The sequence below is a fragment of the Mesorhizobium sp. M1365 genome (assembly GCF_040317865.1).
GTDB lineage: Bacteria > Pseudomonadota > Alphaproteobacteria > Rhizobiales > Rhizobiaceae > Mesorhizobium.
In genome coordinates this window covers 1-57,671 of the sequence record NZ_JAMYLG010000011.1, presented here as the reverse complement: position 1 = coordinate 57,671, position 57,671 = coordinate 1, and the positions used below count along the sequence as shown (strand labels likewise).

Here is a 57,671-nt window from a genome sequence, read left to right as displayed (position 1 = left end):
ATCCCGCTGTCCTGCAGTGACGGCGAATCGATCTGCTACGGCGCCTGGGTCGATGGCGACGAGAATACCTATTGGGGCGTCGGCCCCGGCAATACGGAAAAGTGCGACGATTGCTGCTACACCTGCAGTGGCGGCGAGACCGAGGAAATCGATCTGGTGCCGAATTTCAAAGCTGAAACAAAAAACCCGCCTCGGCAGGCGGGTCGTTGGAGCCAATTGGCACCATACGCAAGTTAGTAGCATAGCTGCCGGCACAAAGCAAGAACAAAATGTGGTGCTGCGAGCAAAAAAATGGGAATTCCCTTAGCGCCGCGCCCGAGGTCGGCCCTCACGAGGGGGAGAATGCTGCCTTGACGTCGTCCTGACTGTCGCCATAGCGTAGTCCGACAGGAGACCCACCCATGGCAGTGGTCGAAGGCGAGAAGATCGACATCGGCTTTTCGGGAAAACGTTGCATCCATTCGCGCAACTGCGTGCTTGGCGATCCGCATGTTTTCGTGCCCAACGCGCCCGGCCAGTGGATCCATCCGGATGCGGCCAGCGTCGAGAAGATTGTGGCGCTCGCCGAAGCCTGCCCGTCCGGCGCCATCACCTATGTCCGCAAGGATGGCGGGCCGCAGGAACAGCCGCCGGTGGTCAACATTGTGCGCATAAGGGAAAACGGTCCGCTTGCCGTCCATGCCGAGATCGTGTTGGGCGGCGAAACGTTTTACCGCGCCACGCTGTGCCGCTGCGGCGCCTCGGAAAACAAGCCGTTCTGCGATGGCAGCCACGCCAAGGCTGGCTTCATCGCCACCGGCGAGCCGGCGCTGAAGGACACGCCGGCGCTGGAGGTGCGGAATGGCCCGCTGACCGTCACACCGACGACCAACGGCCCGCTCAAGCTCGAAGGCAATGTCGAAATCGTCACCGGCACCGGCCACACGGTCGACCGCACGCAACGCACCTTCCTCTGCCGCTGCGGCCACTCCGCCAACAAGCCGTTCTGCGATGGCTCGCACAAGCGCGTGGGGTTTGTGGGGTAGGGGCCGCCGCTATCTCCCTCCTTGAGGGGGAGATGTCGCCGAAGGCGACAGAGGGGGTCGGTGCGTCCTGACGCCAACGCCATCGCGGCCAGAGAATGCCGGCGCTCCACGCGAGACGACCCCCTCTGGCCTGCCGGCCATCTCCCCCTCGAGGGGGGAGATTACGCTGCCTTGGCCCAGCGCTCGTGCCTTTATCGGCCCGTTCATATCCGCTAAGGGGCGGAGACGAATTCTCCGGACCCAAATATGACCGCCAAGCCCAAACCCTCACCCCTGTTCCTCGGCATCGACACCGGCGGCACCTATACCGACGCCGTGCTGTGGTCGGAGGCCGGCGGGCCAAGCGGCAAGGTGCTGGCCAAGGCCAAGGCGCTGACCACGCGGCATGATCTGGCGGTCGGCATCTCCGGCGCGGTCGATGCGGTGCTCGAAATGGCCGGCACCGACCCGGCAGCGATCAAACTGGTATCTATGTCGACGACGCTAGCCACCAACGCGCTGGTCGAGGGCCAGGGCGGCCGCGTGGCGCTGGTGATGATCGGCTTTGCCGAGGGCGACCTTGCCCGCGACGGGCTGAAGGCGGCGCTTGGCACCGACCCGGTGGTGTTCTGCCCCGGCGGCCACGATGTCCACGGCAATGCGGCAAAGCTCGATCTGTCCGGGCTGGAGGCAGCTTTGCCGGAACTGGAAAAGTCGGTGTCCGGCTTTGCCGTCTGCGCCTATTTCGCCACCCGCAACCCGGCGCATGAGCTAAGCGCGCGGAACCTGATCCGCGACAGGACCGGCCTGCCGGTCACCGCCAGCCACGAACTGTCGGCCAAGCTCGGCGGCCCGCGCCGGGCGCTGACGACATTGCTCAACGCCAGGCTGATCTCGATGATCGACCGGCTGGTCGCGGCAACGGAAGGCTTTTTGGCCGCGCGCAACATTGCCGCCCCGCTGATGGTGGTGCGCGGCGACGGCGCTCTGGTCTCGGCTGCCTTTGCCCGCCAGCGGCCGATCGAGACCATCCTGTCCGGCCCGGCCGCCAGCCTCGTCGGTGCCCGCCACATGACCGGCCTCGACGATGCCGTGGTCTCCGATATCGGCGGCACCACCACCGATGTCGCCGTGCTCGACAAGGGCCGGCCGCGGCTTGATCCGGAAGGCGCCACCGTCGGCGGTTTCCGCACCATGGTCGAGGCCGTCGCCATGCGCACTTTTGGGCTCGGCGGCGATTCCGAAGTGGCGCTGGAGGACGGCGCGCTCAGCCCGAAGATCCTGCTCGGCCCGCGCCGCCTGGTGCCGCTGGCGCTGGCCGGCTTGATGCATGGCGAGGCCGTCACATCAGAGCTCGAACGCCAGCTGCGCGCGCCCAACCCCGGCCGCATGGATGGTCGGCTGGCGGTGCGCACCGGCGTGCCGGAGCGGCTGGCGGCCGGACTGACCGGTGCCGAAGCCAAGCTTTACGAGCTGATCGGTGCTGTGCCGCAGGCTCTAGACAGATTGCTGACCTCGAACGCCCAGAACGCCACCTTGAACCGGCTGGTGTCGCGCGGGCTGGTGCATGTCGCCGGCTTCACGCCGTCGGATGCGGCGCATGTGCTGGGCAGGCAGGCCAATTGGGATGCGGCCGCGGCGCGTCTGGGTGCCGAGCTGTTCGCGCGCAGGCGCGACGGCCGCGGCCAGTTCATCGCCGCCTCGCCGGAGGCGATCTCGGAACGGGTGCTGACCGCGCTGACCCGCCTGTCGGCCGAAGTCATCCTCGAAACCGCCTTTGCCGAGGACGGGCTGGATGGCGCTGCGACCGTCGCCCATGCCCTGGTCCAGCGCGCCGTCGACGCGCATCCCGGCATCGCCCGCTTGAGCGTCGCGCTCGACCGTCCGGTGATCGGCCTCGGCGCCTCGGCGCCGCTGCATTATGCCGGTCTGGCCGAGCTGGTCGGCAATCGATGCGTGGTGCCGCAGGATACCGATGTCGCCAACGCGCTCGGCGCCGTCGTCGGCCAGGTCCGGGTATCGGCCGAGGCGCGGGTCAGCCAGCCCAAGGAAGGGCTATTCCGCGTCGCCTCAGGCGAAAGCGTGCGCGATTTCAACGACGAGGCGGCGGCAATCGCCGCGGCGGAGAAGGATGTGCGGGCGATTGCCGCCGGGCGGGCGAAGGACGCCGGCACCGACAGCGCCGAGATCGAAATCGCCAGCGAATACCGCGTCTCCACCGTAGAGGGCCAGCGCATGTTCATCGAGGCGCACGTCGTGGCGGTGGCGTCGGGACGGCCAAGGATTGCGGTGTGAGCGCGTAATCGCCCTCCTCAAGGGGGAGATCGGCAGCGAAAACGCCCTACCTTCACCCTGAGCTGAATTGACCCTGCCACCGTGACATGCCAAAGGCCCGGCCTAGCCTTTCGTCTGGAGAAGCCCTGATGACCGATCGCGTCGAGATCGCCGGATTGCGGATTGCCCGCGAGCTTCATGATTTCGTCGTGAACGAGGCGCTGCCGGGCACCGGCATTGAAGCGGAGGCATTCTGGAGCGGTTTTTCGGCGATCGTCCATGATCTCTCGCCAAAAAATCGGGCGCTGCTCGAAAAGCGCGATGCCATGCAGGACAAACTCGACCGCTGGTATCGCGACAATGGCGCGCCCGTCGACATGGAGGCCTACACGAGCTTCCTGCGCGAGATCGGCTATCTCCTGCCCGAGGGGCCGGCGTTCAGCGTGACCACCGAAAATGTCGACCCGGAAATCGCTTTGGTTGCCGGGCCGCAGTTGGTGGTGCCGGTGATGAACGCGCGTTATGCGCTGAATGCTGCCAATGCGCGCTGGGGCTCGCTGTACGATGCGCTCTACGGAACCGACGTCATCCCGGAGACGGACGGCGCCGAGCGAGGCAACAAATTCAATCCGGCGCGCGGCGCCAAGGTCGTCGCCTGGGTGAAAAGCTTCTTCGACGAGGCGGTGCCGCTCACGACAGGCAAATGGGCCGGCGTCAACGGGCTTTCGGTCGCCAACGGCATGTTGCGGCTCGGCGAGGGTGCCGGCGCCACCACGCTTGCCGACCTCAGACAGTTTGCCGGCTATCGCGGCGATGCCGCCGACCCTGAAGCCGTGCTGCTCACCAAGAACGGCCTGCACATCGAAATCGTCATCGACCGCAACAACCAGATCGGCCGCACCGATCCGGCCGGCATTGCCGATGTCGTGCTGGAATCGGCACTGACCACCATCCAGGACTGCGAGGATTCGATCGCCGCAGTGGATGCGCAGGACAAGGTGCTGGTCTACCGCAACTGGCTCGGCCTGATGAAGGGCGACTTGGCGGAGGAGATCACCAAGGCCGGCAAGAGCTTTGTCCGCAGGCTCAACCCCGACCGCACCTATACCGCGCCCGATGGCGGCACGCTGACCTTGCCCGGCCGCTCGCTGATGCTGGTCAGGAATGTCGGCCACCTTATGACCAATCCGGCGATATCGGACCGCGACGGCAACGAGGTGCCGGAAGGCATCATGGATGCGGCGCTGACGGCGCTGATCGCGCTGCATGACATCGGCGTGAACGGGCGCCGCGCCAATTCTCGCGCCGGCTCGATGTACATCGTAAAGCCCAAGATGCACGGGCCCGACGAAGTTGCCTTCGCCGTCGAGATTTTCGACCGCGTCGAGGCGCTGCTCGGCGTGCCCAAAAACACCATCAAGATGGGCATCATGGACGAGGAGCGGCGCACCACCGTCAACCTCAAGGAGGCGATCCGCGCCGCGAAAGAACGCGTCGTCTTCATCAACACCGGCTTCCTCGATCGCACCGGCGACGAGATCCACACCTCGATGGAAGCCGGCCCGATGATCCGTAAGGGCGACATGAAGCAGGCCGCCTGGATCGCCGCCTACGAAGCCTGGAACGTCGACATCGGGCTGGAATGTGGGTTGGCCGGCCACGCCCAGATAGGCAAAGGCATGTGGGCGATGCCCGACCTTATGGCGGCGATGCTGGCCGAGAAAATCGCGCATCCCAAGGCCGGCGCCAACACCGCCTGGGTGCCGTCGCCGACGGCGGCGACGCTGCACGCCACCCATTATCACAAGGTCGACGTCCATGCCGTGCAAGCGGCGCTGAAGAGCCGGCCCAAGGCAAAACTCGACGACATCTTGTCGGTGCCGGTCGCTGTGCGGCCGAACTGGTCGCCAGAAGACATCCAGAAGGAGCTCGACAACAATGCGCAAGGCATTCTGGGCTATGTCATGCGCTGGATCGACCAGGGCGTCGGCTGTTCGAAAGTGCCTGACATAAACGACGTCGGTCTGATGGAGGACCGCGCCACGCTGCGCATCTCCTCGCAGCACATCGCCAACTGGCTGCATCACCGCGTCTGCACGCCCGAGCAGGTCATGGAGACGATGAAACGCATGGCGGCGATCGTCGACCGCCAGAACCAAGGCGATCCGCTCTACCGGCCGATGGCGCCGGATTTCGACAAGTCCATCGCCTTCCTCGCCGCCTGCGACCTGGTCTTCAAAGGCCGCATCCAGCCCAACGGCTACACCGAGCCAGTGCTGCACGCACGGCGGCTGGAGCTGAAGACGCGGGAGCGGGCGGGATAAAACCTATGACAGTCGGGCTATAAGCTGTTGCGGATCGCCAAGCATTAAATGTTTTCACAATTCACTGTAGGGTGGAGGCTTGATTGGCTATTACGATTTGCTCCGCAGATAGCGTGCGAGCGGATTCGCGAGGGGCGAATGAGCAAAAACAAGTCTGAACTAAACGTCAGAAAAGTCTTTGTATCGATATTAGTTATTTGGGGGGCATTGCTACTCGACTCGCTGCCGATCCAAGCTGCAGAAGAGGTGCCGTTAGCTGTGCCTCTGATAAAATTGGAATACCCGGGAAATCCACCCAATATCCGGATGCTGTATGTTAAGGTGCTGTCCCTCGGTAACCGAAAAATAAATCAACCACTCTTATTGGATACCGGATCCAGTGGCATGACGATCGACTGTGCTTCTGTGCTTCCTAAGAAGCTGTGTTCCGTCGAAGGAATAAAAATCACGAAAGATCTGGAACTAGATGGGATAACCGTTACCACCCAAAAAGCCGTCATGAAGTACGGAACCTACGATGAGTACGGAAATGTTGCGTTGGCTCAAGTGACTTTCGGCTCCCGAGGCGCTTCTGTTTCCACCGAGGCATCCATCCCCTTCCTTATTCGATACAAGAAAGTTAGACGCAGCACAGGTGAAATTGTCGGCGGCCGGCTCTGGCCAAAGGGCATTTTTGGCATTTCCCCTATTGGAGGCGGCGGACCAAATCGAATGCTGAAATCCCCAATGGATGCCGTGAGCCCCAAAAGTGGTTTGCGAAAGGGGTATTATCTCTCTTCGATTGGGACCGATTGGAGAGCTTGCACGAACGAGGATGCGAATTGCCCGGTGGTTAAGGCGCTTCACATTGGGATATCGGACAGCGTGAAAAGCGGGTTCAATATGAATAAATGGAAAACCGCCAGCGATCGCTATGACTTCCCAACCATAGGTTCATGTATCTTGTTGAAAGAAAAAACAACTTGCCGGCCAACGCTTTACGACACGGGAAATTCCACAATCGTAATAGCGGACAACCCGCCAAAAGATTCAAGCGGATCCATGGATATCGGTACCAGAGTCGCCGTAAAAATCGCGATGCTGGGGGAGTGGAAATTCGACACATCATACGGATCCGAGTTGGAATTCTCTCCAACGATCGGCCACAACATCATTGGCATACGATATTTTGAAACGAATAGTTTACTTGTTGACCTCGAAGCGAAAGAGATCGGAATCCGCATCGGCAACTGACCGGAGCTCTTCATCCTGTTCGGCCGCAGGACGGCCGCGTCTACGCCGCCTGCGCCATCCGTTCCGAACTCATGCGATAGGAAATCGCTTCGGCCAGATGGATGCGGCCGACCGTCTCGCTGGCCTCGAGATCGGCCAGGGTCCGCGCCACCTTCAAGACGCGGTGATAGGCTCGTGCGGAAAAGCCGAGCTTTTCGCTGGCGTCCCTGAGCAGCGACAGGCCGGCGGCATCGGGCATGGCGATCTCCTCGATGACTGACGGCGAGCAATGGGCGTTGGTGGTGGCGGTCGCGCCGAGCCGCTCGAAGCGCTCGCGCTGGATCGTACGGGCGCGGGCAACACGTAGTGCGACGGCGGCACTTTTCTCGGCCCGGTCCGGCCGGATCAGATCGCTGGCCGAGACCGCCGGCACCTCGATCCTGAGATCGATACGGTCGAGCAGCGGGCCGGAAATGCGCGCCTGGTAGTCGGTGCGGCAGCGATCGCCGCGCAGGCAGCGATAGCCCGGCTCGCCGGCCATGCCGCAACGGCACGGGTTCATCGCCGCGACCAGCTGGATACGCGCCGGATAGGTGACGCGATGATTGGCGCGCGCAATCATGCAGTCGCCGGTCTCGAGCGGCTGGCGCAGTGCATCGAGCGCCTGCGGCGAGAATTCGGGGAACTCGTCGAGGAACAGCACGCCGTGATGGGCAAGCGAGGCCTCGCCCGGCCGCACGCGCAGACCGCCGCCGACCATCGCCGCCATCGAGGCCGAATGATGCGGCGCGCGGAACGGCCGCCGGTCGGTGAGTTTTCCTTCGCCGAGTTCGCCGGCCACCGAGGCGATCATCGAGACTTCGAGCAATTCCTTGGGCGCCAGCGGCGGCAGGATCGACGGCAGCCGCTGCGCCAGCATCGACTTTCCCGACCCCGGCGGTCCGACCATCAAAAGATTGTGGCCGCCGGCGGCCGCCACCTCCAGCGCCCGCTTGGCGGTCTCCTGGCCCTTGATGTCGGCGAGGTCGGGCAGGTCGCGCGCCGCGGCATGGATGCCGGCTTCCGGCCGCGACAGAACCTGCGTGCCGCGAAAATGATTGGCGATGGCGATCAGGCTGCGCGGCGCCAATATGTCGAAATCCTTGCCGGCCCAGGCCGCTTCCGGCCCGCAGGCGAACGGGCAGATCAAGCCCTTGCCTTCGGCGTTGGCACCGATTGCCGCCGGCAGCGCGCCGGCCACCGCGGCAATGGTTCCGTCGAGCGACAATTCGCCAAGCACGACATAGCCGGCCAGCATGTCGCCCGGAATGGCGCCGAGCGCCGCCATCAGCCCGAGCGCGATCGGCAGATCGTAGTGGCTGCCTTCCTTGGGCAGGTCGGCGGGCGCCAGATTGACGGTGACCTTCTTCGACGGCATCGACAGGCCGGATGCATGCAGCGCTGCCTGCACCCGCTCGCGGCTTTCGGCGACAGCCTTGTCGGCCAGCCCGACGATGTGCATGTTGACCTTGCCCGGCGCGATCATCACCTGCACGTCGACCGGCACGGCCTCGATGCCCTGGAAAGCAACCGTGCGAACCCGCGCCACCATGTCTTCACCCCGGATGCAGGCTTTGCCCCAAGCCTTTGCGATCATGCCGCGAACGGCGTCACCGGAGACAACCACAGATTTCCGGCGAAGGCAAGAACATTTGGGGAACAGCTGAGCGCCACGGCTGCAATGGTCCGGAACGCGGCCGCTTCCAGAAGCAATGTACGCTAGTTGCGCTTCTCCTCCACGGCATCCCAGAACAGGCTGGCGATGTCGGCGCCGCCGAAGCGCTGCACTTCGCGTATGCCGGTCGGTGAGGTCACGTTGATCTCGGTCATGTAGTCGCCGATGACGTCGATGCCGACGAGGATGAAGCCGCGCTCCTTCAGCGCGGGGCCGATGCGGGCACAGATCTCGCGTTCGCGTTCCGTCAATTCGGTCTTTTCGGCGCGGCCGCCGACATGCATGTTGGAGCGCGAATCATGCTCGGCCGGCACGCGGTTGATGGCGCCGACAGGCTCGCCGTCAATCAGGATGATGCGCTTGTCGCCACCCCGCACCTCCTTGAGGTAGCGCTGCACGATGTAGGGTTCGCGGAACAACTGGCCGAACATTTCGAGCAGCGAGGCGAGGTTGCGGTCGGCCTCGTGCAGGTGAAAGATGCCGGCGCCGCCATTGCCGTAGAGCGGCTTGACGATGATATCGCCGAACTCCTTGCGAAAGGCGGCGACCTCGAGCGGGTCCTTGGTGATCAGCGTGTCCGGCATCAGGTCGGGAAATTCGGTGACGAAGATCTTTTCCGGGCTGTTGCGCACCCAGGCCGGGTCGTTGACCACCAGCGTCTTCGGATGGATGCGCTCGAGGATATGCGTGGTGGTGATGTAGTTCATGTCGAAGGGCGGATCCTGCCGCAAAAGGATGACGTCCATCTCCGCAAGGTCGGTGCGCACCTTCTCGCCCAGCGAATAATGGTTGCCCTTCTCGTCGCGGACCTGCATCGCCTCGATACGGGCAAACACCTTGCCTTCGCGCAGCGACAGCCGGTCGGGCGTGTAGTGGAACAGCTGGTGCCCGCGCCGCTGCGCTTCCAGCGACAGCGCAAACGACGTGTCGCCGGCAATCGACACGGTAGAGATGTGGTCCATCTGGACGGCGACTTTCAGGGGCATGGGTGCTCTCCGGCGCAGTTGCAACAAACGTGCGTCCACCCGGACGCACATACGCTCCAACACTTTGAATCCATGCATCGTGCTTTCCGAAAATCGTTTCCGATTTTTCGGGCCGATGCATCGACGAGAGCGATATAAGGAAATCGGCGGCCTCTGCCAATCGGCCAAGGTCATGATGAGGCTGCGCTTCTGGCGCAGACCCCAATGCGATGTGCGTTCAGCGGTCGAAGACCAGCTTGGAATAGCCGAGGAAGGACAGCGCCATGGCAACCAGCGAGGCGACCGCAAGGGCGACGAGCGGCGGCACCATCGGCAGCGCGAACAGCATGGCGCAATAGACGAGATAATTGACGAGGCTGGTGGCGATGCCGACGCCGCCATAGCGTGCGCCCTCTTGCGCGACGCCGCGGCTGGAAGGCGAGAAGGTCAGATGGCGATTGATCAGCCAGGTGACGGACAGGGCAAAACCGATCGAGATGATGCGGGCTGCGAAGGGGCCAAGCGGCGTTGTCGCCAGCACCAGCCAAAGCGCCGCCGCGTCGGCGACGAAGCCGATGCCGCCGGCGACCATGAAGCGGGCGAGGCGTCCCATTTAGGGCTCTAAGCCGCCCGTGGGGTCTTGCGCGGTCCGGTCTTCAAAGTCGCGAGCGCACTTGCGCGTTCGCGTTCGACGCGGCCGGAAGGCATCGACAGATAGAAGATGCGCTTCTGCTCGGCCCGGCCGCGCGACACCGAATCGAGGATTACCCCGGTCACCGCCGCCAGCATCGACAGCAGCAGCAGCCCGACCGACAGCACCCACGTCGGCATGCGCGGCACAAGCCCGGTTTCGGCGAACTCGATCAGCACCGGCGCCATCAGAAACAGGCTTGATGCCAGGAAGAACACCGAAAAAGCGCCGAAGAAACGCAGCGGCTGCGTCTCCTTCATCAGCATGGCGAACATCCACAGGATCTTCGCGCCGTCGCGAAAGGTCGACAGCTTCGACGAGGAGCCTTCCGGCCGGCGGCCATAGTCGAGTCCGATCTCGCTGACCGGCAATTTGAGCTGCGAGGCGTGCACCGACATTTCGGTCTCGATCTCGAAACCGCCGGAAACGGCGGGAAAACTCTTGACGAAGCGCCTGGTGAAGGCGCGGTAACCCGAGAAGATATCGGTAAAGTCCGAGCCAAATAAACGTTTGTAGAGGCTGTTGAAGATGCGGTTGCCGAAGGCGTGGCCTGTCCTGCCGGCGTCGTTGGCGACACCGCGCCTGGTGCCCACCACCATGTCGGAGCGCTCGGTCAGCAGCGTGTTGATCAGTTGCGGCGCGTCCTCCGGCGCATAGGTGCCGTCGCCGTCGGCCATCAGGTAGATGTCGGCCTCGATGTCGGCGAACATGCGGCGCACGACATTGCCTTTGCCCTGGCGCGGCTCGCGCACCACGATGGCGCCGGCGGCGCGGGCTCGGAGCGCCGTCAGGTCGCGCGAATTGTTGTCGTAGACATAGATCGCTGCGGCAGGCAGCGTTTCGCGAAAGCGCCGCACCACTTCGCCGATCGTCAGCTCCTCATTGTAGCAAGGCAGGAGCACGGCGATGCTCGGCTCATGGCGCACTTCTTGTGGCATTTTCGTCTCCGGATGCCTTGTGAGGCCCCTGACCGCTCAAACGCCGGCCTCGCTCGGGCGGCTTTACTATTTATTGAAGCTGTTAAGGCTAGGTTTAAACCGCACCGTATTCCTTCCAAAGGTCCCGATATGAGCACAGCCGACGATGGCGCCTCCATTTGGAGGTCCGATATCGCGCTGGCGCTGCTCGCCACGGCGCTGGCGCTTGCCGTCAATGCCTTTGCCGGCTTCCCGGCACTGACCAATGCCGGCGGCGACAACGACAATCTGCTGCGCCTCGTCGAAGTTCGCGACATGCTGGCCGGCCAAAGGTGGTTCGATCTCCACCAGTACAGGATGGGCCTGGAAGGCGGTTTCGTCATGCATTGGTCGCGGCTGGTCGATGCGCCGATCGCCGCCATCATCATCGCCGTATCGGCCCTGACCGGCAGCGCGGCCTTTGCCGAGAATGTTGCGCAAGTGCTGTGGCCGGCGCTGCTCTTCTGCCTGACCGTATTTTTCACGGCTCGCGCCGCGCGCAGCTTTGCCGGTGACAGCGCCGTGCTGCCCGCTGTCGTGATCGGCGCTGCCGCACTGTATTTCCTCGGCATTTTTTCGCCTGGCGCGCTCGATCACCACAATGTCCAGCTGATGCTGAGCATGGCCAGCCTGAGCCTGTTGCTTGAAGCGCCAACGCGCAGGCCGGCGGCATTGCTCTCCGGCCTGTGCACCGGATTGATGCTGGCCGTCGGCATGGAGGTCGCGCCTTATGTGGCCACCATCGGCGCCTCTGTTGCCATGCTGTTCGCCCTCGGCGCCAATGGCGAGAGGCTGATCGCCAGGGATTTCGGCCTCGGCTTTGCCGGCGTCTCCGCTCTCGTCTTTGTCGCCACCATTGCGCCGTCGGCCTGGGGTCAGGCGCAATGCGACGCCTTCTCGACCGTGCAGTTCGTCGTCGGGTCGATTGCCGGAACCGGCCTTGCGGCGATAGCGTCGATCGAGCCGGCCGGCCGCACGCGCCGATGGCGGTTCGCCTCGCTTGGCCTGCTTGCCCTGGTATTGGCCGCTGTCATCGTCTTTTTGTTCCCACAATGCCTGGCAGCGCCCTATGCCAACCTCGATCCGCGCCTCAAGGAGCTATGGCTTGATCACATCGACGAGGCGCAGTCGCTGTTCAAGCTGCTCGCTGAAGATCCGGCCGGGGTGGTGGCGCGCTATGCCACGCCGCTCATCGCGCTCGTGCTGATGGCGCTTCGCCTTGGCCGTGGCGGCTGGCGGCGGCAGGACAGCCTTGTCGGCGCGCTGCTTGCCGTGGCCTTCATCGTCAGTGCCTGGCAGGTGCGCGGTTCGACATTCTCGATCGCCTTCGCTGTCATCCCGCTTGCCGCCTGGATTGCCAAATGGCGTCAACGGGCAGAGGTCAGCCCGTCGCGCGGCGTGGCGCTGCGCATGGCCGCCGTCTGGCTGGTTTCAGTGAATGCCGTCTGGACTGGGGCTGCCGCGGCAACCTCGGTCGCCTTCGAGGACAGCAATACCGCCGCCGATGATGGCGACGGCGCCGATGTCGCTTGCCAGCGCATGGCCTCCTTTGCGGCACTCGGCCGCCTGCCCGGCACCACCGTTCTGGCAATTTCCAATCTCGGATCGCCTATCCTGGCCTATTCCGGACATCGCGTCTTCGCCGGGCCTTATCATCGCAATGTCGCCGGCAACCTGCTGGCGCTCGATGCCTTCCTTGGGTCCGATGCCGATGCCAGGACCATCCTGGCGGATCATCACGTCGGCCTCGTCGCGCTGTGCCCCGGCAGCGCCGAAAGCAAGCTCCTCGCAGCCGAGGCGCCGGCAGGCTTTCTTGCCGGGCTGATGCGCGGCAGCGTGCCGGAATGGCTTGAGCCGGTTGCCGGGACCAGCGGAGCCGCCGTCGAATTGTACCGCGTCCGGCTGGGCAGCTGATCGATCGGCGGCCCGTGCGGCCTTTTGTCGGACATAAGTCCTGATAATCCACTCTTTCGCCCTTGCCCGCCCGACATGGCTGGATAGGATGCGCGCCGGCCGACCGAGATCATTGGACCGGGAGAGAATTTCATGATGCCATCGGCACGCTTTGCCGACCTCGAAGGCGCTTCGGTGCTGATCACCGGCGGCGGCTCCGGCATTGGTGCTGCCTTGACAGAAGGCTTTGTCCGCCAGGGGGCAAACGTCGCCTTCATCGATATTGCCGACCGTGCGAGCCTGGCGCTGGCCGATCGGTTAGAGAAGGAGCTGGGTCGGCGGCCGCTTTATCTCAAGACCGACATACGCGACATCGAGGCGTTGCGGCTATCGGCGGCTAAAGCCGCCAAGGCGCATGGCGACGTGACCGTGCTGATCAACAATGCCGCGCAGGATGACCGCCATGCCGTCGAAGACGTCACGGTGGAGTTCTGGGACAACAACCATGCCATCAACCTGCGCCCGCATTTCTTCAGCGCACAGGCGGTGGCGCCGGGCATGAAGCGGGCCGGCGGCGGCTCGATCATCAACTTCACCTCGACGTCGTTTCTCATCAACCATCCCGATATGCCGGCCTACACCGCCGCCAAGGCCGGCATCGTCGGTCTCACCAAGGGTCTTGCCGGCAAGCTCGGCGTCGACGGCATCCGTGTCAACGCGATCGCGCCCGGCTGGGTGATCACCGAGCGGCAGAGAAAGCTCTGGGTCACCGAAGAAGCGCTCGCCGCTCATGTCGCCAAACAGTGCATCAAAGAGGTGATGCAGCCGGAAGACATTGTCGGCACCGTGCTGTTCCTGGCGTCGGATGCCTCACGCATGCTGACCGCGCAGATGCTGATCGTCGATGGGGGGTTCCTGTGATCTCATCGAGCAAGGCAGCTTCCGTCGCGGCCGTCGACTGGGGCACCACCCGCATGAGGGTCTGGCTGCTCGACGGCGCCGGCAAGGTTCTCGCCGAGCGGCGCGGCGATGACGGGCTGATCACCGCCCAGGCTAAAGGATTTTCGTCCATTCTCGAAGGGCATCTGGCTGCCCTGGGTGCTCCCGAGGCGCTGCCGGTCATCATTTGCGGCATGGCCGGTTCGCGCCAGGGCTGGCTGGAGGCACCCTATGTCAGCGTGCCGGCGCCGATCGGCGCTATTCTCGCCGGCGCTGCCCGCATTCCCGGCCAGCGCCGCGACATCCGCATCGTGCCCGGCCTTGCCCAGCGTCTGGCCGACGCCCCGGATGTCATGCGCGGCGAGGAGACGCAGCTTGCCGGCGCCGGTTTGCCGGCAAAGGGACGCCATCTCGTCTGCATGCCTGGCACCCATTCGAAATGGGTGCTGGTCGAGGACGGCTCTGTTGCCGGTTTCGGCACCTGGCCGACCGGCGAGCTGTTTTCGGTGCTGGCCGCGCACTCGATCCTGCGCCATTCGCTGGGCGAGCCGCCGAAGCCGGTTGCCGCCGAAAATCCATTTTTCCGGGAGTGGTGCCTGAAGGCGTTGGCCGAAGGCGGTGACATCGGTTCAAGACTGTTCTCGATCCGCGCCGCCAGCCTGCTGCAGGATCTGAAGCCCGAGCATGCCGCCGCCTGCCTGTCCGGCCTGCTGATCGGCGGCGAGATCGCTTCGGCAAGTCGCCGTTATGGGGCGAGTGCCGTGCCCGTCGTGCTGATCGCGTCGGGCGCACTCGGCAAGCTCTATGCCGACGCCCTCGGCCTTGCCGGGCTCGCGGTCAGGGTGGTCGACGCCGACGAGGCGGTGCGTGCCGGTCTTGCTGAAGCCGCGCGCGAAAATGGCATGATCGCTGGAAATGGAGTTGCCGCATGACCGAAACCGCACCTTTTCCAAAGCTCGAGCGGGGTCTGGTCGCCATCCTGCGTGGCCTCAAGCCAAGCGAGGCGGTGGCGATCGGCCAGGCGATCTTCGGCGCCGGTATCGAAGCGATCGAGGTGCCGCTCAACTCGCCCGATCCTTACGCCTCCATCGCCAGCATTGTCGGAGCGCTTCCTCCAACAGCCTTGGTCGGTGCCGGCACGGTGCTCAGCGCCGCCGATGTCGACGGCCTGCACAAGGCCGGCGGGCGGCTGCTGGTCAGCCCCAATATCGATGCCGAGGTCATGGGCCGGGCCATGCACTACGGCATGGTGACGATGCCCGGCGTGTTCACGCCGACCGAGGCATTTCAAGCAATCCGGCTCGGTGCCTCGGCATTGAAATTCTTCCCGGCGAGCGTGCTTGGCGCGGCAGGCATTTCGGCGATGCGCGCGGTGCTGCCGGCCAGTGTGCTGGTCGGCGCGGTCGGCGGCGTTTCAGATAAGGATTTTGCCGGCTACAAGGCAGCCGGCGTCAGCGTCTTCGGTCTTGGCTCCAGCCTCTTCAAGCCGGGCATGAGCGTCGACGAAGTGGCAGCACGGGCGAAAGCCGCAGTTCAGGCCTGGGACGCGGCGTTTGGAGCGGCATGATGAGCGAGACCATTGTTTCGGTTTTTTCCGACCATGTCTGCCAACTCGGCGAGGGACCAAGCTATGACCCTGCCACCGACACGCTCTACTGGTTCGACATCGTCAATGGCCAGCTCCTGGAAAAGCTCCTGTCCGGAGGTGCGGTCAAGATCCACGAGCTCGGTCAGATGGCCAGCGCCATCTGCATCATCGACGACCAACGCCAGCTGATCGCCACCGAGACCGGTCTGCATGTCCGCGACGTCGCGACCGGCAAGCTGACGCTGCACACGCCGATCGAGGCCGACAATGCGGTCACCCGCTCGAACGATTCACGCGTTCACCCTTGCGGCGCGCTGTGGGTCGGCACCATGGGCAAGGGCGAGGAGAAGGGTGCCGGTTCGATCTACTGGTTCTTCAAGGGCGAGCTGCGCCGGCTTTATGCCGACATTACTGTGCCCAACTCGATCTGCTTTTCCGAGGATGGGACCATTGCCTATTACACCGACACCAGCACCGGTCTGTTGATGCGCGTCGGCTGCGATCCGGCGACCGGACTGCCGGTTGGCGAACCGAAGGTCTTCGTCGACCACCGTTCGGCCAAGGGCTATATCGATGGTTCGGTGCTCGACCGTGACGGCATATTGTGGAACGCCTGCTGGGGCGGCAGCGTCGTCGAAGCCTATGGACCCGACGGCAAGCTCGTCCGTTCGGTGGCGATGCCGGCGACGCAGCCTTCCTGTCCGGCTTTCGTCGGCAGGAATGCCGACCGGCTGGCGGTCACCTCCGCCTGGTCGGGCAAGAGCGAGAAGCAGCACCTGCTCGACCCGCAAGCCGGCATGACATTCATGCTCCACATTCCAGTCAATGGTCGCTTCGAGCCACGCGTGCTGATTGGCTAGACCCATATCTAGCACTGTCGTGCAGGCGTCCAGCTGACGTCGGTTCCGCGAAAGCCGAATGCGCTCGCCGTGCGATGCTTGAACGCTTCATCGTTTCGCGGGAACGCTGAACCGCTCTATCTCTTTGTTTTGACGCAATTCCGGACGGAAAACCGTTTCACACTTTTCCTGGAATTGCTTTAGGCAATCGTGCTGCCGGGAAATCGTTTCGATCATGTCAAGCCGCGAGCCGAAGCTGATCCTTGTCTACGAGCCGGAAAAGGCTTGCTTCGATCGGCTGGTCGCCGATAACCACGTGCCGGAGCGTGCCGCCGAAATCGCCTCCTATCTGGCGCAATCGACCGACTTCGCTGCTGAATTCGACGCACTTGCCGCCGCTTGCCAGAAGCGCGGCCTGTCGTTTGCGCCGGTGGCGCTCGACGACGCCGCAAGCGTTCTCGGCGGCGAGGACCCGAAGACCACGCTAGTCTGGACGCTGACCGACGGCATTGCCTATTTCCGCGGCGGCGCGGCACCGGCTCTGGCACGGCTGAATGGCGTGAAGGCGATCGGCGCCGACGATGCGCTGTTCGCGCTCTGTCAGGACAAGTTCCGGTCCGGCGCCGTGCTCGGCGCGCTTGGCCTGCCGGTGCCGCAGGCGGGCCTTGCCCGTGACGGCGCCTGGCTGGTCGCGCCACCGGCCTCGCCCGCCGGCTGGTTCGTCAAGCCGAACCGGCTCGGCGCCAAAATCGGCATCTGGCCGGATTCGCGCTGCCACGATCTCGGCCATGCGCTGGAGCTTAGCCGGCGCGTCTTCGCCGCCTATCGCGACGATGTCGTCGTCCAGCCCTATGTCGCCGGACGCAATGTGCGGGCCAGCTTTCTCGGCCTGAAGCCGGATACCGGCATTGAGGCGCTCGGCGTCGCCTTTGTCGATTCGGGCGACGATTTCCAAACCATGCAGGACAGCCTGGCGCTTTACGGCGATACCGGCGCAGCGGCGAAAGCTGCGGGAAAATATACCGAGCCGGTGCTGCTGCCGGTCGCCGGCAGCCAGCCTGAAGCCGATGCAAGAATTCGTCGCATCGCCGAACGCCTGATGGTCGGGCTTGGCCTGCGCGACGTCTTTTCCATCGACTTCCGGGTCGAAGCCGACGACAGCGTCCACCTCATCGAGTTCGAGGTCTGCCCCGGCCTGCCCTGCTTCGATTTCCGCGATTACTGTCGCCAGCAATGGGGCTTGAGCCTCGCCGATGCGATGGCGGAGACAGCGGCGAACCGGCTTCTCGCCTAAATCCCCTCGACCAGCACGATTTCGCCCTCGGCCACCTTCTGGCGGATCGCGACGGCGCGCTGGTATTCGGGCGAGTGATAGCAGTCATGCGCCGCCGCAAGCGACGGAAACTCGATGATCACGTTGCGGTCGCGGCCCGGCCCCTCGGCCCTCTCATGCGCGCCGCCACGCGCCAGGAACTTGGCGCCGAAGCGGTCGAAGGCCGGTTTGGCGGCGGCGACATAGTCTTTGTAGCCTTCCGCATCGCGCACGTCGACGCGAGCGATCCAGTATCCCTTGGGCATGCTATTTCTCCTGGTTTTTGGCCGTGCGCGGACCGATTTTGAATGTCGCTCCGGTGAAATGGCGGGGGGTGGTTTCGGGAACCGGAGCGGAGCGTACTTAAAGTACGTGAGCACCGGAAGCGGAGAAAACGCCGTCAGACGGCCGCCGGAGCAAGTTTCGGAATTGGTCCTCAGGCCGAGCGCATTTCATCGAGGATCGCTTCCGCCGCCGCCCGCCTGTCGGCCACTCCGACGATCGGCCGGCCGATGACGAGATGGCTGGAGCCGTTGCGGATCGCCTGCGCCGGCGTCACCACCCGTTTCTGGTCGCCATGGTCGCTGCCCTTCGGCCGGATTCCCGGCGTCACCACGGCCAGGTCGGGGCCGACGATGCGGCGCACCGCCTCGGCTTCTTCGGCCGAGCAGACGATGCCGCCCATGCCGGCATGCAGCGCCTGCTCGGAGCGCCTCAGCACCAGTGTATGCGGATCATACTCATAGCCGGCGTCGATCACGTCCTGCTCGTCCATCGAGGTCAGCACGGTGACCCCGAGCAGGCAAAGGTCGCTGCCCCTGGCAGCCTCGACCGCCGCCTTCATCGTCTTCGGATAGGCATGGATGGTCAGCATGCTCATGCCCATCCTGGCGATGTTTTCGACGCCCCTGGCCACCGTGTTGTCGATGTCGAGCAGCTTCATGTCGAGAAAGATCCTGGTGCCGCCGCTGGCCAGCTCGCGGGCGAAGTCGAGCCCGCCGGCAAAGGCGAGATGGTAACCGATCTTGTAGAAGGAGACGATCCCATCGAGCTCGCGCACCGCTTTCTCGGCTTCCTTCAGCGTCGGCAGGTCGAGGCCGACGATCAACCTTTCCTGCATCGTGTCGGCATGCGCGGCGTCCGGGATCATGCCTCGATCCGCGTCGACAGCATGCGCGAGGTTTCGATCAGCGTTCGGCATAGGTGCTCCATCGATTGGCGTAGTCTCTCGTCCCTGAACTTGCCCTCGTCGTCGAAGGCGTAGCCGCCCTCCGGCACCGAGCATTCCGGTGTCACCACCTCCATCCGGCAGCGTACCAGAACGGCGCGCAGATGGTTGATGCAGCGTATCCCGCCGAAGGGTCCGTTGGAAGACGAGCAGAGGCCGGCGACCTTGCCGGCAAGTGGCCTGAACGTCCGGCCGCCATCCTTGCGCAGCTGGCTCACCCAGTCGATGCTGTTCTTGAGCAACGGTGGAATGGAGCCGTTATATTCGGGCGTCGCGATCAGCAGCCCGTCATGGGCGGCGATCATCCGGCCGAGCTTGACGGCGTTTTCGGGAATGCCTTCGTCCTTTTCCAAATCCTGGTCGAGGATCGGCAGCGGATAGTCGGCGAGCGAGATGCGGGTCACCTCGGCGCCCTGCATGGCAAGTTCCTTCTGTGCCACGTCGGCGGTCCTGCCGCTATAGGCGCCGCTGCGCACCGAACCGGCGACAACGAGAATTTTCGGGATCACAGCCATGGGTCTGCCTTGTCACCCGATGGGTATAAGACAAGTGCTATTCAAACCCAACGCTTCAATTCATGCGGCCCCGCGTCGGTAGATCCAAAGCTGCGTCGGCGGAATGTTGCGGATGACGAAATGGAAATGCTCGACCGTATAGTCGCCGCGGCCCGGCGGGATCGGCGACAGCGGCCCGTAAGTCAGCTGCACGATCGGCCGGCCCGCCGGGATGCGGTCGAGCAGGCTCTCGACATAGACGATGCGCTGGGCGACAGGGAAATTGAGCAGCGGCACCCCCGATATCACGGAATCGAAGATCAGGTCGCGCTTGTCGCCAAGCGTCGCGTCGAGATTGAAGGCGTCGCCCTCGATGACGTTGACGCCTGGATAAAGCTGGCGCAGATGGCGCACGAAATCAGTGGAATATTCGACCGCGTAGAGATTCTCAGGCTTAATGCCCTGGGCGAGGATGGCGCGTGTGATGACGCCTGTACCGGGTCCGACCTCGAGCACCGGCAGGCCGGATGTCGGATCGACGATCGAGGCCATCTTGCCTGCGGTGATGGAACTGGTCGGGACGATCGAACCGACCGCCTTCGGCTTGTCGATCCAGCCCTTGAAGAACTTCAGCTCGTCGTCGAACTTTTCCGCCAGCGTCTTTCGCAGTCCGGGACTACGCGTCATCGAAAGTCCTCCTCAACGCTCCCTCGCATGCTACTTAGCAGTTACGAGGTGCAAGACAAGGCGAATCCCCGGATAAGGTGTTGATGACGCTCGGGAAGCATTTTCCAGGGATCAGCTTCAGTGCTCGCCGAACGTTTCGAAAAAGTCTTTCATGCGGGCGAAAAATCCGCTCGACTGAGGCGAATTGTCCTTTGAGGAAAGCTGCTCGAATTCCTCCAGCAATTCGCGCTGACGGCGCGAAAGGTTCTGCGGCGTCTCAACCACGGTCTGGATGTAGAGGTCGCCGATATTGGGCTGGCGCAGCACAGGCATGCCCTTGCCCTTGAGGCGGAACTGGCGACCGTTCTGGGTGCCTTCCGGCACCTTCACCTTCGTCTGGGTACCGTCCAGTGTCGTCACCTCGAACGAGCCGCCAAGCGCTGCCGTCGTCATCGAGATCGGCACCTTGCAATAAAGATCGGCCCCGTCGCGCTGGAAGAATTCGTGCGGCTTGACCGCGAGGAAGATGTAGAGATCGCCCGACGGGCCGCCGCGCAGGCCGGCCTCGCCCTCATTGGCCAGCCGGATGCGGGTGCCATCCTCGATGCCGGCAGGGATGTTTACCGACAGCGAGCGCTCCTCGGTGACACGGCCCTGGCCAGCGCATTTCGGGCACGGATCCTTGATGGTCTGGCCGCGCCCCTGGCATTGCGGGCAGGTGCGCTCGATCGAGAAGAAGCCTTGCGTGGCGCGCACCTTGCCGTGGCCGTTGCACATCGAGCAGGTGACGGGCTGGGTGCCAGGCTTGGCGCCGCTGCCCGAGCATTCCGAGCAGGAAATCGAGGCTGGCACCCGAATCTGCGCGGTCTTGCCGGAAAATGCCTCTTCCAGCGTAATTTCCATATTGTAGCGCAGGTCGGCGCCGCGCTCGCGGCCGCCGGACGAGCGGCGCTGGCGCCCGCCCATCATGTCGCCGAAAATGTCTTCGAAAATGTCGGCGAAGCCGCCGGCGCCAAAGCCTTGCGCCCCGCCATTCATACCGCCGTGCTCGAAGGCGGCGTGGCCGAAGCGATCATAGGCGGCGCGCTTCTGCGGGTCCTTCAGTGTCTCGTAGGCTTCGTTGATTTCCTTGAACTTGTGCTCGCAGGCATGGTCGCCTGGGTTGCGGTCGGGATGGAACTGCATGGCGAGCTTGCGAAAAGCGCTCTTGAGCTCCTTCTCGTCGGCGCCCTTTTGCACGCCTAGCGTTTCGTAAAAATCAGCTTTCATGTTTTCCCGCAGTCCGGATAGTCAACGTCTTGAAGCATCGTTGCGTCGTTTGCCGGCACGCTGTTCCGATTTAGGTGTGATGGAGGCGCGATGCCAGTGTCTACGAGGCTTTGTCCGCATTTTTTCGGGCAGCGCAGCGTTTTTCCGGCAAAGGGTTGCAAAAAAGCCCGGCTGTGCGCCGGGCTTTCTCCCTTACCTGTACCGTCAGGCGGTTCAGGCCGACTTCTTCTTCTCGTCGTCTTCGTCGATTTCCTCGAAGTCGGCATCGACGACGTCACTGTCCTTGGCGGCATCAGCCTTGGCGTCGGCCTCGGCGGCTTCCTTCTGTGAAGCCTCGTACATGGCCTGGCCGAGCTTCATCGAGACTTCGGCGAGCGTCTGCGTCTTGGCCTCGATCTCGGTCACATCGTCGCCTTCGGCAGCGGTCTTCAGCGCCGCGATCGCATCGGCAATCGCCGTGCGGTCGGCCTCGGAAACCTTCTCGCCGTATTCCTTCAGAGACTTCTCCGAGGAATGCACCAGCGCCTCGGCCTGGTTGCGGGCCTCGACCAGCGCGCGCCGCTTCTTGTCGGCTTCGGCATTGGCCTCGGCGTCCTTGACCATCTTCTCAATGTCGGCGTCCGAAAGGCCGCCGGACGCCTGGATGCGGATCTGGTGCTCCTTGCCGGTGCCCTTGTCCTTGGCCGAGACGTTGACGATGCCGTTGGCGTCGATGTCGAAGGTGACCTCGATCTGCGGCACGCCGCGCGGCGCAGGCGGGATGCCGACCAGATCGAACTGGCCGAGCGCCTTGTTGTCGGCGGCCATTTCACGCTCGCCCTGGAAGACGCGGATGGTCACCGCCGACTGCGAATCCTCGGCCGTGGAGAACACCTGGCTCTTCTTTGTCGGAATCGTCGTGTTGCGTTCGATCAGCCGCGTGAACACGCCGCCCAGCGTCTCGATGCCGAGCGACAACGGCGTCACGTCGAGCAGCAGCACGTCCTTGACGTCGCCCTGCAGCACGCCGGCCTGGATAGCGGCGCCCAACGCGACGACCTCATCCGGGTTGACGCCCTTGTGCGGCTCCTTGCCGAAGAACTGCTTCACGATCTCCTGGATCTTGGGCATACGGGTCATGCCGCCGACCAGGACGACTTCGTCGATTTCGCCGGCCTTCAGGCCGGCATCCTTGAGTGCCGCCTTGCAAGGATCGATCGTGCGCTGGACGAGATCCTCGACCAGGCTCTCGAACTTCGCCCGCGTCAGCTTCAGCGTCAGGTGCTTGGGGCCGGTGGCATCGGCGGTGATGAAGGGCAGGTTGATCTCGGTCTGCGTGGTGGACGACAGCTCGATCTTGGCCTTTTCAGCCGCTTCCTTGAGGCGCTGAAGGGCGAGCTTGTCGTTCCGCAGGTCGATGCCCTGTTCCTTCTTGAACTCGGCCGCCAGATATTCGACCAGACGCATGTCGAAATCCTCGCCCCCGAGGAAGGTGTCGCCATTGGTCGACTTCACCTCGAACACGCCGTCGCCGATTTCGAGCACCGAAATATCGAACGTGCCGCCGCCAAGGTCATAGACGGCAATCGTCTTGCCTTCCTTCTTGTCCAGTCCATAGGCAAGTGCTGCCGCCGTCGGCTCGTTGATGATGCGCAGCACTTCGAGGCCGGCGATCTTGCCGGCATCCTTGGTCGCCTGGCGCTGGGCGTCGTTGAAATAGGCCGGAACGGTGATGACTGCCTTCTCGACCTTCTCGCCGAGATAGGCCTCCGCCGTTTCCTTCATCTTCTGCAGGATCATCGCCGAGATCTGGCTAGGCGACTGCTTCTTGCCGCCGGCCTCGACCCAGGCGTCGCCATTGTCGCCCTTGACGATCTTGTAGGGGACAAGCTTCTTGTCCTTCTCCGTCACCGGATCGTCGTAGCGGCGGCCGATCAGGCGCTTGACCGCGAAAATGGTGTTCTCAGGATTGGTAACCGCCTGGCGCTTGGCCGGCTGGCCGACGAGGCGCTCGCCGTCGCTGTTGATGGCGACGATGGAAGGGGTCGTGCGGGCGCCTTCCGCATTCTCGATCACCTTGGATTCCTTGCCGTCCATGATGGCGACACAGGAGTTGGTTGTTCCCAGATCGATACCGATTACTTTTGCCATTTCTCTAATCTCTCCGCTAAGCAGGCTCTCAGGACCCGTACAGGCGTTCCGACGAAAGCCCCTGTTCACAAGAAATTCCGCTCCGGCAACCGGCATTCGGCGCTGGACGGCTTGGCGCGTATATAAGAACAGGCTGCGTGGCGCGCAAGCATTCTGCGCAAGGCGTTCACCATTCATCGCGGTTGATCGGATTCGGGACCGGCAGGCCCGTATTTTCGGCGGTGATCCAGCCGGCCCGGCCCCCGGCCCATGAACCTTTCCGCCTCGCCCCGCGACTGACGCTCAGGTGCCGCGTGGTGCGGCCCCGGAAAGGAAAGCCCCATGACCACAGATCCAGAGGCTCCACGGTCTCCGGGAACAGCAGGAGCTCAGCGCGACCATCGCCTTCGGGACCGGTCGATGCGCTGGGCTTTTCGCCGGTTCCGTTGACCCTGCGCGGACGCAGGCGTATCGTGACGTTGAGGAAAGCAGACAATTCGATCAGGGACGAACGTGCCGGAACGCCGCGCCTTGCCCTGATTTGCGCGCCGGGACCGGATGTTTCTCCCATGACCTGTGGGGGGAGATCCATGTCTTGCGACCACGGCGCGTTCGTGCGCTCTCGTGCCGGCCGTTTGCGCCGCGCCATCCAGGCTGCCAGCGGATTGTCGATCCTGGCGCTCGCCGCTGGGCTCTGGCTCGGTGGCTCGGCCCAGGCTCAGGAAACCCGGATCATCTATCCCGGCTCGATGGCAGTGACCGGATTCTCCGGCACCATCATTCCAAATTTCGAGGAAGGCCTGCCGCCGGGCGTCGATCCCGTCGACGAAACCTTCATCGACACGGCGCGCGCGACCTTGCGCATCTTCGACGTCTCAAGGCTGGGCGGGCCGGCGTCTGGCCAATTGGTCTTCACCCCGCCACCGTTCGAGGTCACAGCCGGGCAAATCGGCCAGGTGTTCGGCATCACCTACGACGACGGCGTGCGCGACGGCGTTCCATCGGCCATTCCAAACCTCTATGCCGGCGCCACGTCGCTGCACGGCATCCGCATAGTCACGCCAGACGGCGATGCCGACGGCCGGCCGGAGCGGCAGCGCCGCGGCACGGCTGACGCTGTCTTCATGGACGGCCAGTTCGGCACCGAAAACGGCGGCGGCCCCGGAACGATCTGGAAGATCGATGGCATCACCGGCGCCGTCTCGAAATTCGCCGATATCGACGCCAATAGCGGTCCCGGCATCGGCGACGTCACGTTCGACAATATCCACCGCCAGTTCTTCGCCAGCGATCTCGACACCGGCCTCATCCACCGCATCGACGCCAATGGCGCGCTGCTCGACACGTTCGACCACGGCATAGCCGGCCGCCCGGCGCACGGGCTTGCCGCCCTTGCCGACGACGGCTCGGTGATGGACATCCAGGGTGGTGCCTTCGACAGCGAGGACCCCGACAGCTGGGGCTACACGCAGGACGAGCGCCGCGTCTGGTCGGTCGCCTATCGTGGCGGCCGGCTCTATTATTCGGTCGGTGATAAGGCGGAGATCTGGTCGGTGGGCGTTGCCGGCGACGGCAGTTTCGCCGGCGACCCGCGCTGGGAACTGACGGTCAAGGCCGACAAGGATTACGCGGTCACCGACATCGCCTTCGACAACGAAGGCTTCATGTACCTGGCCCAGCGCGGCCCGGTGGAGAACCGCTACGACTACAGCCAGTTCGCCGATTCCGGCAAGGGTGAGGTCATCCGCTACTGGCGCGAAAATCCGGACGATCCGGCGACGGAATCGGCCTGGGTGGAAGTGCCGCAGGAATATGCGGTCGGCTTCCCGCAAAACAACCGACAGTCGGCCGGCGGCCTCGACCTGCAATATGGCTACGATGCCGAAGGCAATCTCGATACCGGCGTCTGCACCGACACGCTGGTCGATACCGGCGACAAGTTGCGCGACAACCCGGAGCTTGCCGAACAACTCGCAGCCGGCGGGCCGCTCGCCGTGCACGGCGTGCAAATCACGCCGACGGCACTGGTCAAGCCGGCCAACATGCCGCCTTTCGGCTCGTGGTTCGTCGACTTCGACAATTATTTCGAAGACCCGGAAGTCGAAGGCCATGTCGGCGACGTCGAGGTCTGGCGCCCCTGCGAAGGCCGTGCCGGCTATTACGAGCAGGTGCCGGGCGGCTATCTGCCACCGTTCTATCCGCCGGACTTTCCGCCCCCCGGCAATCTGCCTCCTTGCCTCGATGTCGAGGATGTCAGGTATTTCTGCACGCCCTCCGGCCTCGAGGCCGATCTCTATCTCCATGACCATGCCGGCTTTGGCGGCGATTCGATCAAGGCTCTGTCCAGGACGCCTGGCGTTGGGGTGACTTCACCTCTGTCGCATGCGCCCGGCGCGCCATACACGATCGGCATCACCGGCCATTACCCTGGCGATACGGTCGATGTCGGGCTCTGCTTCTACAGGCAGTCCGATAGCGACAAGGGTGGCTACTATCCTTGCTGCAAGATGACCTTGCCGCTCAGAGCCCCAGCCGTCAGCTGCGAGCCGTGAGGAGGGGAAGATGAGCAATCTCGCATTTTTCCCGCCTGCGACAAGCAGCCAGTCAACCGGCAAACAATCATTCGTCATGGAGACCATCGTGAAACCCCTGTCACTCGCCAGGCGCGGCGCGCGCTGGCTGATGGCGGCCGGTATCGCGGTCGCCATGCTGAGCCCGCTGCAAGGCTTCGCTGAAGACCTTGCTCCGGCCAAGACCAAGCCTGCCGATGCGGGCACTGTCATTCCCGATACCAAGCTCGATTTTGACAATCCTCGCATCGTCAATCCGGAGCCGGGCCGGATCGTGCCCTTCTTCACCAAGAAAGGCACCCAGAGAGGCTGCGACTATGTCGTATACTCGCTGAGCTTTGGCTTGCGCGGCAATCCGCAGGGTTTTGCCAGCCCGGACCTCGCCGCCATGCTGAAAAAGGTCAGGCTCGATTTCAGGGACCAGCTCCCGCACGGCCTGCGCATCGTCGGCGTGCATGTGACCGGCGACGGCACCGATGCGTCCGGCGGACCGCTGCCCGCTGCTGCGATCAGCAGTTCGGCTACACCGGACGATACCGCGACGGTACCCGATTTCCGGATTTCCGCCAGCGATCTCGACGGCATCGGCGCTGCGAACGAGCGCGTCGTCACGTTCCAGATCACCGCCAAGATTGATCATGCGGCGTTTCCGTCGCCGACGACCGTTCACAACCAGGGCGTGGTCAAGGTCAGCCGCGAACGCGGCGCCGGCATCGAAATCCTGTCGCAGGATCCGGGCAAGCCGGACGACGGCAATTATCTCACGGGTGCAAAGGCGTCGATCAAGATCGACGTCACCAGGTGCAACCCGCCGCCTCCACCTCCCGGCAAGGAATGCTTCAAGGTGGAGCGCGGCACGGTCGATTGCGTGCCCGGCGGCGGCGCCTTCATCTACCACATGCCGGTCGGCCCGGAGATGGCTGGCAAATGGGTGCAGCTTTCGACGACGACACCCGGCATCACCATCATTCCCGACACGCAATTGGTGCCGGCGGGCGGCGGTGTGCTCAATTGGAAGATCGTCGGCGCTTCACCCGGCGACGTCATCCACATCATCGTCACCGGTGTCGAAACCTATGCCGGCCCGAGGGAGGGGTGGGGCCTGTGCTGTACGCAGACTGTCGATATCGTCATCCCGCGTGATCAGCGCTGCCCACCGAAGGACAAGGAACCGGATCTGAAAGTCGAAAAGCGCGCCGACGTGCAACGTTGCACGGTGGGTGGCGGCTGCGACTTCACCATCAGGGTCACCAATGTCGGCGATGCACCCTACCACGGCAAGATCGTGCTCAACGAAGTCACCCTGCCGGCTGGCTCCACCCTCGATTCAGGGCCGAACCCGCCTTGGGTCTGCGCGCCTGGAACCACCCCGATGATTTGCACTCATCCGGTGACCACGCTCAATCCGGGTGCCTCTGTCGACCTCAAGCTCGGCTTCAAGCCGGCCGCAGGCTGGCGAGGCAGCGCCTTGCGCAACTGCGCCACTTACAATTACGGCGCCAGCGGCAAGCCGCTTTTCGGCAGCCAGCAAAACGATCGCGGCTGTGCTTCGATCCCGGTCTGCCGGCGTGGCGATCGTGACCGCAACTGCCGGCCGCCGGTGGAGAAGAAGGTCGACCTGATCCTGAAGAAGCGCGCCCGCACCGAATTCTGTTCGGCCGATGGCGTCTGCACCTTCGTGGTCGACATAATCAACAATGGCAGCGTCCCCTATAATGGGCCGCTGACGGTCGTCGATACCTATCCGGGCGGCGTGCCGGCATCCTCGACCTTCGGCCCGACGCCGCCATGGACATGCGGACCGAACGGCCCCGGCCAGTTCCGCTGCGACAATGCCGGCATCGTGCTGTTGCCTGGCGCCTCGACGCCGATCTTCGTCAGGGCGGTGATGCCGGCCAACTACCGGCCCGACAGTGTCGAGAACTGCGCCGAGGTGAAAGCTATTCCCGGTGAGAACGACATCACCAACAACAGGGCCTGCGCCAAGGAACGCATCCGTCATCCGAATGCCGGCCAGCCGGCCCTGCGCATCACCAAGGTTTGCAATGGTTCGCTGGCCGGTGCTGCGGTCGTTTCCTGCCGCATTACCGTCATCAGTCTCGGCACCACTGCCCCGACCGGTCCGGTACGGGTCAACGATGCCGCGACGCTGATAGCCGGCGGAGCGCCGGTCCAGATCCAGACCGTCACCCCAGACGGCGCGGAATGGGCTTGCGGACCGGTTCCGGCCAATGCGCTGTCGTGCCAGATTCCCGGCGCCGTCATGACGCCTGGAACCAGCCGCCATTTCGACGTGACGGTTGCCGCGAACGGCGAATTCGAGAACTGCGCACGCGGCTCCTACGGCCCGGCTCCGGGAGACGACATCGTCTATCCGATCGGCCAGGCCTGCGCCAAGGGCAGCGGCGCCTCGACCATCCGCGTCGAGAAGACCGGTGATGCCGAGTGCAAGCCCGGCCAGCCCTGCTCGTTCGAGATCGCCATCACGAACGATGGCGCGAGCGCCTTCTCCGGTCCGGTTCGCCTCGGCGATGCGATCGGCGTCGAAGGCCTCGGCCGGCTGGAAGGCGTTGCGATCACCTCGATCGATCCGCCCTTCGGCTGCTTGCCGGAGCCGGCAATCTTGCCTCTGTCCTGCATCGCCCAACTCACGCTCGGCGCCGGGGAAAGCCACGTGCACACAGTGACCGTGACTATTCCCGACGACGGCCGTCTGGCCAATCTGCAGGGCATTGTCAACGGCCAGAACTGCGTCGGCGTGCTGTCTCCGAACACGCCGGTGCAAGGCGGTGGCGACGTGCTGTCCCGCGGTGCGGCCGACGTGCAGGGCGATCGCGGCAAGGCCTATGCCTGCCATCCCTTCACCATCAGGAATGAGGTGAAGAAGGAATGCTCGCAAGGCTTCGTCATGAACGACGCCGGCAACTGCGTCTGCCCGCCCGGCACGACCTTCCGCAATGGCCAATGCTCGTCCGGGGGCGGCACAGTCATCGTGCCGAAGCCAAAACCTTGCGTTCTGCTCAAAGGCCAGATCCGTACCGAAGACGGACGCTGCGTCTGTCCGCGCGGAACCGAGCTGGAGAACGGCGCTTGCGTGGGCAGCAAGCCGCAGCCCGAGCAGTGCACCATCCGTGGCCAGATCCACGACGCTGCCGGCGATTGCGTCTGCCCGCGGGGCACCGAAGTCAAAGGCAATGCCTGCCGGCCAATCCAGCCGAAACCCGAGCAGTGCACCATTCGGGGCCAGATCCATAACGCCGCTGGCGATTGCGTCTGCCCGCGGGGTATGGAAGTCAGGGGCAATGCCTGCCGGCCAATCCAGCCGAAGCCGGAGCAGTGCACCATCCGCGGGCAGATCCACGACGCCGGAGGCGATTGCGTCTGCCCGAAAGGCACGGAAGTGCAAGGCAATGCCTGCAGGCGCAAGAAGCCTGTTGTGGTGGAGTGCTCGATACCTGGTCAGATCCACAACAAGCGTGGCGTCTGCGTCTGCCCGCGTGGGACAGAGCTGCGCGACGGCGCCTGCCGCAAACCGCGGCTGGAGTGCGCACCGGGCGCGCGGCCGATTAATGGCCAGTGCCAGCCGATCCGCAAACCGAGCCTGCTGCTGAATCCAGATGTTCTTCAGCAGCTGCCAAGGCGCAAGCCGCAGCTCGAGCAATAGGATCGCACGCGAACTTCAAAACGGTGATCATTCGATCAAGAAAACCCCGCCGGAGCGATCCGGCGGGTTTTTCTTTGGCTGGCAGATGAAAGAGCAGCGAAAACCTGAAGCCGTGGCATCAGCGGAAGGACAAACCGGCTTCCACTTTCCGGACTCGACTCATGGTCTAGGCAGGCGATACAGAGGGGCCGTAAACCGAGGCGTTCGGGGAGACCGCGTCATGAGCAAAAAAACCCTGATCGCGCCATCGGTGCTGGCTTCCGATTTCTCGAAGCTCGGCGACGAGGTCGAGGCGGTGGCGGCCGCCGGCGCCGACTGGATCCATCTCGACGTCATGGACGGGCATTTCGTCCCCAACATCACCTTCGGGCCGCCGGTGATCAAGGCGATCCGCAACCGCACCAAGGCTTTCTTCGACTGCCATCTGATGATCGCCCCCGCCGACCCCTATCTGGCCGCCTTCGCTGAGGCCGGGTGCGACGGCATCACGGTGCACGCCGAAGCCGGGCCACATCTCGACCGGTCGCTGCAAACGGTCAAAAACCTTGGCAAGAAGGCCGGCGTGTCACTCAACCCCGCGACACCGGAGACGATGATCGAATACGTGCTCGACCGGCTCGATCTTATCCTGATCATGACGGTCAATCCGGGCTTCGGCGGCCAGGCCTTCATTCCGGCGATCGTAGACAAGGTGAAGCGGGTGAAGGCGCTGATCGGTGACAGGCCGATCCGGATCGAGATCGACGGCGGCATTTCGCCGGAAACTGCGCCCCTGGTCACCGCCGCCGGCGCCAGCGTGCTGGTCGCCGGTGCGGCCATTTTCAAGGGCGGCAGCGTCGCAGCCTATCGGGCAAACATCGAGGCAATCAGGGCAGCGGCGGAAAAGGCGGCCGGCTGACCGCCGCCGTTCGGCCGGAGACAGCCGCTCGGGGGGACTTTTGAGCAACCATCTGTTCGATACTTTCCGTGCCCGGATGCCCACGCCCGGACGCCTGTTGATGGAGGCAGAGGACGGGCGCTCGATCAGCTATGGCGAAATGCTGGCGCGCTCCGCTCAACTGGCACATGTGCTGTCGCAGCTGGGCGTCGAAGCCGGCGACCGCGTCGCCGTTCAGGTCGAGAAGAGCCCGGAGGCCATTTTCCTCTATCTCGCCTGTCTGCGTGCCGGCGCGATCTTCCTGCCGCTCAACACCGCCTATACGCTGACCGAGCTCGACTATTTCTTCAGGGATGCCGAGCCGCGACTGATCGTCTGCGACCCGGCGCGAGTGACCGAGATCGGCGCTTTGGCGCAGACCTCGGGCGCTGCGGTCGCGACACTCGGCAGCAAGGGCGAGGGTTCGTTGACCGATCGGGCCTCTGAGGCGGCCATGGACTTCCACGACGTGGCGCGCGGACCGGACGACCTTGCTGCGATCCTCTACACATCCGGCACCACCGGCCGTTCGAAAGGCGCCATGCTCAGCCACGAAAACCTCGCCTCCAATGCGCGGGTGCTGGTCGACCTCTGGCGCTTCACTGCCGCAGACGTGCTGATTCACGCGCTGCCGGTTTTCCATACGCATGGCCTTTTCGTCGCCACCAATGTCGTCCTGATGGCCGGCGCCTCGATGCTGTTCGAAACCAAATTCGACCCGGCCCGCATCGTCTCGCTGCTGCCGCGCGCCACCGTGCTGATGGGCGTGCCGACATTCTACGTCCGCCTGCTGCAGCAGGACGGTTTGAACCGGCAAGCGGCGAAAAACATCCGCCTGTTCATTTCCGGCTCGGCGCCGCTTTTGGCCGAGACGCACAGAGCCTGGCGAGAGCGCACCGGCCACGCCATCCTCGAGCGCTACGGCATGACCGAGACCAACATGAACACGTCGAATCCTTATGATGGCGAGCGGCGTGCCGGCACGGTCGGGTTTCCCCTGCCCGGCGTCTCCCTGCGCATCACCGACCCCGAGAGCGGCGAAACACTTGCCAAGGGCGATGTCGGCATGATCGAGGTGAGGGGTCCCAATGTCTTTTGCGGCTACTGGCGCATGCCGGAAAAGACCAAAGCGGAGTTCCGTGACGACGGTTTCTTCATCACCGGCGATCTCGGACTGATCGATGCTGACGGCTATGTCCACATCGTCGGCCGCGGCAAGGACCTGATCATTTCCGGGGGCTACAATATCTATCCAAAGGAAGTCGAGAGCGAGATCGACGCGCTGCCTGGCGTCGCCGAAAGCGCTGTCATCGGCGTTGCCCATCCGGATTTCGGCGAAGGCGTCACCGCTGTCGTGGTGAGGGCGCCGGGCTCGACCATCAGCGCCGCAGGGATCGTCGAGGCCATCGCCGGGCACCTCGCCAGGTACAAGCATCCGAAACGGGTGATCTTCGTCGACGAACTGCCGCGCAACACGATGGGCAAGGTGCAGAAGAACCTGCTGCGCGAAGCCTACAAGGACCTCTATACGTCCAAAGCCGGCTAACCCTAACGAGCAGGGCTGCCTGCAAAAACCCTGGCACCATCGATCCAGACGCTTTTAATGTCCAGATCGTCCGACAGCGAAACGATGTTGGCCGCGGTACCGTTGGCGAAGCGCCCGAGCCGGTGCGACTGGCCGATCGCCTGCGCCGGATAGAGCGAGGCCATGCGCAAGGTTTCGTCGAGGTCGAGGCCGACGACGCGGTGCATGAAGCGCACTGCGGAAATCATGTCGAGGTCCGCGCCCGCCAACGTGCCGTCGGCAAGTGTCAGCCTGCCATCCTTGCGGTGGATGGTGCGGCCGTTCAGCGTGAACGAGGTCATGTCGGTGCCGATCGTCGCCATGGCATCGGTAACGAGCAGGATCTTGCCCGGCCCCTGCTTGGCGCGCAAGGCGATGGCCATGGTGGCCGGATCGACATGGATACCGTCGGCGATGATGCCGGCATAGAATGTGCCTGTATCGATTGCGGCGCCCGCCAGCCCCGGCTCGCGATTGCCGATCTGGCTCATCGCATTGAACAGATGGGTGACCACCGTTGCGCCGGCCTCGGCAAAGGCGCGAGCCGTGGCATAGCCGGTATCGGAATGGCCGATGCTGACGACAATGCCGGCCTTGCTAAGCGCCGACACCTGGCTGGCCTCGACGGATTCGGGCGCCACCGTCGTCAGCAGCACGGGCAGGTCTTTCCGTGCGGCGATCAGCATCGTCTGGTCGGAGTCTAGCATCGGCCGGATCAAAGCCGGGTCATGTGCGCCCTTGCGGGCGATCGACAGATGCGGCCCTTCGAGGTGCAGGCCCAGGAACCCCGGCACCTTCCTCCGTGCCGCCTCGGCTCCGGCCGCAGCCGCCGCGGCGGTGATCTCGGACGTGTCGGTGATCAGCGTCGGCAACAGCGCCGCCGTGCCGAAGGGTGCGTGCGCCCGGCAGATGGTCTCGATCGAGGCGACGTCCGGATGGTCGTTGAGCATGACGCCGCCGCCGCCATTGACCTGCAGATCGACGAAGCCAGGCGCCAGCATGCCGCCGCCGGTCTCGATACGCGCAACATCGGATGGAATGGCACCGGCGGCAACAATGGCCTCGACGAGGCCGTCGCGCACGACAAGCGCCGCATTGTCGTGCCAGTCCTCGCCATCGAAAATCCGGGCGCCAGTCAGGGCAAAACGGTCGCTCATAGGGTTTCCGTTACCTTGCGCAGATTGGGCGGCGTGTCGGGGTCGAGGCCGCGATGGCGGGCAAAAGCCTCGACGAAACCATAGAACGACACGATCAGCGTCAGCGGGTCGGTCAGCGGATGACCGGTTGCGACATGCGGCAGGCGCTGAGCGCTCTTTGCCTTGTTCGACGTCACAAAGACGGCAGCGCCCTTGCCGGCCAGGCTGTCGGCGGCATCGGCCACCGATGGCTCGGACGCATCGCGAGCAGCCAGCGCCAGCACCGGGAAACCGGGACCGACCAGCGCCAGCGGGCCGTGCATGACCTCGGCGGCACTATAGGCTTCCGCATGCATGGCGCAGGTTTCCTTGAATTTCAGCGCCGCCTCGTTGGCGATCGCCGCCGACGGGCCGCGGCCGAGAATGAACAGCGACTTTTGCGTCTTCAGCGCCCCGGCCAGCGCCATCCAGTCGCAGGCGATCGCCTTGCGAAAATGCTCCGGCAAGCGCGCGAGCGCCACCAGGAGTTTCTCGTCGCCGGTGCAATGCGCCATCAAGGCGAGTCCTGCGACGGCTGAATTGACGAAGGTCTTCGTCGCCGCGACGCTGCGCTCCGGTCCGGCCAGGATGTCGATCGCGTAGTCCGAAGCCCGCGCCAGCGGCGAATCGGCGGTGTTGGTGATGGCGACGGTCAGCGAACCGCCGGTCCTCGCCGCTTGCGCCATTGCAACGATGTCCGGGCTCTTGCCGGACTGCGAGATCGCCAGGCAGGCCGAGCCGCCCAGCTTCAGCTTGGCGCCATAGATCGAGGCGATCGACGGGCCGACCGATGCAACCGCCAGCCCGGCGGTCAACTCCACGGCATATTTCATGAAGGTCGCGGCATGGTCGGACGAGCCGCGCGCCACGGTGACGACGAAATTCGGGTCGCGCTCGCGAATGCCGCGTCCAGCTTCCGTCAGCACCGCGGCCGAGCCATCGAGCAGACGGGCGGTGGCCTCCGGGATCTCCTCGATCTCGCGCCGCATATGGGTCGTTGTCGCGGTCATGGCCGGCCCTCTTCGCCCGGCCCGCTCAGCCGGAGTTCGGCGACAAAATCATAGGCGTCGCCCCTGTAGATGGAGCGGGTAAACTCGATCACCTTGCCGCTCGCCAGATAGGAGATACGCTCGATGTGCAGGCCGGCAATGCCCGGCGGTACTTCCAGCAGCTGTGCGTCGCTATCGCCGAGATTGGTGGCGGAAATGCGCTGCACCGCCCGCACCGGCCTGTTGCCGGTCTTTTCCAACGCGGCGTAGAGCGACGAACCAATCGCCGCCGGATCGGGCAGCACGCTTGTCGATAGCGAGGCGCGCTCGATCGCCAGCGGCGTGTCGTTGGCGATACGAAGGCGCGCCACGCGCGCCACCAATTCGTTCGACGCCAGGCCGAGCACCATCATCTCGTCGGGCGACGGCGGATAGAGGCCGCGGTCGAGCCAAGCCGAACGCACCGCCATGCCGCGCCGTGCCATGTCCTCGGTAAACGAGGTCAGCATCGACAGCGACTGCTCGACGCGCTCCATACGTGGCGCAACGAAGGTACCGGAACCATGGCGCTGGACGAGGATGCCGCCCTTGACCAGGTCCTGCACCGCCTTGCGCACGGTGACGCGCGAAATGTCGGCCTTGCTAGCGATGTCGCGCTCGGAAGGCAGCGCATCGCCAGGTCCGATCAGCCCGCGTTTGACGGCATCCTCGATACTCTTCCTGAGCTGCAGATAGAGCGGCGCGCCACTCTGCGACGATTGTTTCAGCGCCGCGAATATCTGGTCGGCGGCCTCACTCATCGAGCTGCCTCCGCCGTGTTTGCGAAAATCCGAGCCGCCATCTGAACCGCGCCGCCCAGCGCGTCGTCCAGCGGCGGTTTCAGCAGCGCCCGGTAGCGGGCCGACAGGCGCGGCGCGTAAAGCGGCGCCAACCCGCCGAGCAGGCAGAGCGGATCGCCGCCGCCCAGGTCGAGCACGCCAAGCGCTGCTTCGACATCGGCGACCGCCTTGTCGAGGATCCAGATAGCGACGACGTCGCCTTTTTCGGCATGTTCGAACACCTTGGGCGCGAAGCCGCCGAAATCGCCGGGCTTGGCGTTGGTGGTGAATTCGACCAGATCCTCGGGATTGTTGCGGAAGATGGCGAGCATGGTCTCCGTCAGCGGTGATCCCTGGCGGATGCCGTCATAGGCGAGCAGCGTCTGCTCGAGCAGGTCGCGGCCGATACGGGCGCCGCTGCCCTGGTCGCCGACCTGGAACCCCCAGCCGCCGATGGCGCGCGACTTGCCTTGTTTGCGTGCCATATAGGCGGTGCCCGTGCCGAGGATGGCCATGGCGCCGTCGCCGGAGCCAACCGCGCCTTCCAGCGCGATCTCGGCGTCGGTCTCGACACGGCTGATGCGAAACGGCAGGATCGCTTCGAGCTGCTGCCGGTAGGTGCCGACATTGGCGCCGGCAAGACCGAGAACGGCCGGAGTTTGCGGGATCAGTGCGGGATCCCTGCCCGCGGCGACAAAGGCCTGCTGCGCTGCGTCGACGATGTTCGTCCTGGCGCCGGTGAGATCGGTTCGGATGTTGGCGGCACCGCTTTTGGCGCGGCCGAGGACGATGCCGTCGGCCGTTGCAAGAGCCGCCCTGCAGCTGGTGCCGCCGCCATCGATGCCGAGCACGAATTTCACGCGATTTCTCCTCCGGGCGGATAATACCAATAAAATACCAATAGCCAAGGATTAATTTCCGTTTCAAAAAAGTTAAGGCGTAGTTTGTTGGAAAATCAGCCAATTTCGTTCGCAAGCCTGCACTGCCGCAAGGATTTCATTAATGCGTGTGGACAAGTGGTATTTTTTTGGTATGGTTTTCTCGATTGGAGGAAAGCGGATGGCCGAAACGCGCACCGAAGCGCTTCACCAGAATGCCGAGGGACTGGATATCCAGGCCCCGGAAGCCGTCCTTTCCTCTTTGGCCAACGCACAGATCGAGGCCGCCAAGGCCGTGCACGGCGCCATTCCTGCCATTGCCGCGGCAGCCGAAATCATCGCAAGCAGACTGAAAAGCGGCGGCAAGCTCGCCTATGCGGCTGCCGGCAGTTCGGGCCTGATGGCACTGGCCGACGCGCTTGAGCTGCCGGGCACTTTCGGCATCCAACGCGACCGCATCGCCATCCTGATCGCCGGCGGCGACGAGGCCTTCAAGACACTGGCCGGCGGGCCGGAGGACGACACCGAGGAAGCTTCGGCAGCAGTTGCCGCCGCCCGCATCGGCAAGGGCGACTGCCTGATCGCCGTCTCGGCCAGCGGCTCGACACCTTATGCAGTCAGGGCGATCGAGGACGCCAGGCGCCGCGGTGCGGCGACCATTGCCATCGCCAACAACAGGGATGCGCCGCTGTTGCGGCTGGCCGACATCGCCATCATGCTCGAAACGCCGCCGGAGCTGATTGCCGGCTCAACGCGCATGGGCGCAGGCACCGCCCAGAAGATCGCGCTCAACATGCTGTCGACGCTCGCCGCCATCCATCTCGGCCATGTCCATGACGGCTACATGGTCAACCTCATGGCCGACAACATCAAGCTGCGCGACCGCGCCGCACGCATCGTCGCCGCCGTCAGCGGGCGCGACAAGGACGAGGCGGCGCGCCTGCTCGAAAGGAGCGGCGGCGTCGTCAAGACCGCTATTCTGCTCGCCGCCGGCGCCGCCAGCGCCGATGCAGCCGAGAAGATATTGGAAGGGACTGGCCACAAGCTGCGGCCGGCCCTTTCCGCGATCGAGGGGAGCAAGGGGCGCAATGCCTCTGTTCTCATCAAAACCGAACCTGAAAAAGGTCAACAGGGAGACTGAGCATGACAACGAAGCTACTGACGGCACTTCTTCTCGGCACCAGCATTCTCGGCTCCGCCGGGGTGGCTTATGCCGACGACGTAACGCTCAACATCGAAAGCTGGCGCGGCGACGACCTTGCCATCTGGAAGGACAAGCTGATCCCGGCCTTCGAAGCCAAGAACCCGGGCATCAAGGTGGTGTTCGCGCCGTCGGCGCCAACCGAATATGACGCCGCCCTCGGCGCCAAGCTTGCCGCCGGCTCGGCCGGCGACCTGATCACCTGCCGCCCGTTCGACAAGTCGCTGGAACTCTTCAAGAAGGGCAACCTCGCCGACATCTCGACCCTGCCCGGCATGGAGAACTTCTCCGACGTCGCCAAGGCTGCCTGGCAGACCGACGACGGCAAGTCGAGTTTCTGCGTGCCGATGGCCTCCGTCATCCATGGCTTCATCTACAACAAGGACGCCTTCGACAAGCTCGGCATCAAGGTGCCGGAGACGCGCGACGAATTCTTCGCCGCGCTCGACAAGATCAAGGCCGACGGCACCTACATCCCGATGGCGATGGGCACCAAGGACCTCTGGGAAGCGGCGACCATGGGCTACCAGAACATCGGCCCCAACTACTGGAAGGGCGAGGAAGGCCGCCTGGCGCTGATCAAGGGCGAGCAGAAGCTGACCGATCCGCAGTGGGTCGAGCCCTTCAAGGAACTGGCCAAGTGGAAGGACTATCTCGGCGACGGCTTCGAGGCGCAGACCTATCCGGACAGCCAGAACCTGTTCACGCTCGGTCGCGCCGCCATCTACCCGGCCGGCTCGTGGGAGATCGGCCTGTTCAACACGCAGGCGCAGTTCAAGATGGGCGCCTTCCCGCCGCCGGTGCAGAAGGCCGGCGACACCTGCTACATCTCCGACCACACCGACATCGGCATGGGCCTCAATGCGGCCTCGAAGAACGCGGATGCGGCCAAGACCTTCCTGTCCTGGGTGGCCTCGCCGGATTTCGCCACCATCTACGCCAACGCGCTGCCGGGCTTCTTCAGCCTGAACAACACCCCGGTGAAGATGGAAGACCCGCTGGCCCAGGAATTCGTCTCCTGGCGCGGCAAGTGCAAGTCGACGATCCGCTCGACCTACCAGATCCTGTCGCGCGGCACGCCGAACCTCGAAAACGAGACGTGGGTTGAATCGGCCAACGTCATCAACGGCACCGACACGCCGGAAGCTGCCGCCAAGAAGCTGCAGGACGGCCTCGACAGCTGGTACAAGCCGGCGAAGTAAAGCGCGGCGAAGCGTTGTCTCCCCCCTCGAGGGGGAGATGTCGCCGAAGGCGACAGAGGGGGTCGGTCGAGGCAGACTGCGGCTTGATCGCTGCTGGAAAGCACGGTCGAACGACGATGGCGTGCTCCTCTGCCGACCCCACCCGCCTCGCTTTGCGAGGTACCCTCCCCTCGAGGGGGAGGGAGGCGCCGCGCCCTTTGGCGGCAATAGCAAGACCTGATCGGCGGGGACCGAACGCATGGCCGCAGCACCGAAAAGACCGTTCCGTTGGCATATCGGCGTTTTCCTGGCGCCGGCGCTGCTGGTCTATACGGCGATCATGATCCTGCCGCTGGCCGGCACGCTGCAGCTGTCGCTGTTCCGCAACATCAACCAGTCGCAGGTCTTCGTCGGACTGGAAAATTTCCGCATGCTGTTCGGTGATCCCAACTGGTCGGTCAATTTCTGGAACGCGCTCAGGAACAATGTCTGGTTCTTCATCATCCACATGCTGGTGCAGAACCCGATCGGCGTCCTTTTGGCCGCACTTCTGTCCAGCCCCAGGCTACGGTTTTCCGCCTTCTACCGCACGGCGATCTTCGTGCCGACGATCCTGTCTTTCGTCATCGTCGGCTTCGCCTGGAAGCTGATCCTGTCGCCGCTATGGGGCGTGGCGCCGCATATGATGGACCTTGTCGGCCTGAAAAGCCTGTTCACGCCCTGGCTCGGCAAGGCGCAATATGCGCTGACCGCGCTCAGCCTGATCTCGGTGTGGCAGTTCGTCGGCATCCCGATGATGCTGATCTATGCGGCACTGCTGTCCATTCCCGAAGAGGTGATCGAAGCGGCCGAATGCGACGGCATCACTGGGATGGCGCAGTTCTGGAAGATCAAGCTGCCGCTCATCCTGCCGTCGATCGGCATCATCTCGATCCTGACCTTCGTCGGCAACTTCAACGCTTTCGACCTGATCTACACCGCGCAAGGCGCGCTGGCCGGGCCGAACTATTCAACGGATATTCTCGGCACCTTCCTCTACCGCGCCTTCTTCGGTTTCCAGCTGCAGGTCGGCGATCCCAACATGGGCGCGGCGATCGCCACGATGATGTTCCTGATCATCCTCGGCGGCGTCTGCGTCTATCTGTTCCTCGTACAGACGCGCTTGCGTCGCTACCAGTTTTAGGGGAGCGCGACCATGAGCACCGCAACCCGCTCGCTGCCCCGCACCATCGGCGCGCATGCGATCCTTCTGACCTACACCGCAATCGCGCTTTTTCCGGTCATCCTCGTGATCATGAATTCGTTCAAATCGCGCGCAGGGATTTTCGGCGCGCCGCTGACGCCGCCGACGCCAGGGACCTTCGACCTGATCGGCTACACCACGGTGATCGGCCAGGGCGACTTCATCCACTATTTCCAGAACAGCCTTGTCGTCACCGTCGCCTCGCTGTTCTTCGTGCTTTTGTTCGGCGCCATGGCTGCCTTCGCGCTGTCGGAATACCGCTTCCGCGGCAATTCGCTGATGGGGCTCTATCTGGCGCTCGGCATCATGATCCCGATCCGCCTCGGCACCGTCGCCATCCTGCAGCTGATGGTGGCGAGCGGGCTGGTCAACACGCTGACGGCGCTGATCCTGGTCTACACGGCGCAGGGCCTGCCGCTTGCCGTCTTCATCCTGTCGGAATTCATGAAGCAGGTCTCCGACGACCTGAAGAACGCCGGCCGCATCGACGGGCTATCGGAATACACCATCTTCTTCCGCCTGGTGTTGCCGCTGGTCAGGCCATCTATGGCAACGGTCGCCGTCTTCACCATGATCCCGATCTGGAACGATCTGTGGTTCCCGCTGATCCTGGCGCCGTCGGAGGAAACCAAGACGGTGACGCTCGGCGCGCAACTGTTCCTCGGCCAGTTCGTCACCAACTGGAATGCCATCCTGGCGGCACTGTCGCTGGCGATCATGCCGGTGCTGATCCTCTACGTCATCTTCTCGCGGCAGCTGATCCGCGGCATCACTTCGGGAGCGGTCAAGTGAGTGAGGGTCGGGACGCGATCAGTCGAGGCCTCACCGAGTCGGCAATCCGCCACAGATTCCGCGGCGTTCGCAAAACAAACTATTATCGCGAATGGCCGGAAACGGTCTGTCTGCTTAACCTTCAGAAGTCTGCCTGGGGACCGCAGTTCTATCTCAATGCAGCTGTCTGGCTGACTCGGTTCGGGATCGAGCGTCGACCGAAGGAATACAACTGTCATATCGTCTGGCGTGTCAACTCCCTGATGGTTAGCGAGCAATCCAAGGCATTCACCGAGGCGCTGGATCTGGATCGTCCGTTGCCGGACGACCGGAGGTCTTCTCTGATCAAAGAGGGAGTCGATACATACGGGTTCGGACTTCTGGCACGTTGTGAAAGCGAAAAGGCTGCTCTGCAGATCGCCAGTGAGTATGGATCGAGTATTAGGATGGACCTGAAAGCCCGCGCTCTACTAAAGGCAAACTGAAATGGACCAACCCCTTCGCGTTGTCATCGCCGGCCTCGGCAATATGGGGCGCAGCCATGCGTTGGCGTATCACACCAATCCGGGATTCCAGATCGCCGCGCTGGTCAACCGCTCCGATGTGCCGCTGCCGGAAGGGCTTTCGACCTACGCCATCCGGCGTTCCTTCGACGAGGCGCTACGCGACGAAAAGCCCGATGTCGCCTGCATCGCTACCTATTCCGACAGCCATGCCGACTATGCGGTCAGTGCATTCGAGGCCGGCTGCCATGTCTTCGTCGAAAAGCCGCTGGCAACGACGGTCGCCGATGCAAAGCGCGTGGTCGCGGCAGCCAAGGCCAACGGCAAAAAACTGGTGATCGGCTACATCCTGCGCCATCACCCGTCCTGGATCCGGCTGATCGCCGAGGCGCGCAAGCTCGGCGGCCCTTACGTGTTCCGCATGAACCTCAACCAGCAATCCTCCGGCCATAGCTGGGAGACGCACAAGCAGTTGATGCAGACGACATCGCCGATCGTCGATTGCGGCGTGCATTATCTCGACGTGATGCTGCAGATCACCGACGCCAGGCCAGTCGAGGTGCGCGGCATGGGGCTGAGGCTGAGCGACGAGATCGCGCCGTCAATGTACAATTACGGTCATCTGCAGGTGCTATTCGACGACGGTTCGGTCGGCTGGTACGAGGCCGGCTGGGGGCCGATGATTTCGGAGACGGCTTTCTTCGTCAAGGACGTGATCTCGCCCAATGGCTGCGTGTCGATCGTCATGAAGGAGGGTGTCAGGTCCGACGACATCGACACCCACACCAAGACCTCGACCATCCGCCTGCACAGCGCGGCGACCGGCGCCGACGGCAAGTTCGCGAAACCGGACGAAATGCTGTCGATGCAAGGCGAGCCCGGCCATCAGGACCTCTGCGACCTGGAACAGGCGTTTGTGCTGAAGGCGATCCGCGAGGATCTGGACTTGACCCGCCACATGGACGACGCGGTGAAGTCGCTCGCCGTCTGCCTTGCCGCAGACGAGAGCGTGCGCAGCGGCCTCGCCGTGAAACTCTAGAACAGGGACGAAGCCGTGGGCTCGCTGAACATCGAGAACGTGAAAAAAGCCTTTGGGCCGGTCGAGGTGCTGAAGGGCATCAACCTCGAGGTGACGGATGGCGAGTTCGTCGTCTTCGTCGGTCCATCCGGTTGCGGGAAGTCGACGCTGCTCAGGGTCATTGCCGGGCTGGAGGACTCGACCTCGGGCCGCGTGGTGATCGACGGGGCGGACGTCTCCGCCACGCCGCCGGCCAAGCGCGGTATCGCCATGGTGTTCCAGACCTATGCGCTCTATCCGCATCTGACTGTGAAGAACAATATGGGCCTCGGCCTCAAGCAGGCGGGCACGCCGGCGGCCGAGATCGACCGCCGCATCGGCATCGCTTCCTCGATGCTGTCGCTGGAGCCCTACCTCTCGAGGCGGCCGGCCGAGTTGTCCGGCGGCCAGCGCCAGCGCGTCGCCATCGGCCGCGCCGTGGTGCGTGAGCCCAAGCTTTTTCTGTTCGACGAGCCGCTGTCGAACCTCGACGCCGCACTGCGCGTCAACACCAGGCTGGAGATCGCGCAATTGCATCGCCGGCTGAAGGCCACGATGATCTATGTCACCCACGACCAGGTCGAGGCGATGACACTGGCCGACAAGATCGTCGTGCTGAACGCGGGAAAGATCGAGCAGATCGGCGGACCGATGGAGCTTTACAATTCGCCGGCAAATGAATTCGTCGCCGGCTTCATCGGCTCACCGAAGATGAACTTCGTCGACGGGGCCAGGCTTGGCGAGACGGCCAAGACCATCGGTGTCCGCCCCGAGCACCTGACCGTCGATCCGAAATCCGGTGCCTGGAAAGGCACGGTTGTCCATGCCGAGCACCTTGGCGCCGACACCAATCTCTATCTCGACTGCGAGAAGGCCGGCTTGATCACAGTGCGCATTTTTGGCGTCTATAACGCCGAACCGGGTGCCACGCTCTACGCGACGCCGGATCCGGCAAAGACATACCGGTTTGGGGCCGATGGGAAGGTGCTGAAATAGCGCAGGTGTCGACTCCCCTTCTCCCCTTGTGGGCTAGCGTGCGCACACCTCTCCGAAGCAGATGTGTGCGCACGCTAGCCCCCAGGGGAGAAGGCAAAGCGCCGCCTACAAATCCGCCTTGAACGTCTGCTTCTGGATGCCCAGCCCTTCGATACCGAGCTCGACCACGTCGCCGGGCTTCAGGAAGACCGGCGGCTTCATGCCGAGGCCGACGCCGGGCGGCGTGCCGGTAGAGATGATGTCGCCCGGGTGCAGCGACATGAACTGGCTGAGATAGGAGACGAGATAAGCGACGCCGAAGACCATGGTCTTGGTCGAGCCGTTCTGCATGGTCTTGCCGTTGACCGTCAGCCACATCGGGATGTTCTGCGGGTCCTTGATCTCGTCCTTGGTCACCAGCCACGGGCCGATCGGCCCGAACGTGTCGCAGGACTTGCCCTTGGTCCACTGGCCCTGGCGCTCGGCCTGGAAGGCGCGCTCCGAGACGTCGTGCGCGACGCAATAGCCGGCGACATAATCCAGCGCCTCGGCCTCGGTGACATACTTCGCAGTCTTGCCGATCACCACGCCGAGCTCGACCTCCCAGTCGGTCTTCACCGAGCCGCGCGGGATCAGCACGTCGTCGTTCGGCCCGACAATAGCCGAGCTTGCCTTCATGAAGATGATCGGCTCCGGCGGCACGGTGGCGCCGGTTTCGGCAGCATGGTCGGAATAGTTGAGACCGATGCAGATGAATTTGCCGGTGCCGGCGACGCAGGCGCCGATGCGTGGCTTGCCGGAAACCGCCGGTAGCGTTTTCGGATCGAGCTTCGACAATGTCTCAAGCGATGCCGGATCGAGCGTCTTGCCGGCAATGTCGGTGACATGGGCGGAGAGGTCGCGGATCGTTCCATCCGCATCGAGCAGGCCGGGGCGTTCGCTCCCCGCCTCGCCATAGCGCAGCAGTTTCATGCAGTTTTCTCCCAGTTGCGACCAGAGGCCGTTTGCAAACTCGCTCCGCTGCGGCGAATGGCGTGGGTTTCGAGAACCGGAGCGGAGCGTACTTAAAGTACGTGAGCACCGGAAGCGCAGAAAGCCGCGTCAGGCGCCCGGCGGAGTAGGGTTTTCAAATGGCCTCTTAGATCGACCAGCCACCGTCGATATTATAAGCCTGCCCCGACGTATAGGTGGCGCCGGCCAGATAGACGGCGAGGTCGGCGATTTCCTCGGGCGTGCCGAGGCGGCCCATCGGCTGGCGCGCGATGAAGGCGGCGCGAGCTGCTTCGTAGTCGCCCTGCGCATGCATGCGGTCCTGCAGCGACGGGCTTTCGACCGTGCCCGGACAGATCGCATTGCAGCGTATGCCCTTGCCGACATAGTCGGCGGCGACCGACTTGGTCAGGCCGATGACGGCTGCCTTGGTTAGGCCATAGACGAAGCGGTTCGGCACGCCCTTGGTCGAACTGGCCAGCGAAGCCATGTTGATGATCGAGCCGTCGCCGCGCTCCAGCATGCCGGGCAGCACGGCGCGGATGGCGCGGATCATCGAGCGGACATTGAGATCATAGGCAAAGTCGAGATCGCCGTCCTTCATCTCGAGGATCGAGCCGGAATGGACGAAGCCGGCGCAGTTGAACAGCACGTCGACGGCGCCGATCTCGGCAAAAGCGGCGTTCACCGCCTCGTCGTTCAGCACGTCGAGCTTGCGGGTCTTGATACCGGGCGTCTTGCCGAGGTCGGCGAGCACCACCTCGTTAATGTCGGTGGCATGGACGACGGCGCCGGCCTTGGCGAACGCCAGCGCGCTCGCCCGGCCGATGCCTTGCGCCGCCGCCGTGACGACAACGACCTTGCCTGTCAGATCCGCCATGCTTCTCTCCTCGCCCGTCTGTGATCGTTCGGCTTTACCGGCATTAGGCCGGGGCGCAATGTGCCAGCCGGGCACTACCATCCCGCCTGTTTCGATATTCGCCTGCCGGCCAAATGTTTTTTCTCGGTAAAGAACATTTGTTGGCCCGTCAAGCCCGGACGTCCCTCCGGGACACTCAGTCGCCGTAGGGCACCCAGACGTTCTTGACCTCGATCGCACGGCGCAGCAAGGCATCGCCGGCTGCTTCGTTCGAGGGCCAGTCGAGGCTGTGGCCGTTGCCGGTCCAGACGCGTTTGAGATTGCCGATGGACTCGGCCTCGGCCTTGGCGCAAGTCTCGGCGTCGGCGAACACCCAGAGCCCGTCGACATCGTCATGCTTGGCCAATACGCCGGCAAGCTCGGCGCTACGGCCGGTAACGATATTGATGGCGCCTGCGGGAACGTCGGAATATTCGATGACCTGGTAGAGGTCGGTGGCAAGCAGCGGGTATTTTTCGGATGGCACTGCGACTACGGTGTTGCCCATGGCAAGCGCCGGCGCCACCAGCGAGATCAGGCCAAGCAGAGGCGCATTGTCCGGCGCGATGATGCCGACGACGCCGACTGGCTCGTGCAGCGCCAATGTGACGGCGCGGGCCGGCGGCTGGTGGACGCGGGCCTCGAATTTGTCGGCCAAGCCGGCATAGAGGAAAAGGCGCTCGATCGACAGCTCGACCTCGTTACGCGCCGCCTTGGCGGTCGCGCCGGTGAGCTGGGTCAAACGGGCGGCAAACTCGTCTGCGCGGCCGGAAAGGTTTTCGGCCACGTAGTAGAGTACCTGGCTGCGGTTGTAGGCGGTCGCCTCCGGCCAGGACTTGCAGGCGCGCGCGGCCGCGACGGCGTCACGGATATCCTTGCGGTTGCCGAGACCGATCTCGCCGGCAAGCTTGCCCTTGGCGCTGGCGATGGCGAAGGAATAATTGCCGTCCGGCCGGACCTGCTTGCCGCCGATGAACAGCTTTGCCGTGCGGTCGATGGCGCCACCTTCCGCCTGCTCGCCAGGTTGGGCCGAAGACGTTGCCGGTTTGATGATCGGGCCGAGCGGCAGTTTTGCCGAGAGATATTCGAACATGCCCTCGCGCCCGCCTTCACGGCCAAAGCCGCTCTCGCGGTAGCCGCCGAAGCCGCAGGAGGCGTCGAACATATTGGTGCCGTTGACCCAGACGACGCCGGCCTTCAATTGCGGCGCGACGTGCAGGGCAAGATTGATGTTCTCACTCCACACCGAAGCGGCCAGGCCATAGCGTGTGTTGTTGGCGAGCTCGATCGCTTCCTCGGTGTTGCGGAAGGTCATGGTGGCGAGCACCGGCCCGAACACCTCTTCCTGTGCCAGGATGTTAGCCGGCGAAACACCTGTCGCCAGCGTTGGCAGATGGTAATAGCCCGCGGCGGGCAGTGCCGAGTCCGGCTGCCAGCAGATCGCGCCCTGCTTGGCGCCTTCGGCGATTAGGCCCTTGACGCGATCGAGCTGAGTCAAATCGACCAGCGGGCCGATATCGGTGTTCTTGTCGAGCGGACTGCCGATGCGCAGCCGGCTCATCCGCGTCTTGACCTTGCCGATGAAGGCGTCGGCGATGCCTTCTTGCACCAGAAGGCGCGAGCCGGCACAGCACACCTGGCCCTGGTTGAACCAGATGCCGTCGACCAGACCCTCGACGGCGCTGTCGAGGTCGGCATCCTCGAAAACGACGAATGCCGACTTGCCGCCAAGCTCCAGCGACAGTTTTTTGCCCGAGCCGGCAGTGGCCTTGCGGATGATCTTGCCGACCTCGGACGAACCGGTGAAGGCAATCTTCTGGACGCCGGGATGGTTGACGATGGTCGCGCCCGCCTCCGGCCCGCCCTGGACGATGTTGACGACGCCCTTCGGCACGCCGGCGCGTCCGCAGATCTCGGCAAACAGGATCGCGGTGAGCGGCGTGAATTCCGCGGGTTTGAGCACCACGGTGCAGCCCGCAGCGAGCGCCGGCGCGATCTTCCAGGCGAGCATCAAGAGCGGGAAGTTCCACGGGATGATCTGGCCGACGACGCCGACGCCCTTGTGGCCGGGAAAATCCCTGTCCAGCGCCTGCGCCCAGCCGGCATGATGGATGAAATGGCGGATCGCCAGCGGCACGTCGATGTCGCGGCTTTCGCGGATCGGCTTGCCATTGTCGATCGATTCCAGCACCGCGAACAGCCGTTGGTGGCGCTGCATGGCGCGGCCGATGGCGTAGAGCACTTTGGCGCGTTGATATCCGGTGCTGGCGCTCCATTTCGGCAGCGCTTTTGTGGCCGCCGCAACCGCCGCGTCGATATCGGCGGCACCGGCATCCGACACCTTGGCCAGCAGCTTTCCCGAGGACGGATCGCTGGTGTCGAAGGTTCTGCCTCCGCTGGCTGCCTTCCAGTCGCCGCCGATAAACAGCGCTTTGCCGAAATCCCGCGCGGCAAGCCACACATCGGCCTCGTTGCGCGCCTCCGGCGCCGGGCCGTATTCCATGGCGTGATAGCGTTCGAGAATGTTCATGAAGCGCTCCGAATCACGCCATCGCGTGGCGATGATTGGCCGAGTAGTGGCCGGTCAGATGATGCTCGAGCTGGCGCTCGATATCGGTCAAAAGGCTCGATGCTCCGAAACGGAACAGCTCCGGCTCCAGCCACGGCCGGCCCAGTTCTTCTTTCATCAGCACCAGCCAATCGAGCGAGGCTTTTGCCGTGGAAATGCCACCGGCCGGCTTGAAGCCGATGAGATAGCCGGTTTCCTCGAAATAGGCGCGGATGGCGCGCACCATGGCAAGGCCGACCGGCAGCGTCGCGTTGACGCTTTCCTTGCCGGTCGAGGTCTTGATGAAATCTGCACCCGCCATCATCGCCACCATCGAGGCGAGCATGACGTTGCGCAGCGTCGCGAGGTCGCCGGTGCCGAGGATCACCTTCAGATGGGCCTCGCCGCAAGCGGCGCGCATCGAGACAATCTCGTTATAGAGCTCCTGCCATTTCGCCCCGAATACCAGGCCGCGCGGGATGACGACGTCGATCTCGTCGGCGCCGTCGCGGACCGATGCTTCGATCTCTTGCAGGCGCGTCGAAAGCGGTGCAAGGCCATGCGGGAAGGCGGTCGAAACGGCGGCGACATGGACGCCGCTGCCGCGCAGCGCTTCTACGGCGGTGGCGACGAAGGGATGATAGACGCAGACCGCCGCCGGGCGGATCTTTTCACCGGTAATGCCCAGCCCCTCGACGATGTCGCGGCGGAACGGGTTGACCGCCTTGGCACAGAGCCTGCGCACGCGCTCTTCCGTGTCGTTCGAGTTCAGCGTCGTCAGGTCCATGCAGGCGACGGCGCGCAGCAGCCAGGCGGCCTGGTTATCGGCCTTGATCGAGCGTCTTTTGGTCAGGCTGGCGACGCGGCGTTCCAGCGCCGAGCGGTTGACGCCGCGCATCGATTCCATGAAGCCGAGATCGAGCCTCATGCCGGGATTGCGAGCAATACCATGGGCTTGCGGCATCGGCGCATTGGCGGCGGCGCGCGCCGGCAGCGGCGTGACCTTCGATGTGCCGACGTCGGTTTCACGGATTGTGCTGCTCATCTCCTGCCCCTTGTTCAGCGACTTATGCCGAAGATAGACCGTGAAGCAGCGCTTCACGAGTCCTTCAAGCGGTCATAGCGGAAAAAGACAGTCAAGGCAGCCGATTTTTGACCGCATGATCAAGATCAGGGTCTCGAACCAGTGGACGCTGAATTGCCGCGTCTCAGCCGACGAAGGCGCGCTCGACGACGAAGCTTGCCGGATGATGCAGCGAGCCTTCCTGGAAGCCGTGGCTTTCGGCCAGTTCCTTGACGTCCTTCAGCATATGCATCGAGCCGCAGATCATGATGCGGTCGGTTTCGGGATTGAGCCTGTCGATGCCGAGATCGGTGTAGAATTTGCCCGAGCCGATCAGCGCGGTGATGCGGCCCATGCGCACGGAGGTCTCGCGCGTCGTCGAATTATACAGCGTGACGCGGCCGCCGGTCAGTTCGCCGATCAGCGGGTCCTTCTCAAGCGCTGTCACCAGCTCCTGGCCGTAGGTGAGCTCGGCATTGTCGCGGCAGGTATGGGTCAGCACCACCTGCTCGAACTTCTCATAGGTGTCGGGATCGCGCAGCAGGCTGGCGAATGGAGCAATGCCGGTGCCGGTCGAGATCATGAACAGGCGCTTGGCCGGCGTCAGCGCGTCGACCACCAGCGTGCCCGTCGACTTCTGCCGCATGATGACGGTATCGCCGATCTCGATTTTCTGCAGCTCCGAGGTAAGCGGGCCGTCCGGCACCTTGATCGAGAAGAATTCGAGTTCGTCGTCCCAGGACGGGCTGGCGATCGAATAGGCGCGGAACACTGGCTTCTCGGCATTGGGCAGGCCGATCATGACGAATTCGCCGGAGCGGAAGCGCAGCGACTGCGGCCGGGTGATGCGGAACGAAAACAGCCGGTCGGTATAATGCTTCACCGAGACGACGGTTTCGGCATAGACATTGGCCGGTATCGGGAACTGCAACGGCCGGGCGCCGGCTGTGTTGAACGCGGATGTGGTGTTCATCAAACCTAACCTTCTGGGCCGGCTCAGCGCCGGCGCCAAATCTCCACCTGCGCGCCCGAACCGGTCAGGTTCCAGCGTGCCGTTTGCACACTCCGAAGCGGTAAGCTCTTGTGTCCGGAATTTATTAGTATACAAACGATATTTGCGTCAAGACGCCGCCGTAAAACAGCTTTCCAAACTAAGGCATGTAGGCAGTTCGGGCATTTCGGGTTTCGACAATGGGACAGAATTTTTCGGCGCGAGCGCTGGATTCGACTGGCGACGTCGTCGCCGGCATCGATGTCGGCGGAACTTTTACCGACCTGCTTCTGATCGACGGCCGTGACGGTGGCCGGGTGCATATCGCCAAGACCCCGACCACGGTCGACAACCAGGCGTTCGGCGTCGTTGCAGCACTTGGCGCCACCGGCTTTCCGGTCGACGGCATCGACCTCATCGTGCACGGCACGACGACCACCACCAACGCGGTCCTGGAGCGCCGGCTGGCCAAGACCGGCATGATCACCACGCGCGGCTTTCGCGACGTCATCGAGCTTGGCCGGCGGACACGGCCGCAGGCCTATGGCATGACGGGCACGTTCGTCCCGATCATTCCGCGCAATCTGCGGCTCGAAGTGTCGGAGCGGGTCGAGGCCTCGGGCGCGGTGCGCATCCCGCTCGACGAGGCCGAGATGCGGACAGCGATTTCACAACTGATCGCAGCCGGCTGCGAATCCCTGGTCATCCATTTCCTGCATTCCTACGCCAACCCGGCGCATGAGCGGCGCGCCGCCGAGATAGCGGCCGAGCTTTGGCCGAACGGCTACATCACGACAGGCCACGCCCTGCTTTCGGAAGCGCGCGAATTCGAGCGCGGGGTGACCGCTTCGGTCAACGCTTCGGTGCAGCCGATCCTCGAACGCTATGTCGAACGGCTGCGCAAGGAGCTGGCTGCAAAAGGCTACGCCCGCGACTTTCTGATCATGAACGGCAATGGCGGCATGATCTCGGCCCGCTTTGTCACACGTGAGTCGGCCAAGACCGTCATGTCCGGCCCCGCTTCCGGTGTCATTGCTGCCGCCTATACCGGAAAACGCGCCGACTTCGAAAATCTGGTCACCTACGACATGGGCGGCACCTCAACCGACGTGGCGCTGATCCGCAACGCCGAGCCGGCGGTGTCGAACGAGATCGAGATCGAATATGCGATGCCGATCCACGTGCCGATGGTGGCGGTGCATACGGTCGGCGCCGGCGGCGGCTCGATCGCCCGCGTCGATGCGGCCGGCCTGATCCAGATCGGCCCGGAAAGCGCCGGCGCCAATCCCGGGCCAATCTGCTACGGACGCGGCGGCTTGGAGCCGACCATCACCGACGCCAATCTGGTGCTCGGCAGGCTGGCGCCGAAGAAGCTGCTCGCGGTGGAAAACCCGGTCACCGTCGAGCGGGTCACCGGTATATTCGAGGACAGGATCGGCCGCGCCACAGGCTTGTCCGGCGTCGAGGCGGCGGGTGCGGTGCTGCGGCTCGGTAACGTGAAAATGGCTGGCGCCATCCGCATGGTCTCGGTGTCGCGCGGCCACGACCCGCGCGATTTCGCGCTGTTCGCCTTCGGCGGCGCCGGGCCGCTGCATGCGACGGCATTGGCGCGCGAACTAGGCCTGCCGAAAGTGCTGGTGCCGGCGCGGCCGGGCATCACCAATGCTCTCGGCTGCGTCGTCGCCGATCTGCGCCATGATTTCGTCAACACGGTCAACCAGCCGGTGGCCAGTCTCGATGAAACCCGACTCCACGAGACATTGGAACGGCACCGAAACGAAGGCGAGGAGCTGATCGGCAAGGAAGCGGTGAAGCCGGAAGCAATCCGTATCACGCATTCCGCCGACATGCAGTTCGTCGGCCAGACGCATATCATCAACGTGCCGCTGCCGTCGTCTGCGGTGACACGCGAGGTACTGCAGCAACTGTTCGAGAGTGCCTATTTCGCCCGCTTCAAGGTCGAGCTACCCGAGATCCGCGCCAATCTGGTCAACCTCAACACGTCGGTCACTGGCGTGCGGCCGACCATCGATCTGTCCCGGCTGATCGATCCGGCTGGGCGCGCCAAAACGCTCCAAGAGGCGCGGCGCGAGATCCGGCCTGTCTGGTATGGCGGGCGCTGGTACGACACGCCGGTCTACAGCAGAGAGAAGTTGCCGCTCGACGCAACAATCGAAGGTCCGGCGATCCTCGAACAGATGGACGCGACGACTGTGCTGGAGCCCGGCGACCGGGCGCGATCGGATGCCGACGGCAACATCATCATCGATATCGGCGAGGCCTGAGATGGAAAAACTCGACGCCATCACCCTTTCAGTCATCCAGGCGGCGCTACAGCAAGTCTGCGACGAAATGGACCTGACGTTTTCGCGCGCCGCGTTCTCGCCTGTCATCGCCGAGGCCAATGACCGTTCGGATGGCATCTATTCAGCGCTCGATGGTTCGCTGATCGCGCAAGGCAGCCAGGGCCTGCCGGTGTTCGTCGGCGTCATGCAGTATTCGACCAAAACCGTGATCGAGATGATCGCCGACGGACGCTGCCTGCCGCCCGAGCCGGGCGATATCTACATCGTCAACGATCCCTATCTCGGCGGCACCCACCTGATGGATGTGCGCTTCGCCATGCCGGTCTACCGCGACGGCAGGATATTCTGCTGGCTGTCGAACACCGGCCACTGGCCCGACATCGGCGGTTCGGTGCCGGGCGGCTTTTCCGCCTCGGCAACAGCGGTCGAGCAGGAAGGCTTGCGACTGCCGCCGGTGAAACTGTTCAAGAAGGGCGTGCTCGACCCTGAGATCTACGCCATCATCTGCTCGAACATCAGGGTTGCCGACCAGCGCATCGGCGACATCCGGGCGCAGGCGGCGGCACTGCTGATCGGTCAAGACCGACTGAACGGAATCCTGGATCGTTACGGAGATGAAACGGTCGTCGATGCGATCGCCGAACTGCGCCGCCGCGCCGCCGAACAGATGCGCGCGAACATATCAGCCATTCCCGACGGCATTTACCGGTCGCAGGCTTTTGTTGATTCCGACGGCGTGGTCAACGAGCCGCTGACTATCGCGCTGGCCGTCGAAAAACAGGGCGACACGCTCAGCTTCGACTTCTCCGGTTCGTCAAAGCCCTGCGCTGGGCCGATGAACAGCGTGCTGGCGACGACCTTGTCCTCGGTCTATCTCGCCATGCGGCACATTTTCCCCGACGTGCCGATCAGCGCCGGCGCCTTCGAGCCGCTGATCGTCAAGCGGCCGGAAGGCACCTTCCTCGACGCCAAATATCCGCGCCCGGTATCGGGCTGCGCGGCCGAGGTTTCGCAGCGCATTGCTGAAGCGGTGTTCGCGGCGATGGTGCAGGCGCTGCCGGACAAGGTGACGGCGGCCCCCGCCGGCTCCAGCGGCAATTTCGCGCTCGGCGGCAACGATCCGGCCCGCGGCCGCGATTATGTCATGTATCAGATCTCCGGGGGCGGGTATGGCGGCAATGCCGGTCACGACGGCCTGACCAATGGCTGCTCGACCATAGGCATCTCCAAGTCGCCGCCGGTCGAAATCATGGAGCAGGCCTTCCCGGTGCTCTACCGCCACTATGCCTTGCGCGAAGGCTCGGGCGGCGCCGGCAAGCATCGCGGCGGTTTTGGCCTCGCCTATGAGGTCGAGATCCTGCGCGGCGACGCCCGCGCCTCCTTCGTCATGGATCACGGCCGCTTCGGCCCGCAAGGCGCGCTCGGCGGCAAGGACGGCGCGGTCAACACGGTCACCGTGTTCCGCGACGGCAAGGAACATGTGCCGCCGCATCTGTCCAAGGAGCAGGACATCGCGCTGAAGACAGGCGACCGCGTGTGCGTCGGCACGCCTGGCGGCGGCGGCTACGGCGATCCGTTGCAGCGCGATCCGCAATTGGTCGCTCGGGATGTCAAGCTCGGCTACTATACCGCAGAGCAAGCCAGAGACCTGTTCGGAGTCGTAGCGGATGAGCAACCCAAATCCCCTGGAGGCTGATCTCTCGTCTGAACTGGCCCACGCAGTCGAACGCGTCTATGCCGCTTTCGCGTCTTATCCATCGCCCCGCCACCTGCATGGCTCGCCGTACAAGGATTTGGAATCGATCTTTCGGGGAGTATCCAGTGGTCCGCTTCGGGAGCTCAGTGGTGAAAACCTCGGCGCCTATGCCGGATCGGCCATATGGACGGTCGGCGACGTCGATGACTACCGGCACTTTCTGCCGAGAGTGCTTGAACTTGCCATCCAAGGCGAACCTTCGATGGGGTTCGACGCCAACGTGATTGCCGCAAAGCTCGAAAGGACCTCCTGGCGCGATTGGCCGTTGGAAGAACAGCAGGCTGTCGAGGTGCTGTTTCAGGTTGCCTGGCGAAAAGCGATGACCATGCATCCCGATGAAGGGAACGCGGTTCCCTGGCTGGAGGGCATAGTGCTTGCCGGAATGGATGTAGCAGCTGCATTAGCGGCATGGCGTGATAGCCCTTACCCCGAGGCCATGTTGCACTGTGCGGACTTGATTACCGGCAACATCAAGACACTCGATAAGGGGCACGTGATCTTCAGCGAACAGGTCACCAGATGGCTTCTATCCGACAGTCTCGCCTGGCACTTGTTCACCGTCGCGGTCGAGGCTCCCTTGCGCCCCGACGATCGCGAAAAGCTCGCTTGGGCGAGCGAGACCATCGAGGACAATCTGAACTTTCCCGGAAATTAAAGGCGTTGATTGGGCCGCGTTTCGCCGGTCACGCTCTGTGGTCCAGCCTCGCGACCAGCCGGTCGCCGGCCCACTGGATGCCGCAGACCAGGATGATCAGCACAATGACAACGGCGATCATGACGGACGTCTCGAAGCGCTGGTAGCCGTAGCGGATGGCGAGGTCGCCGAGGCCGCCCGCGCCGCTGGCGCCGGCCATGGGCGAGGCGCCGATCAGCGTCACCAGCGTCACCGTGAAGCCGGCGACGATGCCGGGCAACGCTTCCGGCACCAGCACCTCGCGAATGATCGTCCAGCGGTTGCCGCCCATGGCGCGTGCTGCCTCGATCAGCCCATGGTCGACCTCGCGCAGCGACACTTCGGCGATCCGGGCATAGTAGGGCGTCGCCGCGATCGACAGCGGCACAATCGCTGCCCAGGTGCCGATCGAGGTGCCGACGATCAGCCGCGTCACCGGGATCAGCGCAACCAGCAGGATGATGAAAGGCACCGAGCGGAAGCCGTTGATGACCGCTCCGAGCGCGCGGTTCACCCACAGGTTTTCGCCGATACCGCCGCGGTCGGTGGCGACCAGCGCCAGGCCGAGTGGCAGCCCGAAAACCAGCGAGATGAGGCCGGAGGCGGCCGTCATCAGGATCGTTTCCCAGATCGAACGGACGAGAAGCTCAAACAGAACCGGCGACATGGCCAAGCACCTCTACCCGCGCTTGGCGGGCTTTCAAGAACGCGATCACCTCTGCCAGGTGAGCTTCATTGCTGCCGGCGACCGCCACGAACAGTGTCCCGACAGGCTGCTGCTGAACGTGATCGATGCCGCCATGCACGAGGCGGAACGAGCCGGGAACTGCCGAGGCAAGATCGGACAAAAGCGGGCTTCGGGCGGCCTCACCCGCCACGTCGATCCTGAGGATCGCCTCCAGGCCGGCGTTCTGCGTTAGCCGGCTTGCGATCTCCGCCGGCAATTGCGGCCGGATGCCGCCGAGCAGGCTTTGTGTGATCGCCGATTTCGGGTCGGCAAAGACCGACCACACCGGCCCTTGTTCGACGATCCGCCCAGCGTCGATCACCGCGACCCGGTCGGCGATCGAGCGGATCACCTCCATCTCATGCGTGATCAGCAGGATGGTCAGGCCAAGCTGCCGGTTGATGTCCCTCAGCAAGGCAAGGATGGAGCGTGTCGTCTCCGGGTCGAGCGCCGAGGTCGCTTCGTCGGACAAAAGTAGCGCCGGGCGCGCCGCAAGCGCCCGGGCAATGCCGACGCGCTGTTTCTGTCCGCCCGACAGCGACGCCGGATAGGCTTTCGCCTTCTCCGACAGCCCGACGAGCTCGAGCAGCTCGGCGGCGCGCGCCAGGCGTTCGGCCCTGGGCCGGCCTTCGATCTTGAGCGGCAGCGCTACATTGTCTTCGACCGTCTTGGCGGACAGCAGGTTGAAATGCTGGAAGATCATGCCGATGCGCCGGCGCAGCGGCTGCAATTCGCGCTCGCCGAGCCGGCTGATGTCGCGGCCTTCGATGAAGACCTGTCCTGAATCCGGCCGCTCCAGGCCGTTCAGGCAGCGTATCAGCGTCGACTTGCCGGCGCCGCTGCGGCCGATGATGCCGAGGATCTCGCCCTGGCGCACGCTGAGCGACACGCCGTCCAGCGCCGCTGTCGCGCCGAAGCGGCGTTTCAGCTCGATGAGGCGCACGACATCGTTCGGTCCGGCGGAGCGGCCGCCGACGGGACGCATGACTTCGGTGACCGAGGCGAAATGCTGGTTCATGAAAGTTCCTGTATTGGTGTCCCGCAAACGCGATCGCGGTCCGCGTTGAAGCGCGGACCGTTTTATCATGCCGGGCTTCGGCGCCCAGTCGAGCTCGGCATCAATAGGCGCTGATGCCGGTTCCCTTGTAGACTCGGTCGAATTCGGCCTTCACCTTTTCGTTCTGATAGGAGGCGACCAATGTCTTTACCCAGGGCTGGTTGTCATTGCCGGCCTTGACCGCGATGAAATTGCGGTAGGGATTGTCGGCCACCGCCTCCTGGGCGATGCGATTCTCCGGTGTGAGGCCGCTTTTAAGCGCCCAATCCGTGTTGACTACGGCCGCGTCGAGGTCTTCCACCGAGCGCCCGACAATCCCGGCGTCAAGCTCCTTGACGACCAATTTCTTCGGGTTTTCGGCAATGTCGGTGGTCGTCGCCAGAATGCCGGTGCCTTCCCTGAGCTTGATCAGACCTTCGCTCTGCAGGACGCGCAGTGCGCGGCCCTCATTGGACGGGTCGTTCGGCACGCCAATGACGGCGCCTTCTGGCAGGTCGGCAATCTTCGTGTACTTCTTGGAATAGAGGCCGATCGGCCAGACCCCGGTATAGCCGACCGGGACGATGTGATAGCCCTGCGTCTTGATCTGGTTGTCCAGATAGGGCTTGTGCTGGAAGGCGTTGGCGTCAATTTCGCCACGCTCGAGTGCTTCATTCGGCTGGGTGTAGTCGTTGAACACCACGGTCTCGATCGTCAGCCCCCTCTCCGCCGCCTGGGCGGTGACGACGCGCCACACATCCTCGTCCTCGCCGCTCATGATGCCGACCTTGACCGCCGTCTTGTCTTCGGCGAACGACGGCGCAGCAAGGCCGACAATCCCAACCGCCGACGCGAAAAGTACAGCCAGACCGGCGCGCCGGTTTATACTTGCGGAGAGAAATGAGAGCAAAGTGTTGGTATTCCCAGACATGATCTATCCCGTCGGTTCTGAAGTCGTTGCGGCCAGGCGGAGTGCCAAGCCTTGCTGGCATCATCGGGAATGCTGACCGCCGGATCAAAGCACCGTATTTCCCGCGAAATGCGAAGCCAGGAATATTCTCTCAAAGTTTCGGGCCTGGCGAGCACAGGGCGTGCTGGGATCATGTGTTCTAAGCCAATGCTGGTTCAGAAATTGTCCGGACGTCGTCTCCGCTATGAGGCCCGCCATGCTTCGAAACGGCGGGCCTTTCTGCGTCCGAATGCCCAACACGGGCAGCAGTGTGGGATGTCGACAATGCTAGACGCGCCGCATGTCCCTTCAAAGCGACGCGCTTGCTCACTGGATGACCTTCACGATCCTGCGTGTGCCTGGATCGACCAGGACGGTCTGGTTGTCGACGACGACGTAGCGGTATTTGACGTTGGGGACTTCATGAAGCTCGACGGTATCGGGCAGGGTCGAGCCGACATTGAGCTCCACGCCGGGGAGCTGGACGGACGCCAGAGGCTGCTTTTTCACATACTCGCGTACGATCGTCTCCTGCTGCGGTTCGATGACCACATCCTGGGCGGCAGCGGCGCCGACACCCGCAAGCAGCAAAAACCCAGCCGCGGCTGCGGAAAGATGCATTCTCATGATTGTCTCCTTTCCTCGTGAGCCACCTCTGCGCTGCGCCGCGTCATGCCGTTCGCAGCGGGGTCGCTATAGGCCGGTAACGTCATCAGGTGGAGCTTGTTCCGCCACTCGGATCGCTTGCCGTT

The 57,671-nt window shown here is 63.8% G+C and carries 47 protein-coding genes and 1 pseudogene (1 of these 48 running past the window's edge); 25 read left to right on the top strand and 23 right to left on the bottom strand.

The features are described 5' to 3' along the window. The 5 genes and pseudogenes from NKH04_RS15170 to NKH04_RS15150 form a co-directional block, all read left to right on the top strand. Nucleotides 1-162, top strand: a pseudogene (locus tag NKH04_RS15170) (hypothetical protein); its annotated part reaches 210 nt to the left of the window's first position; the annotation flags it as partial. A gap of 239 nt (nt 163-401) precedes the next feature. Further along, the gene (locus NKH04_RS15165; RefSeq protein ID WP_352771433.1) at nt 402-1,025 is read left to right on the top strand and encodes a CDGSH iron-sulfur domain-containing protein; all 624 of its coding nucleotides are present in this window, start codon (nt 402-404) and stop codon (nt 1,023-1,025) included. 246 nt (nt 1,026-1,271) lie between these two features. Beyond that, nucleotides 1,272-3,299, top strand: a complete 2,028-nt coding sequence (locus NKH04_RS15160) for a hydantoinase/oxoprolinase N-terminal domain-containing protein (protein WP_352702080.1) — start codon at nt 1,272-1,274, stop codon at nt 3,297-3,299. Nucleotides 3,300-3,427: 128 nt separating this feature from the next. Then, nucleotides 3,428-5,602, top strand: a complete 2,175-nt coding sequence (locus tag NKH04_RS15155; RefSeq protein WP_353044500.1) for a malate synthase G — start codon at nt 3,428-3,430, stop codon at nt 5,600-5,602. A gap of 138 nt (nt 5,603-5,740) precedes the next feature. Then, nucleotides 5,741-6,835, top strand: coding sequence for a hypothetical protein (locus tag NKH04_RS15150; RefSeq protein WP_352614225.1), 1,095 nt, complete (start codon nt 5,741-5,743; stop codon nt 6,833-6,835). A 40-nt stretch (nt 6,836-6,875) separates the two neighbouring features. On the opposite strand, the gene NKH04_RS15145 is transcribed toward NKH04_RS15150, so the two are convergent. From NKH04_RS15145 to NKH04_RS15130, 4 genes are all read right to left on the bottom strand, one after another. Further along, nucleotides 6,876-8,405: a YifB family Mg chelatase-like AAA ATPase gene (locus NKH04_RS15145; protein ID WP_352771492.1), complete on the bottom strand. Its 1,530-nt coding sequence runs from the start codon at nt 8,403-8,405 to the stop codon at nt 6,876-6,878. A gap of 167 nt (nt 8,406-8,572) precedes the next feature. After that, nucleotides 8,573-9,514, bottom strand: coding sequence for a glutathione synthase (gene gshB, locus NKH04_RS15140; RefSeq protein WP_352491152.1), 942 nt, complete (start codon nt 9,512-9,514; stop codon nt 8,573-8,575). Nucleotides 9,515-9,731: 217 nt separating this feature from the next. Then, complete coding sequence (locus NKH04_RS15135) at nt 9,732-10,106, bottom strand: GtrA family protein (protein ID WP_352771437.1); 375 nt, start codon at nt 10,104-10,106, stop codon at nt 9,732-9,734. Nucleotides 10,107-10,114: 8 nt separating this feature from the next. Further along, a complete protein-coding gene (locus NKH04_RS15130; protein ID WP_352472814.1) occupies nt 10,115-11,122 on the bottom strand; it encodes a glycosyltransferase in 1,008 nt (335 codons plus the stop codon). A gap of 129 nt (nt 11,123-11,251) precedes the next feature. Between NKH04_RS15130 and NKH04_RS15125 the strand changes: the two genes are divergently transcribed. The 6 genes from NKH04_RS15125 to NKH04_RS15100 all read left to right on the top strand — a co-directional run bounded on the left by NKH04_RS15125 (nt 11,252) and on the right by NKH04_RS15100 (nt 17,693). Continuing rightward, the gene (locus tag NKH04_RS15125) at nt 11,252-13,054 is read left to right on the top strand and encodes a GtrA family protein (protein WP_353044499.1); all 1,803 of its coding nucleotides are present in this window, start codon (nt 11,252-11,254) and stop codon (nt 13,052-13,054) included. 132 nt (nt 13,055-13,186) lie between these two features. Then, a complete protein-coding gene (locus NKH04_RS15120; protein WP_352995883.1) occupies nt 13,187-13,954 on the top strand; it encodes an SDR family NAD(P)-dependent oxidoreductase in 768 nt (255 codons plus the stop codon). Beyond that, entirely contained in the window at nt 13,954-14,904 is a 951-nt protein-coding gene (locus NKH04_RS15115; RefSeq protein ID WP_502913397.1) for a 2-dehydro-3-deoxygalactonokinase, read from the top strand. The genes NKH04_RS15120 and NKH04_RS15115 overlap by 1 nt, the downstream gene beginning before the upstream one ends. Beyond that, the gene (locus tag NKH04_RS15110) at nt 14,901-15,539 is read left to right on the top strand and encodes a 2-dehydro-3-deoxy-6-phosphogalactonate aldolase (RefSeq protein WP_352472811.1); all 639 of its coding nucleotides are present in this window, start codon (nt 14,901-14,903) and stop codon (nt 15,537-15,539) included. Before NKH04_RS15115 ends, NKH04_RS15110 begins: the two co-directional genes overlap by 4 nt. Beyond that, nucleotides 15,539-16,420 (top strand): SMP-30/gluconolactonase/LRE family protein, encoded by an 882-nt coding sequence (locus tag NKH04_RS15105; RefSeq protein WP_353044497.1) that lies wholly within the window; start codon nt 15,539-15,541, stop codon nt 16,418-16,420. The genes NKH04_RS15110 and NKH04_RS15105 overlap by 1 nt, the downstream gene beginning before the upstream one ends. Before the next feature lie 214 nt (nt 16,421-16,634). Beyond that, nucleotides 16,635-17,693 (top strand): D-alanine--D-alanine ligase family protein, encoded by a 1,059-nt coding sequence (locus NKH04_RS15100; protein WP_353044496.1) that lies wholly within the window; start codon nt 16,635-16,637, stop codon nt 17,691-17,693. Here the strand turns inward: NKH04_RS15100 and NKH04_RS15095 are convergent. The 6 genes from NKH04_RS15095 to dnaK all read right to left on the bottom strand — a co-directional run bounded on the left by NKH04_RS15095 (nt 17,690) and on the right by dnaK (nt 23,498). Further along, nucleotides 17,690-17,977: a DUF1330 domain-containing protein gene (locus tag NKH04_RS15095; protein ID WP_353015241.1), complete on the bottom strand. Its 288-nt coding sequence runs from the start codon at nt 17,975-17,977 to the stop codon at nt 17,690-17,692. The genes NKH04_RS15100 and NKH04_RS15095 overlap by 4 nt on opposite strands. Before the next feature lie 170 nt (nt 17,978-18,147). Then, entirely contained in the window at nt 18,148-18,861 is a 714-nt protein-coding gene (gene pyrF / locus NKH04_RS15090; RefSeq protein WP_353044495.1) for an orotidine-5'-phosphate decarboxylase, read from the bottom strand. Beyond that, a complete protein-coding gene (locus NKH04_RS15085) occupies nt 18,858-19,454 on the bottom strand; it encodes an NADPH-dependent FMN reductase (protein ID WP_352457268.1) in 597 nt (198 codons plus the stop codon). The genes pyrF and NKH04_RS15085 overlap by 4 nt, the downstream gene beginning before the upstream one ends. Before the next feature lie 60 nt (nt 19,455-19,514). Next, nucleotides 19,515-20,120, bottom strand: coding sequence for a phospholipid N-methyltransferase PmtA (gene pmtA, locus NKH04_RS15080; RefSeq protein ID WP_353044494.1), 606 nt, complete (start codon nt 20,118-20,120; stop codon nt 19,515-19,517). A gap of 117 nt (nt 20,121-20,237) precedes the next feature. Beyond that, on the bottom strand, nt 20,238-21,368 hold the full coding sequence (dnaJ, locus tag NKH04_RS15075) for a molecular chaperone DnaJ (protein ID WP_023679852.1): 1,131 nt from the start codon (nt 21,366-21,368) through the stop codon (nt 20,238-20,240). Nucleotides 21,369-21,581: 213 nt separating this feature from the next. After that, nucleotides 21,582-23,498: a molecular chaperone DnaK gene (gene dnaK, locus NKH04_RS15070; protein WP_023679851.1), complete on the bottom strand. Its 1,917-nt coding sequence runs from the start codon at nt 23,496-23,498 to the stop codon at nt 21,582-21,584. 569 nt (nt 23,499-24,067) lie between these two features. Here dnaK and NKH04_RS15065 point away from each other — a divergent pair. From NKH04_RS15065 to NKH04_RS15050, 4 genes are all read left to right on the top strand, one after another. After that, a complete protein-coding gene (locus NKH04_RS15065; protein ID WP_353044493.1) occupies nt 24,068-26,029 on the top strand; it encodes a hypothetical protein in 1,962 nt (653 codons plus the stop codon). A gap of 10 nt (nt 26,030-26,039) precedes the next feature. After that, entirely contained in the window at nt 26,040-29,711 is a 3,672-nt protein-coding gene (locus NKH04_RS15060; protein ID WP_352771453.1) for a DUF7929 domain-containing protein, read from the top strand. A gap of 220 nt (nt 29,712-29,931) precedes the next feature. After that, a complete protein-coding gene (gene rpe / locus NKH04_RS15055; RefSeq protein ID WP_353044492.1) occupies nt 29,932-30,609 on the top strand; it encodes a ribulose-phosphate 3-epimerase in 678 nt (225 codons plus the stop codon). 40 nt (nt 30,610-30,649) lie between these two features. Beyond that, nucleotides 30,650-32,173, top strand: coding sequence for a malonate--CoA ligase (locus NKH04_RS15050; RefSeq protein WP_352771455.1), 1,524 nt, complete (start codon nt 30,650-30,652; stop codon nt 32,171-32,173). Nucleotides 32,174-32,175: 2 nt separating this feature from the next. On the opposite strand, the gene nagA is transcribed toward NKH04_RS15050, so the two are convergent. Genes nagA through NKH04_RS15030 form a run of 4 tightly spaced genes read right to left on the bottom strand, consistent with a single transcriptional unit; the run spans nt 32,176 to nt 36,033 of the window. Beyond that, on the bottom strand, nt 32,176-33,348 hold the full coding sequence (gene nagA, locus NKH04_RS15045) for an N-acetylglucosamine-6-phosphate deacetylase (RefSeq protein WP_352771457.1): 1,173 nt from the start codon (nt 33,346-33,348) through the stop codon (nt 32,176-32,178). Continuing rightward, nucleotides 33,345-34,376: an SIS domain-containing protein gene (locus NKH04_RS15040; protein WP_353044491.1), complete on the bottom strand. Its 1,032-nt coding sequence runs from the start codon at nt 34,374-34,376 to the stop codon at nt 33,345-33,347. Before NKH04_RS15040 ends, nagA begins: the two co-directional genes overlap by 4 nt. Further along, nucleotides 34,373-35,155: a GntR family transcriptional regulator gene (locus NKH04_RS15035; RefSeq protein ID WP_352472800.1), complete on the bottom strand. Its 783-nt coding sequence runs from the start codon at nt 35,153-35,155 to the stop codon at nt 34,373-34,375. The genes NKH04_RS15040 and NKH04_RS15035 overlap by 4 nt, the downstream gene beginning before the upstream one ends. Then, nucleotides 35,152-36,033: a glucosamine kinase nucleotide-binding domain-containing protein gene (locus NKH04_RS15030; RefSeq protein WP_352771460.1), complete on the bottom strand. Its 882-nt coding sequence runs from the start codon at nt 36,031-36,033 to the stop codon at nt 35,152-35,154. The genes NKH04_RS15035 and NKH04_RS15030 overlap by 4 nt, the downstream gene beginning before the upstream one ends. Nucleotides 36,034-36,232: 199 nt before the next feature. Here NKH04_RS15030 and NKH04_RS15025 point away from each other — a divergent pair, with 199 nt between their 5' ends. The 7 genes from NKH04_RS15025 to NKH04_RS14995 all read left to right on the top strand — a co-directional run bounded on the left by NKH04_RS15025 (nt 36,233) and on the right by NKH04_RS14995 (nt 43,003). Further along, nucleotides 36,233-37,192 carry an N-acetylmuramic acid 6-phosphate etherase gene (locus NKH04_RS15025; protein WP_352771461.1) on the top strand — a complete coding sequence of 320 codons (960 nt, stop codon included), beginning with the start codon at nt 36,233-36,235 and terminating at the stop codon, nt 37,190-37,192. 2 nt (nt 37,193-37,194) lie between these two features. After that, nucleotides 37,195-38,454 carry an ABC transporter substrate-binding protein gene (locus NKH04_RS15020; RefSeq protein WP_352449606.1) on the top strand — a complete coding sequence of 420 codons (1,260 nt, stop codon included), beginning with the start codon at nt 37,195-37,197 and terminating at the stop codon, nt 38,452-38,454. Between the two features lie 238 nt (nt 38,455-38,692). After that, nucleotides 38,693-39,616: a carbohydrate ABC transporter permease gene (locus NKH04_RS15015; protein ID WP_023718922.1), complete on the top strand. Its 924-nt coding sequence runs from the start codon at nt 38,693-38,695 to the stop codon at nt 39,614-39,616. A gap of 12 nt (nt 39,617-39,628) precedes the next feature. After that, nucleotides 39,629-40,468: a carbohydrate ABC transporter permease gene (locus tag NKH04_RS15010; RefSeq protein ID WP_023718923.1), complete on the top strand. Its 840-nt coding sequence runs from the start codon at nt 39,629-39,631 to the stop codon at nt 40,466-40,468. Next, nucleotides 40,465-40,932, top strand: coding sequence for a DUF4304 domain-containing protein (locus NKH04_RS15005; protein WP_352614241.1), 468 nt, complete (start codon nt 40,465-40,467; stop codon nt 40,930-40,932). Before NKH04_RS15010 ends, NKH04_RS15005 begins: the two co-directional genes overlap by 4 nt. 1 nt (nt 40,933) lies before the next feature. Continuing rightward, a complete protein-coding gene (locus NKH04_RS15000) occupies nt 40,934-41,989 on the top strand; it encodes a Gfo/Idh/MocA family protein (RefSeq protein ID WP_352819627.1) in 1,056 nt (351 codons plus the stop codon). Between the two features lie 15 nt (nt 41,990-42,004). Further along, complete coding sequence (locus tag NKH04_RS14995) at nt 42,005-43,003, top strand: ABC transporter ATP-binding protein (RefSeq protein ID WP_352527632.1); 999 nt, start codon at nt 42,005-42,007, stop codon at nt 43,001-43,003. A gap of 105 nt (nt 43,004-43,108) precedes the next feature. Here the strand turns inward: NKH04_RS14995 and NKH04_RS14990 are convergent, their stop codons facing one another. From NKH04_RS14990 to NKH04_RS14970, 5 genes are all read right to left on the bottom strand, one after another. Then, nucleotides 43,109-43,954 carry a fumarylacetoacetate hydrolase family protein gene (locus NKH04_RS14990; RefSeq protein WP_023677125.1) on the bottom strand — a complete coding sequence of 282 codons (846 nt, stop codon included), beginning with the start codon at nt 43,952-43,954 and terminating at the stop codon, nt 43,109-43,111. Between the two features lie 166 nt (nt 43,955-44,120). Further along, nucleotides 44,121-44,852 (bottom strand): SDR family oxidoreductase, encoded by a 732-nt coding sequence (locus NKH04_RS14985; RefSeq protein ID WP_352473100.1) that lies wholly within the window; start codon nt 44,850-44,852, stop codon nt 44,121-44,123. Nucleotides 44,853-45,027: 175 nt separating this feature from the next. Continuing rightward, nucleotides 45,028-47,400, bottom strand: coding sequence for an aldehyde dehydrogenase family protein (locus NKH04_RS14980; RefSeq protein ID WP_353044490.1), 2,373 nt, complete (start codon nt 47,398-47,400; stop codon nt 45,028-45,030). Nucleotides 47,401-47,413: 13 nt separating this feature from the next. Then, nucleotides 47,414-48,463: a deoxyribose-phosphate aldolase gene (deoC, locus tag NKH04_RS14975; RefSeq protein WP_353044489.1), complete on the bottom strand. Its 1,050-nt coding sequence runs from the start codon at nt 48,461-48,463 to the stop codon at nt 47,414-47,416. Nucleotides 48,464-48,626: 163 nt separating this feature from the next. After that, a complete protein-coding gene (locus NKH04_RS14970) occupies nt 48,627-49,454 on the bottom strand; it encodes a ferredoxin--NADP reductase (protein ID WP_353044488.1) in 828 nt (275 codons plus the stop codon). Between the two features lie 218 nt (nt 49,455-49,672). On the opposite strand from NKH04_RS14970, the gene NKH04_RS14965 reads away from it, so the two are divergent. The 3 genes from NKH04_RS14965 to NKH04_RS14955 are packed head-to-tail and all read left to right on the top strand — an operon-like array spanning nt 49,673 to nt 54,189. Then, nucleotides 49,673-51,757, top strand: a complete 2,085-nt coding sequence (locus NKH04_RS14965) for a hydantoinase/oxoprolinase family protein (protein WP_353044487.1) — start codon at nt 49,673-49,675, stop codon at nt 51,755-51,757. A 1-nt stretch (nt 51,758) separates the two neighbouring features. Next, complete coding sequence (locus NKH04_RS14960) at nt 51,759-53,474, top strand: hydantoinase B/oxoprolinase family protein (protein ID WP_353044486.1); 1,716 nt, start codon at nt 51,759-51,761, stop codon at nt 53,472-53,474. Then, nucleotides 53,446-54,189, top strand: coding sequence for a hypothetical protein (locus NKH04_RS14955; protein WP_353044485.1), 744 nt, complete (start codon nt 53,446-53,448; stop codon nt 54,187-54,189). The genes NKH04_RS14960 and NKH04_RS14955 overlap by 29 nt, the downstream gene beginning before the upstream one ends. Before the next feature lie 28 nt (nt 54,190-54,217). Here the strand turns inward: NKH04_RS14955 and NKH04_RS14950 are convergent, their stop codons facing one another. From NKH04_RS14950 to NKH04_RS14935, 4 genes are all read right to left on the bottom strand, one after another. Beyond that, a complete protein-coding gene (locus tag NKH04_RS14950; RefSeq protein WP_353044484.1) occupies nt 54,218-54,874 on the bottom strand; it encodes a methionine ABC transporter permease in 657 nt (218 codons plus the stop codon). Next, nucleotides 54,855-55,919 (bottom strand): methionine ABC transporter ATP-binding protein, encoded by a 1,065-nt coding sequence (locus tag NKH04_RS14945; protein ID WP_353044513.1) that lies wholly within the window; start codon nt 55,917-55,919, stop codon nt 54,855-54,857. Before NKH04_RS14945 ends, NKH04_RS14950 begins: the two co-directional genes overlap by 20 nt. 133 nt (nt 55,920-56,052) lie before the next feature. Then, nucleotides 56,053-56,901: a MetQ/NlpA family lipoprotein gene (locus NKH04_RS14940; RefSeq protein WP_353044483.1), complete on the bottom strand. Its 849-nt coding sequence runs from the start codon at nt 56,899-56,901 to the stop codon at nt 56,053-56,055. A 345-nt stretch (nt 56,902-57,246) separates the two neighbouring features. After that, entirely contained in the window at nt 57,247-57,546 is a 300-nt protein-coding gene (locus NKH04_RS14935) for a DUF1236 domain-containing protein (RefSeq protein WP_352614254.1), read from the bottom strand. Nucleotides 57,547-57,671: the final 125 nt, after the last annotated feature.

What these genes read in the sequence shown, in the direction of transcription:
- NKH04_RS15165 (WP_352771433.1), top strand. Translation starts at nt 402, where the DNA reads ATGGCAGTGGTCGAAGGCGAGAAGATCGACATCGGCTTTTCGGGAAAA.
- NKH04_RS15160 (WP_352702080.1), top strand. Translation starts at nt 1,272, where the DNA reads ATGACCGCCAAGCCCAAACCCTCACCCCTGTTCCTCGGCATCGACACC.
- NKH04_RS15155 (WP_353044500.1), top strand. Translation starts at nt 3,428, where the DNA reads ATGACCGATCGCGTCGAGATCGCCGGATTGCGGATTGCCCGCGAGCTT.
- NKH04_RS15150 (WP_352614225.1), top strand. Translation starts at nt 5,741, where the DNA reads ATGAGCAAAAACAAGTCTGAACTAAACGTCAGAAAAGTCTTTGTATCG.
- NKH04_RS15145 (WP_352771492.1), bottom strand. Translation starts at nt 8,405, where the DNA reads ATGGTGGCGCGGGTTCGCACGGTTGCTTTCCAGGGCATCGAGGCCGTG.
- gshB (WP_352491152.1), bottom strand. Translation starts at nt 9,514, where the DNA reads ATGCCCCTGAAAGTCGCCGTCCAGATGGACCACATCTCTACCGTGTCG.
- NKH04_RS15135 (WP_352771437.1), bottom strand. Translation starts at nt 10,106, where the DNA reads ATGGGACGCCTCGCCCGCTTCATGGTCGCCGGCGGCATCGGCTTCGTC.
- NKH04_RS15130 (WP_352472814.1), bottom strand. Translation starts at nt 11,122, where the DNA reads ATGCCACAAGAAGTGCGCCATGAGCCGAGCATCGCCGTGCTCCTGCCT.
- NKH04_RS15125 (WP_353044499.1), top strand. Translation starts at nt 11,252, where the DNA reads ATGAGCACAGCCGACGATGGCGCCTCCATTTGGAGGTCCGATATCGCG.
- NKH04_RS15120 (WP_352995883.1), top strand. Translation starts at nt 13,187, where the DNA reads ATGATGCCATCGGCACGCTTTGCCGACCTCGAAGGCGCTTCGGTGCTG.
- NKH04_RS15110 (WP_352472811.1), top strand. Translation starts at nt 14,901, where the DNA reads ATGACCGAAACCGCACCTTTTCCAAAGCTCGAGCGGGGTCTGGTCGCC.
- NKH04_RS15105 (WP_353044497.1), top strand. Translation starts at nt 15,539, where the DNA reads ATGAGCGAGACCATTGTTTCGGTTTTTTCCGACCATGTCTGCCAACTC.
- NKH04_RS15100 (WP_353044496.1), top strand. Translation starts at nt 16,635, where the DNA reads ATGTCAAGCCGCGAGCCGAAGCTGATCCTTGTCTACGAGCCGGAAAAG.
- NKH04_RS15095 (WP_353015241.1), bottom strand. Translation starts at nt 17,977, where the DNA reads ATGCCCAAGGGATACTGGATCGCTCGCGTCGACGTGCGCGATGCGGAA.
- pyrF (WP_353044495.1), bottom strand. Translation starts at nt 18,861, where the DNA reads ATGATCCCGGACGCCGCGCATGCCGACACGATGCAGGAAAGGTTGATC.
- NKH04_RS15085 (WP_352457268.1), bottom strand. Translation starts at nt 19,454, where the DNA reads ATGGCTGTGATCCCGAAAATTCTCGTTGTCGCCGGTTCGGTGCGCAGC.
- pmtA (WP_353044494.1), bottom strand. Translation starts at nt 20,120, where the DNA reads ATGACGCGTAGTCCCGGACTGCGAAAGACGCTGGCGGAAAAGTTCGAC.
- dnaJ (WP_023679852.1), bottom strand. Translation starts at nt 21,368, where the DNA reads ATGAAAGCTGATTTTTACGAAACGCTAGGCGTGCAAAAGGGCGCCGAC.
- dnaK (WP_023679851.1), bottom strand. Translation starts at nt 23,498, where the DNA reads ATGGCAAAAGTAATCGGTATCGATCTGGGAACAACCAACTCCTGTGTC.
- NKH04_RS15065 (WP_353044493.1), top strand. Translation starts at nt 24,068, where the DNA reads ATGTCTTGCGACCACGGCGCGTTCGTGCGCTCTCGTGCCGGCCGTTTG.
- NKH04_RS15060 (WP_352771453.1), top strand. Translation starts at nt 26,040, where the DNA reads ATGAGCAATCTCGCATTTTTCCCGCCTGCGACAAGCAGCCAGTCAACC.
- rpe (WP_353044492.1), top strand. Translation starts at nt 29,932, where the DNA reads ATGAGCAAAAAAACCCTGATCGCGCCATCGGTGCTGGCTTCCGATTTC.
- nagA (WP_352771457.1), bottom strand. Translation starts at nt 33,348, where the DNA reads ATGAGCGACCGTTTTGCCCTGACTGGCGCCCGGATTTTCGATGGCGAG.
- NKH04_RS15040 (WP_353044491.1), bottom strand. Translation starts at nt 34,376, where the DNA reads ATGACCGCGACAACGACCCATATGCGGCGCGAGATCGAGGAGATCCCG.
- NKH04_RS15035 (WP_352472800.1), bottom strand. Translation starts at nt 35,155, where the DNA reads ATGAGTGAGGCCGCCGACCAGATATTCGCGGCGCTGAAACAATCGTCG.
- NKH04_RS15025 (WP_352771461.1), top strand. Translation starts at nt 36,233, where the DNA reads ATGGCCGAAACGCGCACCGAAGCGCTTCACCAGAATGCCGAGGGACTG.
- NKH04_RS15020 (WP_352449606.1), top strand. Translation starts at nt 37,195, where the DNA reads ATGACAACGAAGCTACTGACGGCACTTCTTCTCGGCACCAGCATTCTC.
- NKH04_RS15015 (WP_023718922.1), top strand. Translation starts at nt 38,693, where the DNA reads ATGGCCGCAGCACCGAAAAGACCGTTCCGTTGGCATATCGGCGTTTTC.
- NKH04_RS15010 (WP_023718923.1), top strand. Translation starts at nt 39,629, where the DNA reads ATGAGCACCGCAACCCGCTCGCTGCCCCGCACCATCGGCGCGCATGCG.
- NKH04_RS15000 (WP_352819627.1), top strand. Translation starts at nt 40,934, where the DNA reads ATGGACCAACCCCTTCGCGTTGTCATCGCCGGCCTCGGCAATATGGGG.
- NKH04_RS14990 (WP_023677125.1), bottom strand. Translation starts at nt 43,954, where the DNA reads ATGAAACTGCTGCGCTATGGCGAGGCGGGGAGCGAACGCCCCGGCCTG.
- NKH04_RS14985 (WP_352473100.1), bottom strand. Translation starts at nt 44,852, where the DNA reads ATGGCGGATCTGACAGGCAAGGTCGTTGTCGTCACGGCGGCGGCGCAA.
- NKH04_RS14980 (WP_353044490.1), bottom strand. Translation starts at nt 47,400, where the DNA reads ATGAACATTCTCGAACGCTATCACGCCATGGAATACGGCCCGGCGCCG.
- deoC (WP_353044489.1), bottom strand. Translation starts at nt 48,463, where the DNA reads ATGAGCAGCACAATCCGTGAAACCGACGTCGGCACATCGAAGGTCACG.
- NKH04_RS14970 (WP_353044488.1), bottom strand. Translation starts at nt 49,454, where the DNA reads ATGAACACCACATCCGCGTTCAACACAGCCGGCGCCCGGCCGTTGCAG.
- NKH04_RS14965 (WP_353044487.1), top strand. Translation starts at nt 49,673, where the DNA reads ATGGGACAGAATTTTTCGGCGCGAGCGCTGGATTCGACTGGCGACGTC.
- NKH04_RS14960 (WP_353044486.1), top strand. Translation starts at nt 51,759, where the DNA reads ATGGAAAAACTCGACGCCATCACCCTTTCAGTCATCCAGGCGGCGCTA.
- NKH04_RS14955 (WP_353044485.1), top strand. Translation starts at nt 53,446, where the DNA reads ATGAGCAACCCAAATCCCCTGGAGGCTGATCTCTCGTCTGAACTGGCC.
- NKH04_RS14950 (WP_353044484.1), bottom strand. Translation starts at nt 54,874, where the DNA reads ATGTCGCCGGTTCTGTTTGAGCTTCTCGTCCGTTCGATCTGGGAAACG.
- NKH04_RS14945 (WP_353044513.1), bottom strand. Translation starts at nt 55,919, where the DNA reads ATGCGTCCCGTCGGCGGCCGCTCCGCCGGACCGAACGATGTCGTGCGC.
- NKH04_RS14940 (WP_353044483.1), bottom strand. Translation starts at nt 56,901, where the DNA reads ATGTCTGGGAATACCAACACTTTGCTCTCATTTCTCTCCGCAAGTATA.
- NKH04_RS14935 (WP_352614254.1), bottom strand. Translation starts at nt 57,546, where the DNA reads ATGAGAATGCATCTTTCCGCAGCCGCGGCTGGGTTTTTGCTGCTTGCG.